44 protein-coding genes, 1 pseudogene and 1 other annotated feature (1 of these 46 running past the window's edge) are annotated in these 57671 nt (G+C 64.3%); of the genes and pseudogenes, 25 read left to right on the top strand and 20 right to left on the bottom strand.

What is annotated here, in order from left to right:
• Together AC16HO_RS00390 and AC16HO_RS00385 are read right to left on the bottom strand one after the other, a co-directional pair.
• A protein-coding gene (locus tag AC16HO_RS00390) for a 3-hydroxyacyl-CoA dehydrogenase/enoyl-CoA hydratase family protein (protein ID WP_395643619.1) crosses the window boundary here: on the bottom strand, positions 1-1533 show its 5' portion. The gene continues 849 nt to the left of window position 1, outside the view; 1533 of the gene's 2382 nt are visible here — the first part of the coding sequence; the start codon lies at positions 1531-1533; its stop codon lies beyond the left edge, outside the window.
• Between the two features lie 126 nt (positions 1534-1659).
• Complete coding sequence (locus AC16HO_RS00385) at positions 1660-2277, bottom strand: TetR/AcrR family transcriptional regulator (RefSeq protein ID WP_395643620.1); 618 nt, start codon at positions 2275-2277, stop codon at positions 1660-1662.
• Between the two features lie 320 nt (positions 2278-2597).
• Here AC16HO_RS00385 and ndk point away from each other — a divergent pair, with 320 nt between their 5' ends.
• From ndk to moeB, 10 genes are all read left to right on the top strand, one after another.
• Positions 2598-3023 carry a nucleoside-diphosphate kinase gene (ndk, locus tag AC16HO_RS00380; RefSeq protein ID WP_395643621.1) on the top strand — a complete coding sequence of 142 codons (426 nt, stop codon included), beginning with the start codon at positions 2598-2600 and terminating at the stop codon, positions 3021-3023.
• Positions 3024-3093: 70 nt separating this feature from the next.
• Positions 3094-4212 (top strand): dual-specificity RNA methyltransferase RlmN, encoded by a 1119-nt coding sequence (gene rlmN / locus AC16HO_RS00375; RefSeq protein ID WP_395643622.1) that lies wholly within the window; start codon positions 3094-3096, stop codon positions 4210-4212.
• On the top strand, positions 4202-5023 hold the full coding sequence (gene pilW, locus AC16HO_RS00370) for a type IV pilus biogenesis/stability protein PilW (protein WP_395643623.1): 822 nt from the start codon (positions 4202-4204) through the stop codon (positions 5021-5023). Before rlmN ends, pilW begins: the two co-directional genes overlap by 11 nt.
• Positions 5024-5127: 104 nt before the next feature.
• Positions 5128-6168, top strand: a complete 1041-nt coding sequence (locus AC16HO_RS00365) for a RodZ domain-containing protein (protein ID WP_395643624.1) — start codon at positions 5128-5130, stop codon at positions 6166-6168.
• Positions 6169-6319: 151 nt separating this feature from the next.
• A complete protein-coding gene (locus tag AC16HO_RS00360) occupies positions 6320-7003 on the top strand; it encodes a YfgM family protein (protein ID WP_395643625.1) in 684 nt (227 codons plus the stop codon).
• Positions 7000-8241 carry an outer membrane protein assembly factor BamB gene (bamB, locus tag AC16HO_RS00355; protein WP_395643626.1) on the top strand — a complete coding sequence of 414 codons (1242 nt, stop codon included), beginning with the start codon at positions 7000-7002 and terminating at the stop codon, positions 8239-8241. The genes AC16HO_RS00360 and bamB overlap by 4 nt, the downstream gene beginning before the upstream one ends.
• A gap of 88 nt (positions 8242-8329) precedes the next feature.
• A complete protein-coding gene (gene der, locus AC16HO_RS00350) occupies positions 8330-9730 on the top strand; it encodes a ribosome biogenesis GTPase Der (RefSeq protein WP_395643627.1) in 1401 nt (466 codons plus the stop codon).
• A gap of 84 nt (positions 9731-9814) precedes the next feature.
• Positions 9815-10411: a molybdenum cofactor guanylyltransferase MobA gene (mobA, locus tag AC16HO_RS00345; RefSeq protein WP_395643628.1), complete on the top strand. Its 597-nt coding sequence runs from the start codon at positions 9815-9817 to the stop codon at positions 10409-10411.
• Positions 10401-11642: a molybdopterin molybdotransferase MoeA gene (locus AC16HO_RS00340; RefSeq protein WP_395643629.1), complete on the top strand. Its 1242-nt coding sequence runs from the start codon at positions 10401-10403 to the stop codon at positions 11640-11642. Before mobA ends, AC16HO_RS00340 begins: the two co-directional genes overlap by 11 nt.
• A 119-nt stretch (positions 11643-11761) precedes the next feature.
• Positions 11762-12907, top strand: a complete 1146-nt coding sequence (moeB, locus tag AC16HO_RS00335) for a molybdopterin-synthase adenylyltransferase MoeB (RefSeq protein WP_484335248.1) — start codon at positions 11762-11764, stop codon at positions 12905-12907.
• Positions 12908-12926: 19 nt separating this feature from the next.
• Here moeB and AC16HO_RS00330 read toward each other — a convergent pair whose 3' ends face one another.
• Both AC16HO_RS00330 and AC16HO_RS00325 read right to left on the bottom strand, forming a co-directional pair.
• A complete protein-coding gene (locus AC16HO_RS00330; protein WP_395643631.1) occupies positions 12927-13508 on the bottom strand; it encodes a GNAT family N-acetyltransferase in 582 nt (193 codons plus the stop codon).
• A 1-nt stretch (position 13509) separates the two neighbouring features.
• Complete coding sequence (locus AC16HO_RS00325) at positions 13510-13809, bottom strand: DUF1244 domain-containing protein (RefSeq protein WP_395643632.1); 300 nt, start codon at positions 13807-13809, stop codon at positions 13510-13512.
• 97 nt (positions 13810-13906) lie between these two features.
• Here AC16HO_RS00325 and folD point away from each other — a divergent pair, with 97 nt between their 5' ends.
• The 5 genes from folD (at position 13907) to AC16HO_RS00300 (ending at position 18810) form a co-directional block, all read left to right on the top strand.
• Positions 13907-14767 carry a bifunctional methylenetetrahydrofolate dehydrogenase/methenyltetrahydrofolate cyclohydrolase FolD gene (gene folD / locus AC16HO_RS00320; protein WP_395643633.1) on the top strand — a complete coding sequence of 287 codons (861 nt, stop codon included), beginning with the start codon at positions 13907-13909 and terminating at the stop codon, positions 14765-14767.
• A gap of 84 nt (positions 14768-14851) precedes the next feature.
• Positions 14852-15715, top strand: coding sequence for a TRAP transporter TatT component family protein (locus AC16HO_RS00315; RefSeq protein WP_395643634.1), 864 nt, complete (start codon positions 14852-14854; stop codon positions 15713-15715).
• A 128-nt stretch (positions 15716-15843) separates the two neighbouring features.
• On the top strand, positions 15844-16827 hold the full coding sequence (gene dctP, locus AC16HO_RS00310) for a TRAP transporter substrate-binding protein DctP (protein ID WP_395643635.1): 984 nt from the start codon (positions 15844-15846) through the stop codon (positions 16825-16827).
• Positions 16828-16987: 160 nt separating this feature from the next.
• The gene (locus AC16HO_RS00305) at positions 16988-17536 is read left to right on the top strand and encodes a TRAP transporter small permease (RefSeq protein WP_395643636.1); all 549 of its coding nucleotides are present in this window, start codon (positions 16988-16990) and stop codon (positions 17534-17536) included.
• Complete coding sequence (locus tag AC16HO_RS00300; RefSeq protein WP_395643637.1) at positions 17533-18810, top strand: TRAP transporter large permease; 1278 nt, start codon at positions 17533-17535, stop codon at positions 18808-18810. Before AC16HO_RS00305 ends, AC16HO_RS00300 begins: the two co-directional genes overlap by 4 nt.
• A gap of 129 nt (positions 18811-18939) precedes the next feature.
• Here the strand turns inward: AC16HO_RS00300 and AC16HO_RS00295 are convergent, their stop codons facing one another.
• Positions 18940-20793, bottom strand: coding sequence for an LTA synthase family protein (locus AC16HO_RS00295; RefSeq protein WP_395643638.1), 1854 nt, complete (start codon positions 20791-20793; stop codon positions 18940-18942).
• A 61-nt stretch (positions 20794-20854) separates the two neighbouring features.
• Here AC16HO_RS00295 and guaB point away from each other — a divergent pair, with 61 nt between their 5' ends.
• On the top strand, positions 20855-22312 hold the full coding sequence (gene guaB, locus AC16HO_RS00290) for an IMP dehydrogenase (protein ID WP_395643639.1): 1458 nt from the start codon (positions 20855-20857) through the stop codon (positions 22310-22312).
• A 104-nt stretch (positions 22313-22416) separates the two neighbouring features.
• Positions 22417-23982: a glutamine-hydrolyzing GMP synthase gene (gene guaA / locus AC16HO_RS00285; protein WP_395643640.1), complete on the top strand. Its 1566-nt coding sequence runs from the start codon at positions 22417-22419 to the stop codon at positions 23980-23982.
• Between the two features lie 23 nt (positions 23983-24005).
• Here guaA and AC16HO_RS00280 read toward each other — a convergent pair whose 3' ends face one another.
• Positions 24006-24767, bottom strand: a complete 762-nt coding sequence (locus tag AC16HO_RS00280) for a sulfite exporter TauE/SafE family protein (protein WP_395643641.1) — start codon at positions 24765-24767, stop codon at positions 24006-24008.
• Between the two features lie 166 nt (positions 24768-24933).
• On the opposite strand from AC16HO_RS00280, the gene AC16HO_RS00275 reads away from it, so the two are divergent.
• A complete protein-coding gene (locus AC16HO_RS00275) occupies positions 24934-25947 on the top strand; it encodes a zinc-binding alcohol dehydrogenase family protein (RefSeq protein WP_395643642.1) in 1014 nt (337 codons plus the stop codon).
• A gap of 30 nt (positions 25948-25977) precedes the next feature.
• Here AC16HO_RS00275 and AC16HO_RS00270 read toward each other — a convergent pair whose 3' ends face one another.
• A complete protein-coding gene (locus tag AC16HO_RS00270) occupies positions 25978-27021 on the bottom strand; it encodes a threonine aldolase family protein (protein ID WP_395643643.1) in 1044 nt (347 codons plus the stop codon).
• 87 nt (positions 27022-27108) lie between these two features.
• Here AC16HO_RS00270 and tadA point away from each other — a divergent pair, with 87 nt between their 5' ends.
• Positions 27109-27603, top strand: coding sequence for a tRNA adenosine(34) deaminase TadA (tadA, locus tag AC16HO_RS00265; protein WP_395643644.1), 495 nt, complete (start codon positions 27109-27111; stop codon positions 27601-27603).
• Between the two features lie 78 nt (positions 27604-27681).
• Positions 27682-28269 carry a hypothetical protein gene (locus tag AC16HO_RS00260; protein WP_395643645.1) on the top strand — a complete coding sequence of 196 codons (588 nt, stop codon included), beginning with the start codon at positions 27682-27684 and terminating at the stop codon, positions 28267-28269.
• Between the two features lie 36 nt (positions 28270-28305).
• Here AC16HO_RS00260 and AC16HO_RS00255 read toward each other — a convergent pair whose 3' ends face one another.
• From AC16HO_RS00255 to AC16HO_RS00225, 7 genes are all read right to left on the bottom strand, one after another.
• Positions 28306-30075 carry a hypothetical protein gene (locus tag AC16HO_RS00255; RefSeq protein ID WP_395643646.1) on the bottom strand — a complete coding sequence of 590 codons (1770 nt, stop codon included), beginning with the start codon at positions 30073-30075 and terminating at the stop codon, positions 28306-28308.
• Between the two features lie 44 nt (positions 30076-30119).
• On the bottom strand, positions 30120-30260 hold the full coding sequence (locus AC16HO_RS00250; protein WP_395643647.1) for a hypothetical protein: 141 nt from the start codon (positions 30258-30260) through the stop codon (positions 30120-30122).
• Between the two features lie 148 nt (positions 30261-30408).
• Entirely contained in the window at positions 30409-32622 is a 2214-nt protein-coding gene (locus tag AC16HO_RS00245) for a TIR domain-containing protein (protein ID WP_395643648.1), read from the bottom strand.
• Between the two features lie 244 nt (positions 32623-32866).
• Entirely contained in the window at positions 32867-34108 is a 1242-nt protein-coding gene (locus AC16HO_RS00240; protein ID WP_395643649.1) for a dicarboxylate/amino acid:cation symporter, read from the bottom strand.
• The gene (locus tag AC16HO_RS00235) at positions 34105-34893 is read right to left on the bottom strand and encodes a L,D-transpeptidase family protein (protein WP_395643650.1); all 789 of its coding nucleotides are present in this window, start codon (positions 34891-34893) and stop codon (positions 34105-34107) included. The genes AC16HO_RS00240 and AC16HO_RS00235 overlap by 4 nt, the downstream gene beginning before the upstream one ends.
• 26 nt (positions 34894-34919) lie before the next feature.
• Positions 34920-36362 carry a transglutaminase-like domain-containing protein gene (locus tag AC16HO_RS00230; RefSeq protein ID WP_395643707.1) on the bottom strand — a complete coding sequence of 481 codons (1443 nt, stop codon included), beginning with the start codon at positions 36360-36362 and terminating at the stop codon, positions 34920-34922.
• A gap of 94 nt (positions 36363-36456) precedes the next feature.
• Entirely contained in the window at positions 36457-38358 is a 1902-nt protein-coding gene (locus AC16HO_RS00225; protein ID WP_395643651.1) for a M61 family metallopeptidase, read from the bottom strand.
• Positions 38359-38781: 423 nt separating this feature from the next.
• Between AC16HO_RS00225 and AC16HO_RS00220 the strand changes: the two genes are divergently transcribed.
• The 4 genes from AC16HO_RS00220 to AC16HO_RS00205 all read left to right on the top strand — a co-directional run bounded on the left by AC16HO_RS00220 (position 38782) and on the right by AC16HO_RS00205 (position 46625).
• On the top strand, positions 38782-40485 hold the full coding sequence (locus tag AC16HO_RS00220; protein ID WP_395643652.1) for an N-acyl-D-amino-acid deacylase family protein: 1704 nt from the start codon (positions 38782-38784) through the stop codon (positions 40483-40485).
• Positions 40486-40822: 337 nt separating this feature from the next.
• Positions 40823-43951, top strand: a complete 3129-nt coding sequence (locus AC16HO_RS00215; protein ID WP_395643653.1) for a TonB-dependent receptor — start codon at positions 40823-40825, stop codon at positions 43949-43951.
• A 148-nt stretch (positions 43952-44099) separates the two neighbouring features.
• Positions 44100-45716, top strand: coding sequence for a sulfotransferase (locus tag AC16HO_RS00210; protein WP_395643654.1), 1617 nt, complete (start codon positions 44100-44102; stop codon positions 45714-45716).
• Between the two features lie 45 nt (positions 45717-45761).
• Positions 45762-46625: a D-amino acid aminotransferase gene (locus AC16HO_RS00205; protein ID WP_395643655.1), complete on the top strand. Its 864-nt coding sequence runs from the start codon at positions 45762-45764 to the stop codon at positions 46623-46625.
• 24 nt (positions 46626-46649) lie between these two features.
• On the opposite strand, the gene AC16HO_RS00200 is transcribed toward AC16HO_RS00205, so the two are convergent.
• The 6 genes from AC16HO_RS00200 to AC16HO_RS00175 form a co-directional block, all read right to left on the bottom strand.
• A complete protein-coding gene (locus AC16HO_RS00200) occupies positions 46650-47870 on the bottom strand; it encodes a serine hydrolase domain-containing protein (protein WP_395643656.1) in 1221 nt (406 codons plus the stop codon).
• Between the two features lie 3 nt (positions 47871-47873).
• Positions 47874-49127: a D-amino acid dehydrogenase gene (locus AC16HO_RS00195; protein ID WP_395643708.1), complete on the bottom strand. Its 1254-nt coding sequence runs from the start codon at positions 49125-49127 to the stop codon at positions 47874-47876.
• Positions 49127-50332 carry a sodium/glutamate symporter gene (gene gltS, locus AC16HO_RS00190; protein ID WP_395643657.1) on the bottom strand — a complete coding sequence of 402 codons (1206 nt, stop codon included), beginning with the start codon at positions 50330-50332 and terminating at the stop codon, positions 49127-49129. The genes AC16HO_RS00195 and gltS overlap by 1 nt, the downstream gene beginning before the upstream one ends.
• Before the next feature lie 206 nt (positions 50333-50538).
• Positions 50539-52275 (bottom strand): gamma-glutamyltransferase, encoded by a 1737-nt coding sequence (gene ggt, locus AC16HO_RS00185; protein WP_395643658.1) that lies wholly within the window; start codon positions 52273-52275, stop codon positions 50539-50541.
• Between the two features lie 15 nt (positions 52276-52290).
• Entirely contained in the window at positions 52291-54816 is a 2526-nt protein-coding gene (locus AC16HO_RS00180) for a TonB-dependent receptor plug domain-containing protein (RefSeq protein WP_395643659.1), read from the bottom strand.
• Between the two features lie 289 nt (positions 54817-55105).
• Positions 55106-56902: an amidohydrolase gene (locus tag AC16HO_RS00175; protein WP_395643660.1), complete on the bottom strand. Its 1797-nt coding sequence runs from the start codon at positions 56900-56902 to the stop codon at positions 55106-55108.
• Positions 56903-57143: 241 nt separating this feature from the next.
• Between AC16HO_RS00175 and AC16HO_RS00170 the strand changes: the two are divergent.
• Positions 57144-57671: pseudogene (locus AC16HO_RS00170) on the top strand (transposase); the annotation flags it as partial.
• Positions 57419-57535: a sequence feature (AL1L pseudoknot), on the top strand. (Overlaps the previous pseudogene by 117 nt.)

The raw sequence follows: 57671 nt of genomic DNA, 5'->3' as shown, positions 1-57671 counted from the left end.
GACCGCGTCGATCACGCCGGCGCCGAGCGTGTGCATTTTGGTCTTGAACGAGAGAACGGCGATGTCGTCGTTGCCGATCGTCCACAGGCGCGCGTCGTCGGTCTCGAATACGGTCGTGCCGCGGTCGACCCTGGCGCCGATCGTCGTCTGCGGAAACCACTGGCGCGCATAGACCGGCTCGGTCGAGCGCGGCAGATACTTGTCCTGCGCCGCGCTGTAGGAACTGCCGTCGGCGTTGTGCACGCCGCTGCGCTCGGGGTCGAGCGTCCATGCCGGCAACGGCGCGCGGCTCATGGTCTTGCCCGCGGCGATGTCATCAACGATCCACTGTGCGACCTGTGCCCATCCGGCGGCCTGCCAGGTCTCGAACGGCCCGAGCTGCCAGCCGTAGCCCCAACGCATCGCGAAGTCGATGTCGCGTGCGCTGTCGGCGATCTCGGCGAGGTGATACGCGGAGTAGTGGAACAGATCGCGATGCACGGCCCAGAGGAACTGCGCCTGCGGATCGCTGGACGCGCGCAGCTTGGCGAACTTTTCGGCCGGATTTTTCAGTTTCAGGATGGTGGCAACCTCGTCGCTGACCTTGCCGGTCTGCGCCACGTAGTCGGCCTTGGCCGGATCCAGCACCAGAATGTCCTTGCCCGCCTTGCGGAAGAAACCCGCGCCGGTTTTCTGTCCGAGCGCACCCTTGGCGACAAGCGCAGCGAGCACGGGCGGTGTCTTGAAGTAGTCGCGCCACGGATCGTTCGGCAGCGTGCCATCCATAGTGCCGATGACGTGGCCCAACGTATCGAGGCCGACCACGTCGGCGGTGCGGTAGGTCGCGCTCTTCGGATGTCCGATCGCCGGGCCGGTCAGCGCATCGACGACGTCATAGCCGAGCTTGAACTGGTCGGTGTGGTGGATCGTCGACAGGATCGAGAATACGCCGATGCGATTGCCGATGAAGTTCGGCGTGTCGCGGGCGTAGACCACGCCCTTGCCGAGCGTGGTGGTCAGGAAGGTTTCGAGCCCGATCAGTACTTCCGGTGCCGTCTTGGCGCAGGGAATCAGCTCGGCCAGATGCATGTAGCGCGGCGGGTTGAAGAAGTGCACCCCGCAAAATCGCTCATGCAAATGCTCGCTAAGAACATTCGCCAAGCTGTTGATACTCAAGCCGGAAGTGTTGCTTGCCAGCACGGTATTTTCGGCCACGAATGGGGCAATTTTGGCGTAGAGGTCGCGCTTCCAGTCGAGCTTCTCGGCGATCGCCTCGATGATCAGGTCACAGCCGCGCAGCAGCTCCAGGTTCTCATCGTAGTTCGCCGGCACGATCGCGCCAGCGCGCGACTTGTCGGCGAGCGGCGAGGGCGAGAGTTTCTTCAGATTGTCGATGGCCTTGAGCACGATGCCGTTGGGGTCGCCGTCTTTGGCAGCGAGGTCGAACAGCACCGTATCGACGTTCGCATTGACCAGGTGCGCGGCGATCTGCGCGCCCATGACGCCGGCGCCGAGCACGGCTACTTTGCGGATGCGGAGGGAGGGGGAACTCATGCGTGCCTCGTGGAGTGGGGAGGTGAGAATCTTTGAAACGGTTCGATGCGGGTGCAACCGGGTCAAGCTGGGGAAAATTTTTCGTGCTTGCGCTCCACCTGCAAAAGATCGTGCCGCAAACCGTGTTCATTCCGCGCGCAAGCCGGCCGCAGCGAAGCGGATCAGATGGTCCGCGGTCAGGGCCAGATGCTGTTCGGCGCTCGCGCCGCGGCGCTTGATCGTGCCGAAATCGGCCATGGCGAAGGTCAGTGCGCCGGTGATGATGTCCATGCGCCAGTACAGTTCCTGCTTGTCCATGTGCGGCAAGAGGGTACCGAGTGCGGCGGCGAAATCGCGCAGCACGTGGCCGTAGTTGTCGTGCAGGAAGGCGCGCAGGCGCTCGTTCTGTTCCGCGTAGGTGCGCGCGAGAATACGCACGAAGGCGGTGCTGCCTCGTTCACTGGCCGATGCGGCGAGCGCCGGGCGGATCCAGGCGCCGAGCACGTCTTCGAGTTGTGCGGGCGACTTCGCCAGCGCCGCTTGCAGCGCCTGCGTGCGGTCGGCGTTGAGCTTGTCCAGGCGCAGGCGCAGGACCTCGTTGATCAGATTTTCCTTCGAGCCGAAGTGATAGTTGACCGCGGCGAGATTGACCTGCGCGTTCGAGGTGACCTGGCGCAACGAAGCGGCGGCGAAGCCGTGGCTGGCGAACAAGGCCTCGGCGGCGTCGAGGATGCGTTGCTTGGTGGAGAAGAGTTCCGGATTCATCGCTCGCAGCCTCGCGTAAGCCTGTTTTGCCCATGCGCGGGCAGGGTCGCCTGCGCCGATCGTCAAACGTTCGTTTGAATTCTAGGCGCTCGCCTGGCCGGGGTCAAATCCGCGACTCGGCGGCCGCAAGGGCGAAGCGATGGGCCACCGGAAAAGCCGACAAGATGCCGTCAAGGTACTTAAAATTCCGTTCGCAATGCTATAGAATCTGAAGGTCTTTTTTCCGCGGTTACGGGCTTGCCTGTGCCTCGGTCGGACGGCGGGCAGTGACCGCTTGCCGCACTACTGGACACCAAACTACAACATCGGAGTCAATAGCAATGGCGCTGGAGCGCACCCTTTCCATCATCAAGCCCGACGCGGTCGCCAAGAACGTGATCGGCGAAATCTATTCCCGCTTCGAAAAGGCTGGTCTCACGATCGTCGCCGCCAAGTACAAGCAGCTCTCGCGCGCCGAAGCCGAAGGCTTCTACGCGGTGCACAAGGAGCGCCCCTTCTTCAAGGCGCTGGTCGAGTTCATGATCTCGGGCCCGGTGATGATCCAGGCGCTCGAAGGCGAAGGCGCGATCCTCAAGAACCGCGACCTCATGGGCGCTACCGATCCGAAGAAAGCCGCGCCGGGCACGATCCGCGCCGACTTCGCCCAGTCGATTGATGCGAACGCGGTGCACGGTTCCGACGCGCCGGAAACGGCGGCACAGGAAATCGCGTATTTCTTTGCCGGCACGGAGATCGCAACGAGATAACTGCGTTCGTCCTTGAACGCGAGAGGCGAACAGCACCCGCCCTTGGCCGCACTTCTCAACAACCTCTGCCGTGAACGAGACTTCCACAAAATTCAACCTGTTCGACTACGACCGCCAGGGGTTGCGTGACTTGTTCGCGCAGCTCGGCGAGAAGCCGTATCGCGCCGAACAGGTGATGAAGTGGATCTACCACCGCCACGTCACCGACTTCGCGCAGATGAGCGACGTCGGCAAGGCGCTGCGCGACAAGCTCGAGGCGGCGTGCGAAATCGCGCCGCCGAAGGTGCTGTTCGAGAAGCAGGCTGCCGATGCCACGTACAAGTGGCTGCTCGGCATGGACGGAGGGAATGCCATCGAAGCGGTGTTCATTCCCGAAGCGACGCGCGGCACGCTGTGCGTGTCCTCGCAGGTCGGCTGCGGCTTGAACTGCCAGTTCTGTTCGACCGCGACCCAGGGCTTCAACCGCAACCTCGCCACCAGTGAAATCATCGGCCAGGCATGGACCGCAGCCAAACATCTCGGCAACGTGCCGCACCAGCAGCGCAAGCTGACCAATGTCGTCATGATGGGCATGGGCGAGCCGCTGCTCAATTTCGACAATGTCGTGCGCGCGATGAGCATCATGCGCGACGACCTCGGTCTGGGGCTCGCCAACAAGCGCGTCACCCTGTCGACCGCGGGGCTCGTGCCGATGATCGACAGGCTCGGTGAAGTCGCCGACGTGTCGCTCGCGGTGTCGCTGCACGCGCCAAACGACGAGCTGCGCACTGAACTGGTGCCGCTCAACAAGAAATATCCGATCGCCGAACTGCTCGCGGCCTGTCAGCGCTATGCGGCGCGCAAGCCGCGTACCTCGATCACGTTCGAATACACGATGCTCAAGGACGTCAACGACAAACCCGAGCACGCGCGCCAGCTGGTCAAGCTGATGCGACGTGTGCCGAGTAAGGTCAACCTGATTCCGTTCAATACGTTTGCCGGTACGCGCTTCGAGCGGTCCGACGAGGCGACGATCCGAGCCTTCCAGAAGATCCTGCTCGATTCCGACGTGCTGACCATGGTGCGTCGCACGCGCGGCGACGACATTGACGCTGCCTGTGGCCAGTTGAAAGGGCAGGTGCTCGATCGCACGCGGCGCAGTGCGGAATTTCAGCGCCGTATCGAGGCAGGGGCACGGCATGCTGCCTGAGCGCACGCGCGCACGGCTTTCGCTGCCCGCGCTGGCAGCCATTACGGTATGCGCCGTGTCGGCCTGCAGCCGCAACAGCGAAGGCATCCGCCCGGTGGTGGTGGAGAGCCAGCAGTCGAGCCTGAAGTCCCGGGAAACGCCCGCGGACCGGGCCAGACCGTTTGTCCAGCTCGGACAGAAGTACATGGAGCTGGGCAAGTTGGAACTCGCCCAGGAAAACCTGCTCAAGGCGCTGAAATACGATCGGCAGAACGTCGATGCGCACACCCTGCTCGCCACGCTTTACGATCGGATAGATGATCGCACGCAGGCGCTGCTGCACTATCACGAAGCAGTGCAACTCGCACCGAAGGCGGGCGCCGAGAACAACAACTACGGCATGTATCTGTGCAAGCTTGGCCAGTACGCCGAGGCGCGAAGGTATTTCGATGCCGCCTTTGCCGACGGGTTCTACTCTGCCAAGGCCTCTGCCTATACGAACGCCGGTACCTGCGAACTGCTCGGCCAGGGGTCGCTCGATCTCGCCGAAGCGGATTTCCGCAAGGCGCTTGCGTTCGAGCCGAATAATGCGCAGGCCTTGTTCCAGCTGGCGAACGTGCTGTACAAGAAGAACGAGTTCTTCAAGGCGCGTGCTTTCGTACAACGCTACGACGCCGTCGGCCAACCCAGTGCGGATGCGTTGTCGCTGGCCCGTGACATCGAATTGAAGTTGGGGCACGCCGACGCCGCGCGCGACTATGCGCAGCGTTTGCGCGACCAGTTCCCGGAATCGGAGCAGGCGCGCGCTCTACAATCACCGCCGTCTTCGTGACAGTCATGAAACCAAACAAGAATTCATCCGCGCCCGCGCCCAAGGTCGAGCTATCTCGCGACCGCAATGCCTTGGGGGCGACTGAACCACAGGGGATAGAACAGATGGCTTTTTTCGAAGAGGCAGCCGCGCCCACTGCGCGACCCGCGGACGCAACCGCATCGCTGGCGGATGCCGCAGCCATTGGCGATGCCACGGTCAACGTACAGCCACAGGATCGAGCCGGAACGCCAGGTCAGGCCACGCTGTTTCCCGAATCGCTCGCACAGCGCCTCGCTGCAGCGCGCGATGCGCGCGGCTGGAGCCAGACCGAGGTCGCTGCCAGGTTGCGGCTGCCGTTGCATATCGTGCAGTGGGTCGAGGCCGAGGAGTACGACCGTATTGGCCAAGGCGTCTACCTGCGCGGCTACCTGGCGAACTACGCGCGTCTGCTCGGCGTGCCGGCCGACGTGGTGGAAGAATTCGTGCGTTCCAAGGCGCCGCCGCCACCGCAACTGGTCGCTACCGGCCAGATCTCGCACTCGCGCTATCTGATAGAGCGTTATTCCGGATCGGCGCTCTATCTCGTGTTGACCGGGGTGATCTTCGTGCCGTTGGTGATGTTCGCGATGAACATGGGTGGCAGCGTCGGCTCGCACCTGACTCCGCTCGACTCGCCGGCGCCCGTGCTCGTATCGGTCGGGGAGGGCGCAGCCGCGCCGATCACGCCATCCTCCGTGCTGCCGACCGCAGGCGGGCAAGACTCGTCGTCGGCTGCGGCTTCCGTCGCGAGCCACGACGCGCCGTTGATGGCGTCGTTCGCGGTGGTGCCGAACCAGACGGTCGCCGATGCAGCGAAGCCGGTCGCTGTCGCCGCTGCAGAGGGCCAGTTGCGCCTGAGCCTGGCCGACGCGAGCTGGGTCGAAATCGTCGATGCCGACGGCAAGCGGCTGGAATACTCGACCTTGCCCGCGGGCACCGTCAAGGAATATCCCGCCGACAAGTCGCTGACGATCCTGCTCGGCAACGCCAGCGGCGCCAAGGTCGAGGTCGGCGGCCACGCACAGGACATTGCGCCGTACAATCGCGGCAACGTCGCACGCTTCAAGCTCGCCGCAGACGGCAAGACAATCGTGGCGGCCACGGCCGAAGCGCACAACGGCTGATCTGCGCGTCTGCCAAACCGCCCACTGAACGGCGCCGCAGGCAACGGCGCATCGGGCGTTCGTTCCTGCTACCCTACGCGCTCTCGCGAGCCCCGGCCCGATGCGGCCGGCGCGGCGCATACGGCAACTTTCCGCAAAGGTAATCCGCAGCATGGCATTTGATGTCTTGGACGAACACGAACAGGGTGAACTCGTCCGCAAATGGGTACGTGAGAACTGGCTGTCGATCGTGGTCGGCATCGGCCTCGGTCTGGTTCTGCTGTTCGGCTGGCAGCAGTGGCGCGTCCACCGCGCCAGCCGCGACATGGACGCCGCCGTGCAGTACGACGCACTTGGCGCCGACATGACGAAGAAGGACTACGACGCCGCCAAGGCGATCGCAGCCAAGCTCAAATCCGACTATGCCAGTACGCCGTATGCCGTGCTCGCCGCGATGCGCGAGGCCGAGATCGCAACGCAGAAAGGTGATGCGGAAGGCGCCTGGGCCTCGCTCGACTGGGCCTGGCAGCAGGCCGGCAACGGCGCGCTCAAGGCCGCCGTCGGCATCAACCTGGCGCGTGTGCAACTCGCGCGCGGCAAGGCCCAGGAAGCGCTCGACTTCATCGACAAGCTGCCGGCTAACGGCTTCGAAGCGACCACAGCGGAATTGCGTGGCGATGCGCTCACCGCCCTCGGGCGCAAGGACGATGCACGCCGCGCCTACGCCGAGGCGCTGGCCAAGCTCGAACCTGGTGCGCCGAACCGCGATTTCGTCGAAATGAAGCTGTCCGACCTGGGCGCCGCCCCCGCGGCGATTGCGCCGGCGAAGACCGAAGCGGAGAAGAAGAACTCATGAGCATCGTCTTCACCGCATCGCGCCTGCGCGGTGCAAGCCTGATCCTGCTCGCCGTCGCCATGACCGGCTGCGGCACGATCAAGGGCTGGTTCAACGACACCAAGAAGGAAAACATCGAGCCGCCGACGCCACTGGCGGAGAATTTCAGCCCGACCATCGGCGTGCAGAAACTGTGGAGCGAACGCATCGGCAAGGGTGCCGAGAAGACCGGCGCGCTGATGCGTCCGGCTTACGCCGACGGCAAGCTCTATGCGGCCAGTACGACCGGCGTGGTCGCGGCCTATGACGCCGCCACGGGCAAGACCCTGTGGAGCAAACAACTCGGCAGCCGGCGCGGTTTCCTGATCCATCGTGGATCGAATTCGGTGCGCTGGGGCGGTGGCCCGAGCGTGGATGGCGATCTCGTCGTCGTCGGCACGCTCGAGGGTACGGTACAGGCATTCAACGCCGGCGATGGTGCCGAACGCTGGACCGCGCAGGTCACTTCCGAAGTGATCGCGCCGCCCGCGATCGGCGGCGGCATGGTCTACGTGCGCACGAACGACGGTCACATCGTCGGTCTCGATCGCGCTGACGGCTCGCGCAAGTGGGTCTACGACCGGTCCACGGTGCCGCTGTTGAGCCTGCGCGGCAACAGCGCACCGGTGTTCGTAGACGGCGTGGTCTATTCGGGTGAGGACAACGGCAAGATCATCGCGCTGCGCGCCAGCGACGGCGCGCTGCTGTGGGAGCAGGTGCTGTCGCCCGGCGAGGGACGCACCGAAATCGACCGCCTGCAGGACGTCGACGGCCAGATCGCCGTCGCCGACAGCATCGTCTACGCCGCCGGCTACAGGGGCCAGACCGCGGCGCTGAGCGCGCAGACCGGCCGCCCCGTATGGACCCACGACGTGGGCAGCGACGGTGGCGTGGCGTTGTCGGCGAGTCAGGTCTACCTGACCGACGCCGATGCCAACGTCTATGCACTCGACCTGCGTACCGGCAGCTCGCAATGGAAACAGGACGCGCTCAAATACCGGTGGCTCGGCGAGCCGTCGGTACAGGGTGATGCGGTCGTCGTCGGCGACCTCGAAGGTTGGGTGCACTGGCTGTCGATCAACGACGGCAAGTTGCTGGCGCGCGAGCGCGTGTCGAAGGCGCCGATCCGCTCCGCGCCGGTCGTGGTCGGCGACACGGTCTATGTCGAGACGATCTACGGCGACATCGCCGCGTATCGCGTCGGCGGCGGCAGCAAGTAGCGTGCAGCCTTCGGCCTTCCTTCGCCAGGGGAAGGCCAAAGCCGCCGCCGCAGTCGTCGCTGCCGCATAATTCAGCGATACTTTGCACATGCTTCCCGTCGTCGCCTTGGTCGGCCGGCCCAATGTCGGCAAATCCACGCTGTTCAACGTGCTCACGCGCACGCGCGATGCGCTGGTCCACGATCTGCCCGGGCTGACGCGCGACCGTCATTATGGTGTTTGCCGTCTCGGCGCGCATGAGTTCGTCGTCGTCGATACCGGCGGCCTCTCCGGCGAAGACGAGGGCATCGACGCGCTAACCGCGCGCCAGGCCGAACTGGCGATCGGCGAGGCGGATGCCGTCGCCCTCGTCGTCGACGCGCGCGACGGCGTGCTGCCGCAGGATCGCAACATCCTCAAGCGCCTGCGCAAGTGCGACAAGCCGCTGCTGCTCGTCATCAACAAGGTCGATGGCATCGACGAGGGCAACGCGCGCAGCGAGTTCGCCTCGTTCGGTTTCGCCGAACCGGTGCTGACTTCGTCCGCGCACAGCCGCGGCGTCGCCGAATTGCTGGCGATGATCGAGGCGCGCCTGCCGGCGGCGGATCCCGACGCGGTCGACGCCGGCGATCCGGTCGACGAAGGCATCCGCGTCGCCATCGTCGGCCGACCGAACGTCGGCAAGTCCACGCTGGTCAACCGCCTGCTCGGCGAGGACCGCGTGGTCGTCTCTGACATCGCCGGCACCACACGCGACTCGATCCGCGTACCGCTGGAGCGCGATGGAAAGAAATATACCCTGATCGATACCGCCGGAGTGCGCCGCCGCGCGCGCGTCGAGGAAGCGGTCGAGAAGTTTTCGGTCATCAAGACCCTGCAGTCGATCGCGGCGGCCAACGTCATCGTGCTGATGCTCGATGCCAAGGAGGGCGTATCCGAGCAGGACGCAACCCTGATCGGCCATGTACTGGATGAAGGTCGTGCGCTCGTCGTCGCCGCGAACAAGTGGGACGGGCTTTCGACCTACGAACGTGATCAGTGCCGCATCTCGCTGGAACGTCGTCTCGACTTCGTGCCGTTCGTCAAACCCGTTTTCATTTCCGGCTTGCACGGCTCCGGCCTCGCCGAGCTGATGCGCGCGATTCTGCGCGCGCACAAGTCGGCGACGCGTGAATTCGGTTCCTCCGAATTGACCAAGGCGCTGGAGCAAGCCTACGAAGGCTATCAACCGCCGCTCGTGCGCGGGCACGCGCCGAAGCTGCGCTTCGCCCATCCGGGCGGCACCAATCCGCCGACCATCGTGATCCACGGCAGCCGCACGCGCCACATCGCCGACGGCTATCAGCGCTATCTCGAGAACTTCTTCCGCAAACGCTTCAAGTTAGAAGGCACGCCGATCCGCATCGTATTCAAGGAAACCGCCAACCCATTCGCCGGGCGCAAGAACGTGCTGACCGAAGGTCAGCAGCGCAAGCGTCAGCGCATGATCAGGAATGCGAAGAAGCGTTGACTCGAATGGAAAATGAAGCCATCGTCGCCGATGGTTTGATGTCGTGGGAGAGGGTTGGGTGAGGGCGCTTCTGGATCTTCCGCGATGACAGCGTTCCAGGTTCCCGACATTGCCGCCGCGATACTTGCCGGCGGCGAGGGGCGTCGCGTCGGTGGCAGCGACAAAGGTCTGTTGCCTCTCGCCGGCAAGCCGTTGATCGAGCGCGTTGCTGATTCATTGCGGCCGCAAGTTTGCTCGATTCTTGTCTGCGCCAACCGCAATACCGATGAATACGCGCGCTTCGGTCGTGTGCTGGCCGACACCGGGCAGGGTTGCCACGGCCCGCTGGCCGGTATCGCCAACTCGCTCGCGCACAGTCCGGCGCCGTGGCTGTTGACCGTGCCGGTTGATGCGCCCAATCTCGCGTTCGACCTCGCCGCGCGTTTGCACGCGACCGCAATCGTGACGGGTGCGGACGCCGTCGTCGCCCACGATGGTGTTCGCCGGCAACCCTTGTTCGCGTTGTATCGCAGCCACCTGGCACAAGAAGCCGCACAGGCGTTGCAGGCCGACTTGCCGGTGTGGCAGTGGCAGGACGCGGTCGATGCGATCGAAGCGGATTTTTCCGACCGGGCGCAGTCGTTCGCGAATCTCAATACACTGGGGGAATTCCGCGAATGGGAAAGTCGCCATGCACGCTGACGCGCGCGCATTTCCGGTCGGTCTGAGCCTTGCCGAGGCACAGGCGCGCATCGTCGCCGTCGCCGCGGATCACGTCGCCGGAACCGACTCGATCGCGATCGAGTCGGCGTTGGGGCGCGTGCTGGCCGAGGACATCATCGCACCGTTCGACGTGCCCGGTTTCGTCAACTCCGCTATGGACGGCTACGCACTGCGCGGCGCCGATCTCGATGCGCGGACGGCAACACGCCTGCGTCTGATCGGCTCCATCCTCGCCGGTGGCGACGAGGTGCCGCGCGTCGAGCCAGCGACATGCGTGCGCATCACCACCGGCGCGCCGCTGCCGCGGGGTGCGGATACCGTCGCGATGAAGGAAGACACGCGTGTCGACGGCGCAGACATCGTCATCGCGCCCGGAACGCAACCGGGGGCGAACGTGCGCGCGGCCGGCGAGGACTACCACGCCGGCGATCGTGCGTTGGGCGCAGGCATGCTGTTGACGCCCGCGCGGCTGGGCGTGATCGCCTCGTTCGGCCATGCGCATGTCGTGGTGATGCGCAGGCTGCGCGCGGTGTTGCTGACCACGGGCGATGAGCTCGTGCCACCGGGAAAGCCGCTGGGCTTCGGCCGGATTCACGATTCCAACCGCTACAGCCTCGGCGCGTTGCTCGAACAACATGGCGTCGAACTGCTGCGCCACGAACGCCTGCGCGACGACCCGCCCGCGTTGCGCGATGCGCTGACTCGCGCGGCCGGCGATGCCGATATTGTGGTATCGAGCGGCGGCGTTTCCGCCGGTGAGGCCGACTATCTGCCGCGTCTGCTCGCCGAAGTCGGCCAGGTGCATTTGTGGAAAGTGAGGATCAAGCCCGGGATGCCGTTCCTGTTCGGCGGCATCGGCCGGGCACTGGTGTTCTCGCTGCCGGGCAATCCGGTCTCGGGGGTCGCGACCTTTCTTGCCCTCGTCCGCCCGGCCCTGGATGCGATGACGCGTTGTCGAACACGCGGCAAGACGCTGCGTGCGCGCCTCACCCAGGCCGTGCGCAAGACGCACCCGCGCGTGGAATTTCTGCGCGCCGCGTTGGCCTGCGACGAGTCCGGAGTGCTGCACGCCACGCCGTTGCGCAAACAAGGCTCGGGGCAACTGCGCGGTGTCGCCGAAGCCGACGCCTTGATCGTGTTGCCGGAGGCAGCGCAGGACTACTCCGACGGGACCGTCGTCGAGGTGCTGGCGTTGTCCGGTGTGAGCTGAAGAGCTTGCCTTGCCACGGATGAACACGGACAGGGCGCTTACATCGAGGCGCTCGGATCCGTGTCGATCCGCGTAGTGCGTGGTGAAAATGCTCTTGATGCCGGCGCTACAATGCGCACATGGATTTCATGGGCACGCCAACACCGCAAGTCGAAGAAATCACGCCGCGTGAGGCGGCGGCGCGGCAGGCCAGTGGCGTGCTGCTGATCGACGTGCGCGAAGACGATGAGCGCGCAGGCGGCATGCCGGCCGGCGCGGTTGGCATTGCGTTGGGCGAGGTCGTCGCACGCATCGCGGAAATCGAAACCGATCGCGGGCGCGAGATCCTGACGATCTGCGCGAGCGGCAAGCGCTCGCTGCGCGCGGCGCAGTCGCTGCACGCCCTCGGCTATACCCGTCTCGCTTCGGTGGCTGGCGGGTTCCTGCGCTGGAATGCCGAAGGGCTGCCGCTGGCCGCGGGCGGATTCGGCGCCGACGCGCTCGAACGTTATTCGCGCCATCTGCTGCTGCCCGAAGTCGGCGCGGCGGGGCAGGGCCGCCTCGCGCGCGCGCGCATCGCGCTGATCGGCGCCGGCGGTCTCGGCTCGCCGGCGGCCTTGTATCTCGCCGCGGCCGGAATCGGACGCTTGACCCTGATCGACGACGATGTAGTCGACAAATCGAACCTGCAGCGCCAGATCCTGCACACCGATGCGCGTGTCGGCATGGCGAAGACGGAGTCGGCGCGCATCGCGCTGGCCGCGCTCAATCCGACGGTCGAGTTGCGCCCGCTGCCCGCGCGGCTTGCCGCGGCCAACGTAGAGGAACTGATCCGCGATCACGACGTGGTCATCGACGGCGCCGACAATTTCCCGACGCGCTACCTGCTCAACGCAGCCTGCCGGCAGCTGAAAATTCCGCTGATCTACGGCGCGGTGCATCGCTTCACCGGGCAGGTCAGCGTGTTCGATGCGCGCGACGCGCAATCGCCGTGCTATCGCTGCCTGTTCCCGGAGCCGCCTGCGGCCACGGACGCACCGAACTGCGCCGAGGCCGGCGTACTCGGCGTGCTGCCGGGCACGATCGGCCTGCTGCAGGCCACCGAAGCGATCAAGCTCGTGCTCGGTATCGGCGCACCGCTGGTCGGCCGCCTGCTGTGCTACGACGCGCTCGGCGCGACGTTCCGCGAGTTGCGTCTGCCGCGCGACCCGCAGTGCCCGGGATGCGGCGGGCACACGACGTTCAGCGGCTACGAAGACATCGTACAGGTTTGCGGCGCGGGTTGAGCAAAAAGCTGGGCGCGAATCAAGCAATCGTACGTCGTGCTGCCGGCGCCGTGATCGTGTATACCGCCGCATCGAGCGCCCGGCCGTGCACGCTGAGCCGGCCACTCTTCAGCCCTTCGAAACGCGCGCCGGTTTTTTCCGCGACGCGGCGGCTGGGCCGGTTCATCGCCGCGCAGACGACTTCGATGCGGGTCAGCTTCAGCAGCTCGAACGCATAGCCCACGGCAAGGCGTGCCGCCTGCGTGCCTACACCGCGCCCCTGGTAAGACTGGCGGATCCAGTAGCCGAGGTTGGCGGAGTGGTTCGCCTGGTCGATGCGGCTGAGGCCGACGCCGCCGAGGTAGTCGCCGCTGGTCGCATCGACGACGGCGAACGCGAACATCTCAGCCTTGTCCCAGTTTGCTGTGGCATGTGCGATCCAGGCCCGTGCTTCGGCGACGCCGTAGCCTTTGCCGCACCAATCCAGCCAGGCGCCGACTGTCGCCACGGATTCCTGCACGGCCTCGACGATGCCGGCTTCTTCGCCGGGCTGGTATTTGCGGATCGAGATGCCATTGCTCTCGCGTTCGGACGGGAGCATGCCTGCGTCGATGTCTTGCATGTCAGTGGGTCTCGTGTTGCGCGCGCTCGAAAGCCGCGAGTTGTTCGACGGTTGCCGGTTTCTGGTGCCTGGCCTTCCATTGCTCGAACGGCTCGCCGTAGATGTGCTCGCGCGCGGCGTCTTTGCTGATTTCCATGCCTCGCGCCGCTGCAGCCTCGCGGTACCAATCGGCCAGGCAGTTGCGGCAGAATCCGGCAAGCGTCATCAGTTCGATGTTCTGCACGTCAGCGCGGCGCCCGTTGAGGTGCTGGAGCAGGCGACGGAACGCCGCGGCCTCGAGTTCGATTTGTTTGGCTGGCATGAGGTTGCTTCCGGACGACGGCGGAATAGTAGCGCGATTGAGCCGCGCTCGGACAAACTGGGATAATGCCTGTCTTTGAGGAGCCCGCAGACAGCCCATGAGCGCGAAGATACTTGACGGCAAACGCATCGCCGACCGGCTGCTCGATGACCTGCGCGCCGAGGTCGAGCAGCGCCGTGCGCAGGGTCTGGGTGTACCGGGCATCGCGGTCGTCCTCGTCGGCGACGATGCGGCATCGAGCGTTTACGTGCGCAACAAACGCCGCGCCTGCAAGCATGCGGGCTTCCATTCGCGCGACTTCGACCTGCCGCCGACGACCACGCAGGCCGAACTCGTCGCGCTGATCGACGCTTTGAACGCCGATCCGCAGGTGCACGGCATCCTCGTGCAACTGCCGCTGCCGGCACAGATCGACGCAAACGCCATCGTCAACCGCATCGACCCGCGCAAGGACGTCGACGGCTTCCATCCGGAAAACATCGGCCGGCTCGCGCTGCGCCAGCGCGGCCTGCGCCCGTGCACGTCGAAGGGTGTGATGACCCTGCTGGCGAACACCGACCGGCCGGTGCGCGGCCGGGACGCGGTCGTCGTCGGCGTGTCGAACCATGTCGGTCGTCCGCTTGCGCTGGAGCTGCTGCTGGCCGGCTGCACGACAACGACCTGCCACAAGTTCACGCGCGACCTGCCGGCGGTGATCGCCGCTGCCGACATCGTCGCCGTCGCGGTCGGCCGGCCAGGGCTTGTCAAGGGAGAGTGGATCAAGCCGGGCGCGATCGTGATCGATGTCGGCATCAACCGCCTTGAGGACGGCCGCCTCGTCGGCGATGTCGAATTCACGGCTGCCGCCAAGCGTGCGTCCTGGATCACCCCGGTGCCTGGCGGGGTCGGGCCGATGACCGTCGCGACGCTGATGCAGAACACGCTCGAGGCCGCGCGCGCGGCCGATGCGGGCAACTGAATCGCGCCTGACGCGGGCGGGCTCGCCCGCGTCTTCAGCCGGCGACTGCGTTAAAATTCCTGCAATCCTTTCTTTTCGCGAAACATGCGCAATTCGCTCCCACGCCTTCGTTTCGTGTTGCTCCTGTGCGCCTGCCTGGCTGCGGCCTGTGGCAGCGTGGTGCAGAAGGCGACAAGGGAATTCGGCGACTCGCTGACCATGGCGGTACTCGATCAGGACGATCCCGGGATCGTGCGCGACGGCCTGCCGTCGTACCTGCTGCTGATCGACAGCCGCATCGAGGCCAATCCCGCCGATGTCGACTCGCTGCTGGCCGGCGCGAAGCTATACGGTGCCTATGCCGGCGCGTTCGTCGACGACAACGAACGCGCCCGGCGCCTGGCGAGTCGCGCCTACGGCTACGCGCGGCGCGCGCTGTGCCTGCGCGAAAAGCCGTTATGCGACGCGCTGGACGCGCCTTACGACCTGTTCGCGACGGCGCTCGGGCAAGCCGACGCCAACGACATCGTGACACTGTACGGTTTCGCAGCGGCCTGGGCCGGGCGCACCGAGGTCAATGCCGGCGACTGGAACGCGATTGCCGACCTGCCGAAGCTGCAGGCGATGTTGTTGCGCTGTGACGAAATCGATCCGCACCATGACGATGGCGGCGCGGCGCTTTATCTCGGCGTGGTCAATTCGATCCGGCCCGCCTCGCTCGGCGGCAAGCCCGACGAAGGCAGGAAGTGGTTCGACAAGGCGCTGGAACTGTCGGGCGGGAAAAACCAGATGGTGCGCGTGCTCTACGCGCAATTCTATGCGCGCCTCGTGTTCGATCAGGCGCTGCACGACAAGCTGCTCAACGAGGTGCTTGCAGCCGACCCGGTGGCGCCGCGCCTGACCTTGATCAACACGCTGGCGAAGAAGAAGGCGAAGGCGTTGCTTGCATCGGGCAAGGACTTCTTTTGATGGATTTCGAAGAGCGACTTCGCCGCGGATCGCGCGGATATCACGGATCAAGACACAAAAAAAACCGCTCCGTCCATATTCAGCCGCGCAATCCGTGGCAACAGGCTTTTCATGCAGGAGGTGAAAAAATGAAAAAGTATATTTATGGGTTGGCGCTCGCACTGGCCGCGCTCGGCGCCCATGCCGCCCCGATCAAGATCGCCACGATCGCTCCCGACGGCACGGCGTGGATGAAGGAAATGCGCGCCGCGGCCGAGGCGGTGAAAACGAAGACCGCCGACCGTGTCGAGATCAAGTTCTACCCGGGCGGGGTGATGGGCGACAACGCGACCGTGCTGCGCAAGATCAAGATCGGCCAACTGCAGGGCGCGGCGTTCACCGGCGGCGAAGCCGCATCGATCACGCCGGACGCGAACGCCTACAGCCAGCCGTTCCAGTTCCGCAGCGAGGACGAAGTGGACAAGGTGCGCGCCAAGGTCGACCCGCTGCTCAAGTCAAGCTTCGAGAAGGCCGGCTTCGTCGTTCCCGGCATCGCCGGCGGTGGTTTCGCCTACCTGTTCAGCGTCAACGACATCCACGACAAGGAGACGCTCAAGGCGGCGAAGGTGTGGGTGCCGCAGGGCGACCACGTCGCCGAGATCGCGTTCAAGGCGGCCGGCGTCACACCGATCCCGTTGCCGATTGCCGACGTCTACACCAGCCTGCAGACCGGTCTGATCGACGCAGCCGCGAGCACGACCGCGGGCGCGATCGCTTTCCAGTGGCACACCAAGGTCAAGCACATGCTCGATCTGCCGCTGATGTACGTGATGGGTTACCTCGCGATCGACAAGAAAGCGTACGATGCGCTCGGCGCCGAGGACCGGAAGGTGCTCGACGACGAAATTGGTGCCGCATTCGCGCGCATCGAGAAGGGCGCACGTGCGGACAATGCGCAGGCGCGGACGGCATTGCAAGGGCATGGCGTGGCGATCACGCCGCAGAGTGCCGACGAACGCAAACAGTGGGACGCGATAGGCGTGGATGCGCGCAAGAATTTGACCGGTGCGGACGGCATTTCGCCGGAACTCGCCGCAGCCGTGAACAAGGCGCTCGACGAAGCGCGCAAATAGCGCATCGGCCCGCGAGCGCGCAGAGCGTGAGCGGAATGTCGATGCGCCCCCCCGGCATGGATCGCCGGGGTCCAGCCCGCATGGATGCCAGAGTATCGCCAACCTTGTCGTCCCTGAAGTCCGGGTGCCGGCAATCCCTGCCGGCACGACGAGCATGGAAGTGTCCACAGCAAAAAAAACCTTGACCTGGCTCCACCGTATCGAGAACGGCATCCTCACCGTCCTGGTACTCGTCCTCGTTGCCTTGGCCGGCACGCAGATCTTCATGCGCAACGCGTTTGGTGGCGGATTTCTCTGGGCCGACCCGTTCCTGCGCACTCTGGTTGTGTGGACAGCTATGCTTGGCGCGCTCGCCGCGGTGCGCGATGACAAACACATTGCAGTCGATGTGCTGCAACGATTCCTGCCGTCCGGCGCGCAACGTGCGGCACGCGCGCTGACGCTGCTGTTCGCGGCCGCGATCTGCGCGGCGCTGGCGTGGTATGGCTGGGGGCTGGTCAGCGTCGACCTCGACGGCGGCGCAAACTCGGATTTCGGCGTGCCGAACTGGATGCTGGAAAGCATCCTGCCGATCGGTTTCGGCTTGATGGCGTTGCGCTTCGTGCTGCGCGCGTTCGCGGCACCGGCGCACATCGCCGGATTGTCTGCACCGGAATCGCTGGGCGATACAGGACGCCGCAGCGCGAGTGACGAAGGACAGGCGCGATGATCTGGCTGATCGCCGGCCTGCTGGCCGTTCTTGCTGCGCTCGGCGCGCCCCTGTTCGTGCTGATCGCGGCCATCGCGTTGCTCGGTTTCGGCGCATCGGGGCAGCCGGGCACGACGGTCGCGATCGAGTTCTACCGCCTCGCCGACATGCCGGCATTGATCGCGATTCCGCTGTTTACGCTTGCCGGCTACCTGCTGGCGGAAAGCCAGGCGCCGCGCCGGCTCGTGCGTCTTTCCAATGCTCTCGTCGGCTGGTTGCCGGGCGGTCTCGCGATCGTGTCGATCTGCGCCTGCGCGTTCTTCACTGCATTTACCGGAGCCACCGGCGTCACCCTCGTCGCGCTCGGCGCCGTGCTCTATCCGGCGCTGCGCCAAGCGCAATACGGCGAGCGCTTTTCGCTCGGTTTGCTCACCGCATCGGGCAGCCTCGGCCTGTTGTTGGTGCCGTCGATGCCGTTGATCCTCTACGGTGTGGTCGCGCAACAATTCCACACCACGCCGCCGGTGGCAATCGATGCATTGTTCAAGGCCGGCCTGTTGCCGACCTTGCTGATGATCACGGTGCTGGCGTTGTACAGCGCCTGGCAGGCGCGCGGCTTGCCGCGCCCGCCAAAGTCGCCGCCTGGAGAGCTGTGGGCCGCAGTCAAGGACGCGGGCTGGGAACTGCCGCTGCCCGTGCTCGTGCTCGCTGGCGTGTTCTCGGGCAAGCTCGCGCCGTCCGAGGCCGCGGCGGCGACGGCTTTGTACGTGCTCATCGTCACCGTGCTGATCCGCCGCGAGATCAAGCTCGTCGCATTGCCGCGCGTGATCCGCGAAGCGATGCTGCTGGTCGGCGCGATCCTGATCGTGCTGGGCTTTTCGCTGGCATTGACCAACTGGCTGATCGACGCCGACGTGCCCGAGCAGCTGTTTTCCTGGTTGCAGGCCGGCATCACCAGCAAACTCGGATTCCTGCTCGTGCTCAACGCGTTCCTGCTCGTGTTCGGCATGCTGCTCGAAGGATTTCCGGCGATCATCATCCTCGTGCCGCTGGTGCTGCCGATCGCGATCCACTACGGTGTCGATCCGATACACCTCGGCATCATCTTCCTCGCCAACCTGCAGATCGGCATCTTTCTGCCGCCGGCCGGCATGAACATCTTCATAGCCGCCGCGAGATTCAACCGGCCCGCGCTGTCGATCATCCGTGCCTGCCTGCCGTTCTATGCGCTGCTGATATTGTGCGTGCTGGTCGTGACCTATTGGCCCGAGCTGTCGCTGGCGCTGGTACGGTGAGATCGAGACCTTTGCCACGGATTACGCGGATAAAAGCAAAGATCGCGGATAACACAGTTCAATATTTGTTCTATCCGCGATTGTCGGTTCTTGTCCACGTAATCCGTGGTAACGTTCTTTGGGGCTTCGCTACTTCGTCGATGACGAAGATTCGCGAGGCTTCGGCGCTCGCGCATTGATCATCAGGTCGAGAAAGTTTTCGTCCGCACTGCCGCGATCGATGCGGTCGAGCGCGATGCCGTCCATGATCTGCTTCCAGTTGTCCGGCTTCGGCCCGATCCAGTTCGACTGGTCGCCGGCGAGTACGAGGTCCGCCTGCTTGCCATCGAAGTAGATGTCGACCTGGTTGCGGCGGTCGCCGCGTGCGTGAGCGATGTACTGCGCAGGTTGCGGCGGCAAGCTCAGGAAAGTGCCCTGATCGGGCTCGCGGCAGGCGCGGCCGCCGAGCAACTCGGCGATCGACGGCGCGATGTCCGCCTGCTGGAACGTGCTCTCGACGGCGCCGCGTACCATCGGCAACTGCGTGGCGACCACGAATGGCGTGCGCGCGAGCGCGCTGTCGCCGAAACGCGCGAGTTCGGTTGCCGACAACGGCGTCATGCTGCGGTGATCGCCGGAAATCATCAGCACGCCGTCGCGGAAGAAATCGCGCTTGGTGAGTTCGTCGTAGAGCATGCCGATCTGCTTGTCGGCGTAACGGAACGCACCGGTTTCGTCGAGGCTCTCGTTTTCCGGATTGACGAACGGCGGGTGCGTCGACACAGTGAGCAGGACGGCCAGCCACGGCGTCGTGTCGTTCTTGCGCGCGTCGAGCCACTGCAGGAAGCGCTGATACAGCGCCTTGTCCTCGGCGGCGTTGAAATGACGGCGCTTCCAGCCATTGTAGAACGGCTGCTCGGCGCCCTCCCAGGAGTCGAAGCCGAGGCCCTTGAGCCATGCGGACTTGTCGAGAAAACCGAGATCGCCGGTGGTGAAAAAGTGGGCAGTGTAGCCGTGGGCATGCACGATCTCCGGCAGCGCGCCGTGCGGGCTCTCGAACCCGGCGAACGCCTCGGCGCTCTGGTAGCGGCCCAGGGTCGGGATCGGCGGTTTGCCGGTAATCATCGCGATGAGCCCGCCGTCGGTGGTGAAGCCGTTGGCGATGAAATCGGGAAAATACGCGTTGTCGCGAGCGATCGCGTCGAGACGAGGCGTGTCGTCGTTGCTGCCGCCGAACAGTTTGCTATGGTACATCGACAAGGATTCGACGGCGATGACGATGACGTTCGGGCGCAGGTCGCGGCCCGCTGCGCAGACTGGCGCGGGCGGCACGTATTCCTTGCGCAACGCGTCGGCGAAGGCTGGGCTATAGTGGCGATCGACGCTGTCGGCGAGGTTCGCCGCGATGAAATTCTGCAGCAGCGGATAGTTGATGTACTTCATCGTCATCGGACTCCACAGCCCGACAAGGAAGAACAGGGCGGCGGCGGCAAAGCAGGTGAGGGCGAGGCGCGGCCGTCGCGGCCGCGGCAGCAGGGCGAGCACGAGCACGGCAACGCCCGCGACCACGCCGACGAGCATGAGCTTGCCGGTATTCGATGCGAGCAGGATGGTGCCGAAGCGGCCGATCGCGTCAAGCTCCTTGCCGAACTTGACGATGTCGAGCCAGTACAGGTGCTGAACCAGTGTCTTGAGCAGGATCGCGTCGAACGCGTAGGCGAGCAGCAGCAAGCCGCTGAGCAGCAGCCAGGGCAATTGCAGCCAGTAGCGCGCGCTCAGCAGCGACAACCCGGTGAACGTGAGCAGCAGGGCGAGGATGCCCGCGTCCTGCTGGATCGCGGTTGCGCCCATGCACCACGGGCAGTCGGTCAGCCCGGTGGCGATACCGGCGAGGGCGAGGCCGCGCATGCCGGCGACGACCAGCATGAAAACCACGAGCAGAGCCGCGCCGATCAGGCCTTTGCGTCGCGACGCGGTGCTGGCGGTGGGGCGAATAATGGACATGCGAGGTCGCGGGTAAATCAGTATAATAACGGGTTTACCGGCTTGGGCTTCCCCCGTACCCATGCGCATCCTTACCGAAGCTTTGACCTTCGACGACGTCTCGCTCGTTCCCGCCTACTCGAACGTATTGCCGCGCGACGTTTCCCTGGCCACGCGCCTGACGAAAAACATCCAGCTCAACATCCCGATCCTCTCGGCCGCGATGGACACCGTGACCGAAGCGCGACTCGCGATCACGATGGCGCAATGCGGCGGCATCGGCATCATCCACAAGAACATGGCGATCGAACAGCAGGCCGCCGAAGTGCGCCTGGTGAAGAAGTTCGAGGCCGGTGTGATCCGCGATCCGATCACGGTGACGCCGACCACCTCGATCCGCGACGTGCTCAATCTGGTCCGCGCGAACAACATTTCCGGCGTGCCCGTGGTCGACGGCGGCAAGCTGGCCGGCATCGTCACCAGCCGCGACCTGCGCTTCGAGAAGGAACTCGACGACCCGGTCAGGAACATCATGACCAAGCAGGACAAGCTCGTCACCGTCAACGAAGGCGCGAGCGAGGACGAAGTGCTGCGCCTGCTGCACAGGCACCGCATCGAGAAGGTGCTCGTGGTCAACGGCGGCTTCGAGCTGCGCGGCCTGATCACGGTCAAGGACATCCAGAAGGCCCACGACAACCCGAACGCGGCCAAGGACCGGCACGAGCGCCTGCGCGTCGGCGCGGCGGTTGGTACCGGCGGCGACACCGAGGAGCGCGTCGGCGCACTCGTCGATGCGGGCGTCGACGTCATCATCGTCGACACCGCGCACGGCCATTCGCAGGGCGTGCTCGACCGCGTTCAGTGGGTCAAGAGGAATTTCCCGCAGATGCAGGTCATCGGCGGCAACATCGTCACCGGTGATGCGGCCAGGGCACTGGTCGATGCCGGCGCGGATGCGGTCAAGGTCGGCGTCGGTCCGGGCTCGATCTGCACGACGCGCGTCGTTGCCGGCGTCGGCGTGCCGCAGATCTCCGCAGTATCGATGGTCGCCGAAGCGATCAAGGACAGCGGCGCCTGCCTGATCGCCGACGGCGGTATCCGCTATTCGGGCGACATCGCCAAGGCGCTGACTGCGGGCGCGAATTGCGTGATGATCGGCGGCATGTTCGCGGGCACCGAGGAAGCGCCCGGAGAAGTCGAGCTTTATCAAGGGCGTAGCTACAAATCTTATCGTGGAATGGGATCTCTCGGCGCGATGCAGAAAGGCTCCAAGGACCGCTACTTCCAGGACGAGGCCGACCCGGACAAGCTCGTGCCCGAAGGCATCGAAGGCCGCGTGCCATACCGCGGCCCGCTGCGCTCGATCATCCACCAGTTGTCGGGCGGCCTGCGTTCGGCGATGGGCTATGTCGGCTGCGCCACCGTTGACGAGATGCGCGCCAAGCCGCAGTTCGTGCGCATCACCAGCGCGGGTGTGCGCGAGTCGCATGTGCACGACGTGGCGATCACCAAGGAAGCGCCGAATTACCGGATGGATTGATTTGCCCTTCTCCGTCGGGAGAAGGAATCTTCATCGTGAGAGGCTGTGTGAAACCCGGACCCTCACCCCCCGGCCCCTCTCCCGGCGGGCGAGGGGAGCGAAGCATGCAAAACATCCACACCGACAAAATCCTCATCCTCGATTTCGGCGCGCAATACACGCAGCTGATCGCGCGGCGCATCCGCGAGATCGGCGTCTACTGTGAGATCTGGGCCTGGGACCACGATCCGGCCGAGATCGCCGGGTTCGGTGCCAAGGGCATCATCCTTTCCGGCGGCCCCGAATCGACTACGCTCGAAGGCGCGCCGAAGGCGCCGCAGCAGGTGTTCGATGCGGGTCTCCCGATACTCGGCATCTGCTACGGCATGCAGACGCTCGCGGCGCAACTCGGTGGCATGACCGAGGCAGCCGATGCGCGCGAATTCGGTCATGCGCAGGTCGATGTAGTCGCGAAGGATGTGCTGCTCGACGGCCTGAGCGACCATGCCGGCGCGAAAAAACTCGATGTGTGGATGAGCCACGGCGACCATGTCGCCAAAGCGCCCCCCGGTTTCGCGGTCACGGCGGTCACCGATCGCATCCCGGTCGCGGCGATGGCGAACGAGGCCAGGCGCTGGTACGGCGTGCAGTTCCATCCCGAGGTCACTCACACCAAGCAGGGCATGGCGCTGCTGCGTCGCTTCGTCGTCGATATCTGCGGCTGCGCGGCGCTGTGGACCGCGGCGAACATCATCGAGGACCAGATCGCGCGCGTGCGCGCACAGGTCGGCAGCGACGAGGTGATCCTCGGCTTGTCGGGCGGCGTCGATTCGTCTGTCGTCGCCGCGCTGCTGCATCGCGCGATCGGCAAGCAGCTGACTTGCGTGTTCGTCGACACCGGTCTGCTGCGCTGGCAGGAAGGCGATCAGGTGATGGCGATGTTCGCCGAGCATATGGGCGTCAAGGTGATCCGCGTCAATGCGGCGGATCGCTATTTCAAGGCACTTGCGGACGTCGCCGACCCCGAGCAGAAGCGAAAGGTGATCGGTCGACTCTTCATCGAAATTTTCGATGAAGAGTCGAAGAAATTGACCAAGGCGCGTTGGCTGGCACAGGGCACGATCTATCCCGACGTGATCGAGTCGGCCGGCAGCAAGACCGGCAAGGCGCACGTCATCAAAAGCCACCACAACGTCGGTGGCCTGCCTGAGGACATGCAGCTTGGCCTGGTCGAGCCGCTACGCGAGCTATTCAAGGATGAAGTGCGTCGTCTCGGCGTCGAACTTGGTCTGCCGCGCGAGATGGTTTACCGGCATCCGTTCCCCGGTCCGGGTCTGGGCGTGCGTGTGCTCGGCGAAGTCAAAGCGGAATACGTCGAACTGCTGCAGCGCGCGGATGCGATCTTCATCGAGGAATTGCGCCGTGCCGATCTCTACGATCAGGTCAGCCAGGCCTTTGTGGTGTTCCTGCCGGTGAAATCCGTCGGCGTCGTTGGTGATGCACGTGCTTACGAGTGGGTGGTGTCCTTGCGAGCGGTCGAGACGATCGACTTCATGACTGCGCATTGGGCGCATCTGCCATACGACTTTCTTGGCAAGGTTTCCAACAGAATTATCAATGAATTACGCGGTATATCTCGCGTAGTTTATGATATCAGCGGCAAGCCACCCGCGACGATCGAGTGGGAGTGAACCACCGATGCGATCGCCACGGGCTAGACGATCAGGCGCGCGCCCACGGCCACGAGCGCGGTTCCGAGGATGGGCCGCAAGATGCGATCCGGCACATAGCCGGTCAGTTGGCTGCCGATGACGATGCCGGGCAGTGAGCCCAACAACAGAGACACGAGCAGCGTCCAGTCGACGCTGCCGAGATACCAGTGGCCGAGGCCCGCCACCAGCGTCAACGGTACCGCATGGGCAATATCCGTACCGACCAGGCGCGCGGACGACGCTTTCGGATAGAGCGACAGCAGCGCGACCATGCCGAGGGCGCCGGCACCCACCGAGGTGAGCGACACGAGCACGCCGAGCAGCAGGCCGAGCGCGATCGTGAGGTGGTGAACCTGCGTCGCGCTCAGGCGCTCGGCGGAGCGCGCGAACGCGTCGAGGATGCGGCCGCGGAAAAGCAGGCTGGTGGCGGTGGCGATGAGCGCCATGCCGAGCATGACCGCGATGAGGCGGCCGCTGCCGTGGCCACCGAGATCCAGATAGCGCAGCAGCAGGATCGTCGCGATAGTTGCCGGAATCGAACCGGTGGCCAGGCGCGCGACGATGCGCCAGTCGACCGTCGCGTTGCGGCCGTGGACGACGGTGCCGCAGGCCTTGCTGATCGCGGCGTGAAGCAGGTCCGTGCCCACCGCCGTGGCCGGGTTGAAACCGAAGGCAAGCACCAGCAGCGGTGTCATCAACGAGCCGCCGCCGACACCGGTGAAACCCACGAGCAGGCCGACGAGCAGGCCGCAGAGGGTGTACATGGCGCTGTGGGATTGCGGATCGAGCATCGTCAGGGCGTCGTGCTGAAAAATCGCTGATGCGATCGTCGTAGACTAAGCTTGCGGTATCCAACAATCCACGGGAATTTGCATATGCCGTCGCGTACGCTTTTGATTGGCGATTGAATGAGGAATACTTGGTAACAAAATGAAAATTATAGGTTATTTCCAGTCACTTCCGGTCGATCATGCCGATTCGCTGCTCGATCTGGACATGGTCGAGCCGGTGCCCGGCGACTTCGACCTGCTGATCGAGGTCAAGGCCGTCTCGGTCAATCCGGTCGACACCAAGGTGCGCATGCGCGCGTCCTCGACCGACGGTCAGCCACGCGTCCTCGGCTGGGATGCGGCTGGCATCGTACGCGCAGCCGGCGCGAAGACGAGCAAGTTCAAGCCGGGTGACAAGGTCTGGTACGCGGGCGACGTGACCCGCGCCGGCAGCAACAGCGAATTGCAGCTCGTCGACGAACGCATCGTCGGGCCGATGCCTGCCAGCCTCGACTATGCCGCAGCCGCCGCGCTGCCACTGACATCGGTCACCGCCTGGGAACTGCTGTTCGACCGGCTCAAGGTGCAGAGCGCCGATCCGATGCGCGACAACATGTTGCTCGTGATCGGCGCGGGCGGCGGTGTCGGCTCGATTCTCGTGCAGTTCGCAAGCAAGCTGACCGGCTGGACCATTATCGGCACGGCCTCGCGCGAAGCGACGCGCGACTGGGTACGCGAGCTCGGCGCGCATTACGTGATCGATCACGCCAAGCCGCTGGCGGAGGGATTGAAGGCGATCGGCATAGCGCAGATCAGTGCGGCGATCGGCATCACCCACACCGACGACTATCTGGCGCAGATGCCCGACCTGCTCGAAGCCGAAGGCCAGTTCGCGCTGATCGACGACCCGAAGTCGCTCGACGTGCTCGCGTTCAAGCGCAAGTCACTGTCGCTGCACTGGGAGTCGATGTTCACGCGCTCGACTTTCCGCACGCCGCAGCTTGCGCGGCAGGGCGAGATCCTGCATCGCGTCGCCCAACTCGTCGATCGCGGCGTGATCCGCTCCACCGTTGCCGAGCACTTCGGCACGATCAACGCGGCCAACCTCAGGCGCGCGCACGCGTTGCTCGAAAGTGGCGCCGCGCGCGGCAAGATCGTGCTCGAAGGGTTTTGATCTTCCCCCCCCGACGGGAGAAGGCACGCTTCAACTCGAACCGAGGCGCTGCGCGGCAGCGATGAGCGCATCTACATCGGCCGCTTGCGTCGCGAACGAGGTCACGAGGCGGACCACGCCCGGGCCCCAGCGATCGCCGTAGAAATGGAATCCTTGCGCGTGCAATCCATCGCTGATCCGCTGCGGCAGGGTGCAGAACAGGATGTTGGCGTCGCCGCCCTCGTGGACGCTGACTCCCGTCACGCCGCGTAGGCCCCCGGCAAGGCGCTGGGCCATCGCATTGGCGTGCCGTGCGTTGCGCAGCCACAGATCCTCGGCGAGATAGGCGTCCATTTGCGCCGCCACCAGGCGCATCTTCGACAGCAGATGGCCGCCGCGCTTGCGGCGATAGGCCAGCTCTTGGGTGAGGCTGCGGTCGAAGACGACGATCGCCTCGGCGGCCAGCGCGCCGTTCTTCGTCGCACCGAAGGAAAGCACGTCGACGCCGGCTTTCCAGGTCATCTCCGCCGGCGTGCAGCCGAGCGCGGCGAGCGCGTTGGCGAAGCGCGCGCCGTCCATGTGCAGGCGGAACTTGCGCTCGCGGCACACAGCGCCGATGGTGCGCAGTTCGTCCAGAGAATAGACGCTGCCGAGCTCGGTCACCTGCGAGAGGCTGACGCAGGTCGGCTGGGTGCAATGCACGTCGCCGATCTTGGCGAGCGAGTGCGTGCGCAGTTGGGTCGGATCGAGTTTCGCCCCCGCCCCGGCGAGGGTGAGCAGCCTGCCGCCGCTGTAGAACTCCGGGGCGCCGCATTCGTCGTTGTTGATGTGGCTTTCCTCATGGCAGAGCACGCCACCCCAGGGGGGCGCAAGCGCCGCAAGCGACAGCGCGTTTGCAGCCGAACCTGTCGCGACGAGAAGCACATCGAGATCCGTCTCGAAGACCTCGCGCAGCCTGCGCTCGACGCGTTGCGACCAGTCGTCCGCTCCGTAGGAAGGCTGCGCGCCGCCATTGGCCGCGGCGATGGCCGTGAGGATTCCGATTGATGCGCCGACGACGTTGTCGCTGGCGAAGTTCTTGTTCGAAGCGGTCATGCAACCTCCGATATGCAATGGCGAAGTATCGCATCGCTACGGGCAAAGGCGATCAAACCGCACGCGGGCGACTGCTAGAATCGCGGCATGCCTTCCGATTCCCCGCCGCTGCCGCTCGCGCCATTCGATCCGGACGATGTCGCATTCATGCGCCGCGCGCTCGAGCTCGCCGCGCATGCGCGCGACGCGCACGCTGAGGTGCCTGTCGGTGCCGTGCTCGTGCGCAGCGGTGTCGTCATCGGCGAAGGCTGGAACCGCAGCATCAGCGGCAATGATGCGACTGCGCACGCGGAAATCGTCGCGCTGCGCGACGCGGGCGCGCGCGAGGGAAACTATCGCCTGCCGGGATCGACGCTGTACGTGACGCTTGAACCCTGCGTCATGTGCGCCGGCGCGATCGTGCATGCGCGCGTCGAACGGGTCGTCTATGCCGCGGCCGATCCGAAGACCGGTGCCGCCGGCAGCGTTTTCGATACGCTGGTTTCGTCGCTGCACAATCACCGCGTCGCCGTTTCCGCCGGCCTGCTCGGCGAGGAGGCGGGGACGATGCTGCGCGCGTTCTTCCGCGAACGCCGCGGTTGAGTCGCGACGCGCGATTGGGAAATTCCAACAAATTCTGCGCTAGGCTGCGATTTCCTACCGACACCGAGGAGTGGAGTCATGCACGGCACCAAACGGCATCCGGAATTCCACAAGGCGCTCGCACCCGACACGAAGAAGCAGCCCAAGTCGCATTGGCCGGAATGGGTGATCGGCAAGACGATGATGGATCAGGCGATGAAGTCCATCGTCGCGCGCGTGCATCTCGATCGCAGCTACGACATTCCCTACCTTGCCGGCTACAGCGTCGACGGACACACGATCTTCATCGACCGGCACATGCCGAAGAGTTTCGTCTACCGCGGCCGGCGCGTGTACACCGACCGCTTCCTGATCGTGCACGAGGCGGTCGAGAAGTCCTTGATCCAGCTGCTCGGCATGCACTACCTGACCTCGCACCAGATCGCGCTGCATGCCGAACAGGCGGCGGTGCGCGCCGAGGGCATCAAGTGGGACGCCTACAACGAATTCATGGAGGAGTACATCAAGGTGATCGGCGACGAGAAGCTCGACAGGGTGCCCGACAATCTCGACCTGACGCCCTACGTCGATTTCCACGACAGCGCCGAACTGCGGCAGATGCGCGCCAACACCGTGCCCGGCCCGGTCAACAAGCCGAGGCATGCGGTGCATATTGCCGGACTGTAGGTCCGGTTCCTGGATCGCGGACCGGGTGCGCTGGCCTCAGATGCGGTTGTGCTCCAGCGGGCGCTGACGCTGCATCGATACCCACTCGACTTGTTCGGCGAGGGCCGCCTCTCCGAGCAGACGCAGGACTTCGCGTTTCTCATCGATGCTGCGGGCGAGCCTGATTGCTTTTTGCGCCTCGAGGAAATGTCGATGTATGGAACGGTATTGTTGAATCAGTTCCTTGTCTGCCTTCTTGTAGGCGTACGCGGAACGCACGCCTGCGACGACCGAGAATACCGCCATCAGGACGATGAGGTCGTTCTTCAGGTTGGCCGTCATTTGATGCGTGAATAGCGCCAGAACGATGCTGATGCCGATACCGATGACGAGACTCACGCTACCGATGCGTTCGGTCATCCGGTGGGTGCGTGCGCGTTGCGCGACTTTCCGTTCGTAGTAGTCGAGTTGACCCGGGTGCCTGGCATCACCAATCCACTGGCGAATGACATCGTCGATAGTGGCGATTGCGGCGGGACTGGCGCTTGCGTCGTCCTCCACGTCCGCACAGCGCATGACATCGCGTACCCAATCGAGTTCGGCGTCGGCTTTCTGCGGGAAGCTCCCGTGGGCGAAGCCGTCGTCGTCGATCAGGGAAAGGCCCGCACGACGCCAATGAAACTGGATACGCAGCCCCTCGGCCAGGGCACGATAGTCCAGATATTTGCGATGCCAGCCGCGTCGATTGGCGAGCAGGGCGATGAAGCCGCCAAGCGCGAACAAGAGCAGGAACACATAAATCATGTCGTCCTGCGCGGGCAGGTTGTCGTAGGCGGCGAATGCGATCGCCATCAATGCCGCGAGCGTGTAGAGAGCTCTCAGCGACGAAACGACACGTTGTTGAAAATGGATTGCGAGCCAGTCGGCGGACCGGAACAGGCGTTCGACTTGGCTTTCGCCGGCAGTCGACGCGGTTCCGTCGCGATTTTCCGACAATCCCGGATGGGTGGAATTGCGCGACATATACTTGTGCTGCTCTTGCGCAAACTCGCTTGCCAGATCAAGCCTCGCGCGAAACGTGGCTGGCATCGGTTCGTTGCCGGGCGTCGTGTGTTCGCCGATGCGCCAGCGGGCGTCGGGGGGGCGAGGCGCAGAGCCCGCCGCGCGAGCGGCTTGCGGCCGTTGGCGCGAGCAGGAAATGTGGTAGAGCATCTGGTGGTTCGGGTGGCCGAGTCTGCGCCGTGCGGGATGCATCGTCGCGACCTGTGCCGGTTTGATTCCGGTCAGATGGTAGTGCGCAATTTGCGCTGTACCGCCAAGATGGTCTGAATCCTGGCCGTCCCAGATGGCGATCAGGATATGGCAATGGTTGGAGACGTAGATGCCTGCCTGCGCATACAGAAGATCGCGATTCCCGCCGCGGGACGGCGGACCTGGCGAAACGAATCCCGGCAGGGCCGATACGTCGACGATCTGGGCCCGCGCGCAGAGTCTGGAAAATTCGCCCCGCGTGTCGACATCGTGAAAGTCGTGTGCATACTGCTCGCGCGGCATCGGCAGCGGTGCGACGAGGCGTGCGCCGAGCGCGAGCCCCTCGTCCGCCACCCATTGGTCGCCGCCTTCGGCCAATGGTGAAAGTATCAGCAGCGGGCGTTGCGGAAAGTCACGTTGGAGACCGCGCAGGAACTCGCGTACGCACCGGCGAATCGATTCGATTTCGTCGGGTGAGATGTGCCGATGACTCGTGACGCCGACCACCAAAGGCAGCGCCCCCACGGATTGCTCCGCTCCAGGCGCCGCCTCAACGGATCCATGTCGCCCACCCATTCGCATTTCCCGGCGGCGAACGCGGGCGTCGTCGGCAGCTGCGCTCAGTGATTCTTGATCGACGGATCGGTCTCGCCGAGCGGGCCTCCGCTTTCCTGATCCTTTTCCTCGTTCTGGTCGACTTCGTTGACGTCGTCCGCGTTCGGATCGCTCTGCAGTTCGTTCTTCTTCGGATCGTGCGACATGGGCTTCTCCTCGACAGTGCTAAGGGAATTGCCGGCCATCCACGCGTTTCCGCGGCGGCACTCATGAAACCGGATTGGTGCGCGATGCACGCGTGAGTTGCTCACGCTAGCACGTTGCGTGAGACAAGTCACGGATTGCGCGGGGGCGTCACTTGCCCGATTCCGCCTCTCCGAGACGCTGACGGAGCTTTTCCCGGAACTCCGTGTTGATCGGGTAGTCGACGTGCGCTTTTCGCAGTTCGGCGGCCAGCGCGGCGTCGCGATAGCCGGACTTCCAAAGCCGTTGTGCGAGCGGCCTGGCCTCGTTTGCCTTGTGGACGCCGAGGAGGGCGGTGACATGCAGCACGAGCAGGCGTGGATCGTTGTCCTCGACCAGCGGCTCGAGGCTGGTGAGCACCGATTCGTGCAACCGCGCCGCCGCATCATCTTCGGCGACGGAAGCGGCGCCCAGACGCGCCTTCGTCAGCGCGAGAAGGACATCGTGATCGTCGCGCCGGTTCGCGAACAGCGGGTCGAGCAGATCGATGGCGGCTTGAGCCTGCTTGCGTGCCACGTCGCGTTGACCTTCCGCGAGTGCCTGTGCGGTCTGTTCCACGAGAGCCTCCGCGTACTCCTGTTGCCAGATGGCATTCACGGCGTCCTGCTTGTGCAACTGGGCAAATATCGTCAACGCCCGGTCGTTGAACGTTTTCGCCAGGGGCATGTCGCCACGGAGCCGATGAAGCTGGCTCAACTGCGAGGAGTACAACGCGTTGTATTCCTGGAATTCGGTCTGGTTGGGGTCGATCTTGAGCAATTGGGCGGAAACATCGACGGCGGCGTGCAGGTACTGGATACCTTGGTCGAGCATGCCGGTCAACGCGATGGTGCGGCCGAGAATCGCGCGCGCGCGCATCATGTTTCCGCGCTGGTTGACGTTGCCGGGATCGCGCTCGGAAAGCGTCGTCTCTATCCTGTCGTCGGCCGCGTATTCGACCACGGCATCGAGCAGGTCGCCACGCAGCAGCGCCATCTTGCCCAGATTGTTGTGCGCCGAGCCGAGCTGGGACATCCAGCGTGTTCTCGGGTTTTTCACTGCGACGAGCTGTTCGCAGCGCGCAAGCATGTTCCGGTATTGCACCTCGGCTTCGGTGATCCTGCCGCGTGCTTCGAGCACATGGCCGATGTTGTTGGCGATCATGCTCGATTGAAACAGCAGGCCCTGGACGTCCTGTTCGTGTGGTTGCGCGCGCTCCAGCACCCGCTGTGCGGTTTCGAAGCTCTGTTGCGCGGCATCGAGCTTGCCCTGGCTCCAGTGCGTCATGCCGACGAAGGCAAGCACGCGCGAATAAGCAAGTTGTCGAACCGGATCGCCGGGAGTGCTGTCGGCCAGGGAACCGGCGAGCCTGGCCGCGGCATCGAACGACTCCATGGCCGCTGCGAGGTGGCCTTGCTCCTGCCGCACCACGCCAATCTTCTCCAGCGCCTTGGCGCGCTGGAGGAGGCCGGCATCGGTGACGTCGGAACCCGGCAACGACTGAAAGTACGCCATCGCCTTGTCGTCGACCGTCTCCATGAGATCCAGGCGCGAGGCCTGGGCGAGTTTGTCGTTGAGGTCGCCGAGCATGAAGCCGACGAGATCCTCCGCCTGCCGTTGCCGGCGCTCGGCGGACTGGCGGGCGACTTCCGCCGCATTGCGTGCGATGAGCGCGGCGATCGCCAGCAGCGTGGTGGCGAGCATGACGACCAGCGAGATGGCGGCGATCGCTGCCATATGCCGGATGCGGCGTTGCAGTTCGCGCTGTTTGAGCGTGTCGAATCCGACGCCGAGCATTCCCGCGACGAGCTTCAGCTTCGCATTGGTTTTTCCGTCCTTGCCCGGGCGTACGTCGGCGGCGATCGGCTCGAAGCCGTTGCCCGATGCATCGCGGCCGGTTGCAGGAACCCGATGCAGGGCAGGTGCGAAACATTCTTTCGCTTCGCTGCCCGGCAGATTCCGGGTATTCGGCTCCCCGTCGACAACGAGGCAGAATATGCGCTCGCTGCGGCCGAGCCGCTGAAACGTCGCCACTTCCTCGTTCACCCAGCGCGACGCCGCCGCACCCGGCGAGCAGATCACGATGAGATTGGCGGATTGCGCGAGGGCCGCATGGATATTGCTGCTCAGGTCGGTTGCGCAGGCGAACTCCTCGCGATCGCGGAAAATCGGGATGAGACGCCGTGGAACCACCCCCGTCTTCGTGAGTTGGCCGACCAGCCTGCTCGGCACCCGGTAGGTCTCGAGACTGCGATAGAGCCAGTCCGCCCAGTGGCGGTCAGCGTGGCTGTAGCTGAGGAAGGCGAAGTAGCGTGGGACGCATTGCGCGAGTGTCTCGTCGGCCATCGCAGCGACGACGCAAGGCTCAGGGGGCGTTGAACTCGTTGGCAGGAGTCCCCGTGCCGCATCGTCCCGACGCAGCGGGCACATGCAAACGGCGCAGCAGCCTGGTGGCTCCCCCAATCATGGGCGGAATATAGCGCAGACCGGGCGATGTTGCCCGCAGCGGCAGCGACGGCGTCGTCGAATGGCTCCCGGCAAGCGGATCAGCGTGCATCCGGCAGGAATCGATCGAACTTCAAGTGCAGCCCTATGCCGCATCCTTCGAGGATTGACGGGTCACTATGCTCACGGCAGTGATGTCGGCGGTGACGTTGCCCAGGGTGCCGATGGCGTCGGGCAGCGCGTCCACCGCGAGCATCAGGACCAGCGGACCCACCGGCACGCCCATGGCCTGGGCTACCGGCATGTTGGTCGCGAGGAAGCTCACCTGCCCCGGCAGGCTGACAGCGCCCAGGCTGATCACGACCGCGAGCGCCGCGCCCGCGACGAGTTGCGCGGGGCCGAGATCGATGCCGAGCGCCCAGGCGATGAAACAAGAAGACGCGATATATTGCACCGGGCTGGTCAGCCGGCAAAGGCTCACCGCCATAGGCAATACCAGCGCCGCGATCCGCTGCGGATAGCCCAGACGTTGCGTGGTGCTTTCCAGCATCGCCGGCAGTGCGGCCAGCGAAGACTGCGTGCTCGCAGCCACGATCTGTGCCGGCACCAGCGCGGGTACGTAGCGGCGCAGGCGCTCGCCTCCCCACAGCCAGGCGAGCAGCAGCATCAGCAGCGTGACCATCACATACAGCGTGCTTTCGACGAGCACATAGACGCCGAGCGCACCGATCATGTGCATGCCAGCACGCGCGCACACCGCGAGGATCAGCGCGAATATGCCGAATGGCGCCGCCGCCAGCACCCAGCGCACGGTGACGATCATCGCGTCGGCAACCGCCTGGAAGAACGTCACCATCAGCTCGCGCCGTGCCGCGTCGATGCGCGACAGCGCAAAGCCGAAGAACAGGGCGAACACCACGAGCGGCAGCATCGCACTCTGCGCCGCAGCCATCAGCGCGTTGCTCGGCACGATGCCGTTGAGCCAGTCGGCCCAGCCGACCGCTTGCGCTGCGCCCGGTGCATTCTGGGCCACCGCTCCGCCCAAGGCCGTGGTCAATGAAGGATGGCGCGTAAACAGGCCATACAACAACGGCGCGGCCACCGCCGCCACGGTGACGCCGATCGTCAACAGCACAACGAACACCACGAGCGCGCGCCGCGCGATGCGCCCCGAGGCCGCCGCGTCGCTGGCCGCGTTCACGCCGACCACGACCAGCGCGAACACCAGTGGAACGACGGTCATCTGCAGGGCGTTGAGCCACAGGCGGCCCAATGGCTGGATCCAGTCCGCCACCTTCACCGCGGTCGCGGAGTCGTAAGCGTCCAGGGCCAGCCCCCCCAGCGCACCGAGCGCCAGTCCAATCAGAACACGCGTCGTTGCATTCACCGTTGCGTCTCCAGTTCCGGCAGGTCCCATTGCGCATGCAGGCGCGCGTATTCGCTTTCCGGCAACAGCACGAAGATGGGCGCGTCCTCGCGCTTCAGCCAGGCGAGCAGTGGGTTCATCGTCGCATCGCTCATCGCCGTGCAGCCCGTCGTCGTGTCGGTCGGTGATTGCCAGAGGTGGGCGAAGATGCAGCTGCCCGCGCCGCGCTTGCCGGCGGCATTGTGCTCGATCACGAAGCCGAGGCGGTAGCGCTGGTCGCCGTTCAAGTGCAGGTCGCGCCGCATAGGCTCGGTCGAGCCGTTCGCATCGACCGCATTCGCGTCCACGATGCGGTTGTACCGCGGCGAGCCGTCGACGTCGATGCAGTAGTCGGACGACTGCATTGCGCGATACGCCAGGCCGGTGTCGGCATGGTTGGCGTAGCCGAAAGCGTCGCCGATGCGGAATACGCCGGCCGCGCTGCGACCGTCGCCTTCGCGCTTGATCGGGCCGTCGCCACGGGTTTCGTTCAAGCCCAGTCCCCAGGCGGCGCCGGCGTGGCCGATCGTAACCGGTTGCGGTGTGTTCACCGCGTGCCAGCGTCCGCCCTCGCGCGCATAGGTGCGCAGGCGGCCATGGTCGGCGTTCCAGTCCGCGATGATCACGAGCACGAGTTGGCGCGAATGGCGCCAGGGCAGATCTCTTGCGACGGGTTGCGTCGACGAAGTGACGCAACCCGCGATGCACAGGACGGCCGCGAGAAGCAGCGAGAAGAAGGAGGCGATGCGACGGCGCTTGGCGAACATGCGAACCTGCGGATTGAGGGGAGCGATCAATCTGGTTTGGACGACAGGATTTTCCAGCGGAAGTCGTAGTTCCATTTGTCGTAGTACAGGTTGCCTTCGTCCCATTCGACTTCGCCGCGTTGCGAGTCGACGGTGTCGGAGCGGAAGAAGCGCTTGGGCGGAACCAATTCCTGCGAGAAGTCGTCGTTGAAGGCGATGCGGAAATTGTCGAGCCCGCCGAGGTAGAACCATTTCAGCGCGGGATCATCCGAATCGAGGCGGCCGTAGGTGACGTCCACCGGGATCCAGCCGTATGGAGCGAGATGGATTTCGGCCCAGTCGTGGATGTTCTCGTAGTCGCCGTCGGTGAAGGTCCAGCCCGACTGCCAGCGCGCCGGGATGCCGTTCAGGCGCATGAGCGCGATCAGCAGCAGGGTCTGCTCGCCGCAGTCGCCATGACCGGCGTGCAAGGCGTAATCGCTGAGGTTGGCGATCGTCGAGTATTCACGCGCGCCGGCCCAGGGAATCTCGTCCACGGCGGCGAAGATTTTCCGCGCGATGCGGTAGGGATTGGTTTCGCCGCCGACGATCTGTCGGGAAAACACGCGCAACGGTTCGGTGAATACGATGTGCGGTGCGCGCTCGGCGACGTACGGCGCCAATTCCGGTGTGATCTTCTCCGCCACGACCTGGTTCGCATCGATCGCGTGGTATTGCGCGTGCAGGGTCACTTCGTAGGTCGTCGAGAACACGGTCGGCGTGCCGGCCCGCGCCTTGCGTTCGAGATACGCAGTGCGTTGCAAGGCCGATTCGGGTGCGATGCGGTGCCTGGCAGGTTCGCTGGAAACGAAGCGGATGTCATCCTGCCGGCCCTGGATGGCGCGAGGGTAGGGAATCCATGCGCGCAGTACTTTGCCGGCGGGCACGGCATCGGCATCGACGGTCACCGTCTGCGTCACCCGCACACGTTGCGGCAGCACGCTGGAGCGGCCGTGGTCGAGCGCCGCGTTGATCGTCTTCCGGTCGAAGTCGAGATACATGCCCTGGACCGCTTTCGGCAACCCGCTGTCGGCCACGGCCTCGAGGTCCCGGGCGCGTGCGCGCGCTTCGGCACTGATGTGGAACAGGTTCGCAGGCGCTCGCTTGAAGTACCGACGTTGGCCGTCGATGAGCATGGATTCAAACAACCCTCGCGCATTCCAGCGCGCGAAATCGGCGGCGGAAAGATCGGGTATTTTCTCGCGCACTTTCGCTTCCAATTGATCGGCGTCGAGGCTGAAGTCGTAACGAACGCGCGCCATGCGCTCACGCTGGAATTCGAGCACGCGACGTGTTGCCGCGGACAAGTCCGGTTGCTGCAGATCGGTGTCGATGCGTTTTTCTGCCGCGTCGAATTGTCCGGTGCTGACCAGATCGACGACGACCTGCGCGTCGTTTCCGATCTCGGCAGAGCTTGCAGATGTCGATCCGAATGTCAGCACGGCAGCCATCATCGCAGCGCACGTACACGCGCCGCGTTTCGCATATGTCGTCATGCTTTGCATCGTTGGCTGCCTTCTGCCATGCATGTGCGCCGCGACCTTGTCACGAATTCTTGCCGACCGATTTCGGCGCAAGGATTTGCTGCAAGACGTCGGCCTTGCCGGGGATGCGCGTCAGTACCGGGTACTTCAATCCTCCGACATACGGAACCTCGTGGATTTCATTGTTGCCGTCGTTTTCCAGGCGAAGTTGCAACGGTTTCCCGGTGCGCTCAGCGCGCGTGATTTCCTCACGCAATACATTCGCACTGAACGCGCGTTCGTTGATTGCAATGAGTTTCATGCCCGGCGCAAGCCCGGCCTTGAATGCCGGTCCCTGCCACAGCACATCCACGACCTTGCCGTCGTCGTGCAGGAACACGCCGACCGTGGACATGGCGTTGATGCCCTTGCCCTCGAGTTCGCCATTACCGACATTTTCGAGCGCGCTTTGGTAACCGGAAGGCTTGTCGGCATAGGCCAGGCGCCAACCGCTGGCCTCGATGCCGGAGAGCAACGGTACTTGTCGCGCGTCCGTGCCAGTCACCCAGTCGTGCAGAAATCCGGCCCAATCCCATGCTTGCACCTTGTTGAGCGCGGCGACGACATCCTCGAAGGTATAGGTGTGGGTGACGGAACTGCCGTCGTCGACAGCGAAAAAGGTTTGTGCGAAATCGTCGATCGAACGCTTGTCGTGGCTCAGCTCGCGGATTTTCATGTCGACGGACAGCCACAGCAGCTGGCCTTCGCGATAGAAATCGTTCTGGCGGCGCCAGTTGGCCCACGCATTCGGCGCGGAGTAGTCGACCGCGACCGTGGTGTCGACCAGCGGCCGCCAGGTACGGCCGGTGCGAAGGATCATCTCCTCGGCGCGGTACGCGACGGCATCTCGCCACGTTTGCGCTGACCACAGGCCGCTGCGTACGGTCAGGACGTCACCCAGATAAACCGTGAGTCCCTCGTAGACCCAGAGCAACTCGGGACGCATCGGCTGCTCGAAATCGGCGGTCGCAAGGCCGGCCGGGCGCATGAACTTGCCGTTCCAGGAATGCGTGTATTCGTGCGGCAGCAGCGAGCCGTCGAGCATGAAATGGTCGGCGTCGGCGAACATCCTGGAGCCGCTGCGCGCGCGATCGTCGCTGGACTGCTGATGCTCCAGGCCGCCGACCGAGGTGTGGTCGCTCAGGGTCAGCAGCAAGTGGTAGCTGTCGTAGTGGTGCGAGTGGAACAGCGCCTGCGCCTGTTCGATCAGGCTGCGGAAGCCGGCGAGCTGCCGATCGGAGATCGCCACGGCCGCGGCGGAGTCACCGACCATGTCGAGCCAGCGCGGCACCTTCGAGCCCTTCGGCGTGATGTCGATCGAGCGGAAGTATTTTCCGGCGATCACCGGCGAGTCGACCAGCGTGTCGAACGGCACGGGCTTGAATGCGACACGACCACCATCGCGCGTTGCGATTCCCAGCGCGCTCGCATATTGCCAGTCGGCGGGAATGATCAGCGTCGGTTGAAAGAGCTGCGCCTTGGTCGGGATGCCTGCCTTGTACAGCGCGACATGATCCCAGGTAAGGTCGATGAGATTCGGCGTCACTCGCTCCGTCGCCGGAAACTGAAACTCCACCTCGATTTGCTGTGCGCCCGCCGGCACCGTCAGATGAAATGCGAATCGATCCAGTTCATCGCGCTGCCAAGCGATGCGCTGGCCTGCGGCGGTGAATTGCAGGCCCATGACCTGATCGATCGGCCCGTCGGGCGAATGGTCGCCGGGAATCCATTTTGGATAGTAGAGGGTCAGCAGCCCCGGTTGCACGGGGATGACTTCGTGCACGTAGAGGAGTTTCTGGCCGGGATCGGGCAGGCGCACCGTCAGCGAAACGGGAGTTGGCGACGCTTGTTCATTCGTGGTGGCGATGCAAGGCAAGCCCATCACGAGCACAATTGCGCCGAGACATCGAATCAGTCGTTTCATTTCCCCTCCCAACCGGGATTGTCCGATGGCGTTGCAAGGAAACATGAATCACCAAGCGCGAATGACGAAGAGCCTGCTCGACTTCAGGCTTCTTGCCTCCGCGGTTCGATCTTTGGACCTTGCAGATGGATCACCGTGACCGCGCATCCTACATGGCCGTTACGAACCTGTAGAGGCGGCTCGCGCCATGCGGACGGCGCTTGTCCAGGTCACGACAGGCACGTTGGTTTGCGCGTCGGGCAACGGTTCTTGCCGGTTTGCGGCGGCAAAGCCGCGCACAAATAACCATAACCCGAAGCTATGCCGGGTACCGGTCTTTTCATTGGTGGTTTGCGACAGGCGGTAACTACGCTCGATCGCGCACCATCATTGCGGTCCAGGCGTGCCTGGGCCAAAGGGTGGACCACGACCTTGGAGATTGCCATGTATTGCAGGTTCCTTGCCGCGATCACTCTTGCGAGCGTTGTCTGTTTTCCCGCCGTTGCCGCAAGGCCGGCATCGGGCAAATACGACCTCGTCATCCGTAACGGGCACATCATCGACGGCACCGGCTCGCCGTGGTACGGCGGTGATGTCGGAATTCGCGATGGCCGCATCGTCGCGATCGGGCGGTTGGGGGATGCAGGGGCGAAGCGCAGCATCGATGCGCAGGGCAAGATCGTGGCCCCGGGGTTCATCGACATGCTCGGCCAATCCGAGCTGACGATCCTCGTCGCCCCCAGCCTGCCCTCCAAAATTTACCAGGGCATCACGACGGAGATCACCGGCGAAGGCGATTCGGTCGCTCCGCTCGACGAGCGCATCATCAAGAACAATCAGGCGGCGTATGACCATCTCGGCATCAAGCCGACGTGGCGTACGTTGAGTGACTATTTCACCCGGCTCGAAAAGCAGGGCATCGGCATCAATTTCGGCACCTACGTCGGCGCGGCTTCGGTGCGACGGATGGTGCTCGGCGACGACGACGTGCAACCCACGCCGGCGCAGTTGGAACGGATGCAGGCGTTGGTCGAGGCTGCCATGCGCGATGGCGCCATGGGGCTGTCGAGTGCGCTGCAGTACGCGCCGGCGCCCTATGCCACGACGCATGAATTGATCGCGCTCGCCAGGGCGGCATCCCGATACGGCGGGATTTATGCGACCCACATGCGCGACGAAGGCAATGCCGAATTCAACGCGCTCGACGAGGCATTCCGGATCGGCCGCGAAGCGCCGATCCCGGTCGAAATCTTTCACCTGAAGGCCGCCGGCAAGGCCAATTGGGGCACGATGCCCCGGATCATCGACGCAATCGGACGCGCGCGCGCAGGCGGAGTGGACGTATCGGCAGACACCTACGCCTATACCGCGTGGGGCAATTCGCTCGCATCGATCGTGCCGCCGTGGGCACACGCGGGCGGCGACGACAAGTTGCTCGCGCGCCTGAAGGATCCAACGACGCGCGCGCAGATCAAGCAATACATTCTGGATCCGGGCAAGGACGATGAGTGGAACAACGAGTGGAAGGAGGCCCCTGGGCCGGACGGCGTCCTGGTTACCTCGGTCGGCAATCCCGCATTGCGACCTTTGCAGGGCCGGCGCATTTCCGACATAGCCCGGGAATGGCATCAGGATCCCCTTGATGCGGCGCTCGACATCCTGGTCAAGGACAACGCAGCTACCAGCGTCGCGGTATTTGGCATGGATCAGGCCGACGTGACGCTGGTCCTCAAGCAGCCTTGGGTTTCGGTCTGCAACGACTCGGAAGGCACCGAGCCCACGGGCATTCTCGGTCAGGCGCATCCGCATCCGCGCGCGTACGGCACGTTTCCGCGGATCATCCACAAATACGTCGAGCAGGAACACGTGCTGACGCTGCCTGACGCGATCCGCAAGTTCACGGCGCTCGCGGCGCAACGTATGGGATTGACCGAGCGCGGCGTGATCAAGCCGGGGATGTACGCCGACGTTGTCGTGTTCGACCCCGCGAAGGTCCGCGATACCGCCACCTTCGAGCAACCCAATCAGCTCGCTGAGGGCATGGATTTCGTCATCGTGAACGGCGTTCCGGTGATCGCGGACGGCAAAATGACGCATGCGCTTCCGGGGAAGGTATTGCGTGGCGCCGGGTATGCGTTCGCCGATTGACCGTAGCACTGACCGGCCGCAAGCCATCTCGGCGATGGTCCGCGGCTGATGAACGATTGTCTGCTGGTGTATTTGGCCGCGCATCAGAAAGTGATTGTCGAGGGAGCGGCATCGAGGTGGTGTGTTGAAAACCATAACCCACAGCTATGCCGGGTGTCGGTCTTTTCATTGGTGGTTGCCGCCGTGCGGTCAGTATTCTCAACGGCTTGCCGCAATGTGGTTCATCCACAGTGGCCACGGTCGTGGGGTCGCGTGCGATACCGGCGTGGCGTAGCAACGGACGATGGTCGCATCAAGCCGATTGCACTGGAATTCCAACGATTGGGGAGTACGGATCATGAAGAGCTCGTCCCGGCGTTCGTTGCATCGCAGAAATCTCTTCCGGCGCAAGGCGCTGGCACTCGCCATCGGAGCGGCCACGTTCAGCCTCGCCAATACGGTGTGGGCGCAGGCAACCAACGGCACCATTTACGGTACCGTCCCCGTCGCCGCCGGTGAAACCGTCCAGATCACTGGCGGTGCGGGTTTCAATCGCACCGTCGAGGTGGATGCCAACGGCAAATACTCGGTGACGTTGCCGGTCGGTACCTATACCGTCTCGCTGCTGCGGGACGGCAAGGTCGTCGACTCGCGCAAGGATGTCAGTCCGGTAGCGGCGGGTGCGGTCGCAGTCGACTTCGCGGCGGCGGGGGCGGCTTCGTCGGCTGCGACGCTCAACGAGATCAAGGTGATGGGGCAGGCGGCCACCATCGACGTATCCACCACCAACCAGGTGACGACGATCACGGCGAAACAGTTGCAGCAGTTGCCGATTGCGCGCACCGCTGAGGATATCGCCATGCTCGCGCCGGGCGTCAACATGGCGTCGGCCGAGTTGGGCACCGGCCCGTTGGGAACTCCGACCTTGGTATTCGGCGGCGCTTCCGCGGCGGAGAACGCCTACTACGTGGACGGCATGAATACCACGGAGCTGCTCAACAACATGGGCGGCGTCGCCCTGCCATATGGCGCAATCGAGCAGCAGCAGACCTCCATCAGCGGTTATGACGCACGCTACGGCCGCTCCATCGGCGGCGTGGTCAACCAGATCGGCAAGAGCGGCTCGAACGAATGGCATTTCGGTGCGCGTGCTTCATGGCAGCCAGGCGGCCTACGCGACGATCCGATCAATTACTACTACGCCAATCCGCTGATCACGACACCTGGCAGCAGACCCGGTGATCTGGCCGTCTTCCGCAAGAACAACAACCACAGCGAAACGATCTACGACGCCTACGCCAGCGGTCCGATCATCGAAGACAAGCTGTTCTTCTTCGTCGGCGTCGAGCAGGACAATACTCGTTACCGCACCACCTCGTCGTTCAGCAGCAGCGCCACCAGCGAAGACATCACCGTCCATGACCCGAAGGTCTACGCCAAGATCAACTGGAACATCAACGATGCCAACGTCTTCAGCCTTACCGGTCTGCAGAACGAGCACAAGACCTGGGGAACGATCTACGATTTCGACTATGGCAGCTTGCAGCGCGGCGGGTTCAACAGCCTCGATCAGACCGGCAAGACTGCTTTTCGCATGTGGGTGGCCAACTACACCTCCTACCTCACCGACAACCTGACCCTGAACGCGACGTTCGGCAAGATGCACGGCGAGTACTACACGGAACAGCCCGGCTACCCTGGTTTTGATCCGTCGTTGCCGCATGTTGCGAGCGCATCCAATCAGGATCCGGCGTTCGCTCCGCCCGGCGGCGTTTCCAACTCGCAGACCAATTCATCGATAGCCGATCCCAATCATCGTGAAACGGTCGCGAACTACCGTTTGAGTCTCGACTGGAAGTGGCGCTCGCACGATTTCCAGATCGGCATCGACAACATCAACTCCTGGGACTTGAACGACGGCTCTCTGAACCCGGGCACGGGTTACCAATGGATTTACGGCACGAGCACCCCCGGTCAGCCGGTATTCGGCGTTGATTCCAGCGTTCCGCCTTATGTCGCGCCGTCGACGCAATGCCATCCCGACGCCAGCGGCAAGACGCATTGCTACTACGTGCAAAAACACGTCGACATCTCGGCTGCTTCCATGCGCGTCGCACAGCGTGCTGCTTACGTGATGGACAACTGGCAGATCACGCCGAACCTGTTGCTGAACCTCGGTCTGCGCGACGACTCGTTCGTCAACTACTCCGCGTCGGGTGAACCGTACATCCGCGAGACCAAGCCGCAATGGGCGCCGCGCCTCGGCTTCAGTTGGGACGTGCATGGCGATTCCAGCCTGAAGCTGTTCGGCAATGCCGGCCGCTACTACCTGGCGTTGCCGTCGCAGGTGGCGCTGTCGATCGCAGCACCGGTGACCAATGCCGGTGTCTACGGCACCTATACAGGCATCAACCCGACCACCGGCGAGCCGATCGGCTTCACGCCACTGCCGCAGAATCCGACGACCGGCGTATCGATCGACAGCGAATACGGCCAGGCCAAGGATCCGCGCATCTCTGCCTCACAGAACATCAAGGCCGAGTTCTCCGATAACTTTGTCTTCGGCATGCAGCAGCAGTTCGACATGCTCGGTACAAACTGGACGTTCGGCGCGACCGGCACATACCAGAGAATGCGCCGCATCATCGACGACGTCGACGCCATCCAGAACGAGTGCGCGGCGGGACGTGCGCAAGGCTATGCCTGGATGACGCCGGACACGTGCGATCAGTGGGCGCAGAGCCTGGTATTGATGAATCCCGGCGAGACCAACAACCTGCTGATGAAGGCGCCGGACGGCAGCCTCGTGCCGGTGAAGTTCACTGCCGCCGACCAGGGTTTTCCGAGGGGTCCGAAGCGTCGCTACTACTCGATCAACCTATCGCTGGAACATGCCTGGGACAGCAAGTGGTTCGCCAAGATCGACTACGTGTTCTCGCGTACCTGGGGTAACACCGAAGGGCCGGTTAGCACGTATTCCGCGCAGGGCGGCTCCTACGAATCGCTCACCACCGCCTGGGATTTTCCGGAAAGGATGGAATATTCCGATGGCGTGCAGCCGAACGACCGCAAGCACCAGCTCAAGATGTTCGGCGCGTATGCGCTGACACCGGAGTGGACGCTCGGCGCCAACATGTACATTGCCTCGGGTACGCCGCGCATGTGCCGCGGCCGCTACGGCGTGGATCAAGTCGCCTTGCACGGTTCCAACACCTACTACTGGTGCGGAGGCAAGCCGGTCCCGCCGGGTTCGCTCGGCCGACTGCCGTGGAACCATCAATTCAATCTCAACGTCGACTACAGGCCGGGCTGGGCGGATCACAAGCTCGATTTCAACCTGGCAGTCTTCAATGTGTTCAACAAGCAGGTACCTTTGTATTACGGCGACAGCTTCCGCTCGACGTCCAATCCGAGAGTCGACTACGGCAGGGTGCTCGACTCGACGCCACCCCGTTATGTCCGATTTTCCGTGGCGTACGACTTCTGAAGAATGCAAACCGTCTCTCCACGCCGGGCGGGACTTGCCCGGCGTTTTTTTTGTGGACTGAAGGCATCTTGTGTAGCCTGCCGTCTCGAATCGAAGAATCGGTGCTCGAAGCGAAGTGCTTCGAGCGCCGGGTCAAGACGGTGACGACATGACGCTTCAATCCAACCGCCATCCTGCGCCGGATACGTCGCAGCCGCCGCTTTCGCGCACGGCCGCGCGCATGCTCGCGCGTGCGCGTGAGGAGTGGGAGCGCCGCGACTTCGCCGCCGCCGAACACTCGCTGTCCAATGTGCTCGCGCTGGCGCCGAACGCGCTGAATGCTGTCCGCATGCTCGGCATGGTGGTGCAGCGTCTTGGTGACCATGCCCGTGCGATCGACTGCTTCCGGCGCGTGCTGGCGGCGCATCCGGATGACTCCGACATTTACGTCTGTCTCGGCATCGCGCTGCACGAGCGCGGCGAAACCGCGGATGCGGTGACGCACCTGCGTCATGCCTGCGAGCTTGCGCCGCGCTCCGCTTCGGCCTGGTTCAATCTCGGCGAGGCGCTCGTGCAACAAGTGCACACCATCGATGCCGTCGCCGCATTGCGCCGCGCGCTCGAGCTCGATCCCGCGCATGTGTCCGCGCGGCTGTCGTTGGCCAAGGCGCAGGCGAGCCTCGGCGAGGTCGACGCCGCGATCGCGGGTTTCCGCGAAGTGTTGCGGCGCGATCCAGGCAATGCCGAAGGCTGGTTCGGTTTGTCGAACCTCAACACGGTTCGCTTCGACGCCGCAGATGCCGCGTCCCTGCGCAGCGCCCTGGCGCGTCCGATCCTGTCGCCGCGCGACCGCGAGTTGATCGGCTTCACCTACGCGAAGGCGCTGGAGAACCAGGGCGACTACGCGCAGGCCTTCGAGACGTTCCGCGCAGCGAATGCCTCGCGGCGCCGGCGCGTGAAGTGGGACGCGGCGGGAGAACGCAGGCGGGTGGAGGAAATCGAGCGCGTATTCGCCGACGCAATGCCGCCGCCACTGGACGAACGACTTGGCGGCGAAGTCATCTTCATCGTCAGCATTCCGCGTTCCGGCTCGACCCTGGTCGAGCAGATCCTGGCGTCGCATCCGCAGGTCGAGGGCGCGAACGAGATCAAGGACATTACCGAGGTCATCGATGCGGAGACCAAGCTCCGCAATTCGGCGTATCCGCTTTGGGCCGCCGATGCCACGGCGCAGGATTGGCAGCGCCTCGGCCGTGAATACCTCGCGCGCACCGCACGCTGGCGCAAGACCAAGCCGCGCTTCACCGACAAAAGCCTGGTGAGCTGGTATCTCGTCGGCCCGGCACTGGCGATGCTGCCGGCGGCGCGCGTGGTGATCATCCGACGCGATCCGGTGGAGACCTGCCTCGCCTGCTTCCGCCAGCTTTTCAGCGAACGCAGCGCATTCGCCTGCGACCTCGACGAACTGGCCGACTACTGCATCGACTTCCTGCGCCTCACGCGTTTCTGGCGTGAAAAATTTCCCGACCGCGTGCTCGATCTCCAGTACGAAAACCTGCAGGCCGACGCGGAAAGCGAAATTCGGCGCCTGCTCGATTTCTGCGGGCTGCCGTTCGATCCCGCCTGCCTCGAATTCCACAAGACCGAGCGCGCCGTGCTCAGTGCGCCGAGCGCGGCGCAGGTGCGCCAGCCGTTGCGCCGCGACACCGCGCGCAGCGCGCGCTACGGCGACAAGCTCGATCCGCTGCGCCGGCGCCTGCGCGCCGCCGGGATCGCGGTGGAATGAACGCGGATTCCGACCCTGCCGACTACTATCCATTCAACCATCGAAATGACCGACGCACTTCCCAAATCCCTGCTCAATGGCGCCATCGTTCCGGTGGTCGATGCGCGCATTTCGCCGCTCGATCGCGGCTTCCTGTTCGGCGACGGCATCTACGAGGTCGTGCCGGTCTACGCCGGCAAACCGCTTCGCCCCGACGCGCACTTCGATCGGTTGCAGGATGGCCTGACCGCGCTCGAAATCGCCAATCCGTACTCACGCACGCGCTGGGCCGCGCTTTTGCGTGAGCTGATCGCCGCCAACGGCGGCGGCGACATGGGCGTCTACCTCGAAGTCTCTCGTGGCGCCGGCAAGGGGCGTGATTTCCTGCCCGAGTCGGACATGCAGCCAACCGTATTTGGCTTCTGCTTCCGGCTCGCGCCGCCGAGGCCCGAGCTGCTTGCGCGAGGCATCTCGGCGGCAACGCTCGAAGACATTCGTTGGCAGCGTTGCGACATCAAGTCCGTCGCGCTGGTCGGCCCGGTGATGCTGAAAATCGAAGCCAAGCGGCTTGGTGCCGACGAGGCGATCCTCGTGCGCGGCGAGCGCCTCGCCGAAGGCAGTTCGAGCGCCGTGTTCGTCGTCAAGGATGGCCGCATCGCCACGCCGCCGGCCAGCCACGAACGCCTGCCGAGCATCACCCGCGGCGTCGTCGGCGACGTGCTCGATGCATTGGGGTTGCCGCTGGACGTGCGCGAAGTCGGCCGCGATGAATTGCTGACCGCCGATGAAATCTGGATCGCGAGCTCGACGCGCGAGGCCTTGCCGGTCACCGTGCTTGACGGCAAGGCGGTCGGGCAGGGCAGGCCCGGTTCGATCTGGCGCCGCGTGTTCGAAGAATTCCAGGCACTCAAGCAACGCGAAGCCGGTTGATCCGGATTCGTGATCGACGGCAGGTCACTTCCCAACAGCGAATTTTTCTTCCACGGCACTGAATGCCGAGCGTCCGTCGCTTCGTTTCTCGGGCATGCCGGTCGCGAACCACACCACGCCGCTGCCGTGCCCGCGGTCCAGCCAGATGCCCGCCTGCACGCCGTAGGCGGTGCCGGAGTGGCCGATGCGGGCAATGCCGTCGGCGAACGGATCGTCGCGGCAACCCTCGGCATGCGTAGCGAGAATCTGCATGCCCATGCCCCAGCGGCAGAAGAATCCCGGCTGGTGGTCGTCACTGTCCTCTTCGAAGGTCAGCCCATTGCGGCCGTCGTATTGCCACGTTGGCGTCGCCATCGCGTGCGCGGATTCGGGCGTCAGCAGGCGCTCGCCGTTGAGGGCGAGCCTGCCGTCGCCGAGCAGCATCATGCCGACGCGGGCGAGGTCGAGGGCCGAAATGCGCAGGCCGCCCTGCGGTCCGAACAGCGCGCCGTTTTCGCCGGGATGATAACGCGACAGATCGCAGCTGCCATCGCGAGCGGATCGTACCGCGCAGTCCGGCCGGCGGCCGTGATTGTCGTCCATCAACGGTCTGCCGCCGGTGTCGTAGAGCACCACCGCGCGTGCGGCGGCGGCTTGGTCGCAGGCAGCCCAGCCGAAGCAGGCGCCGGTGCCGAGCGGCTTGAGCACGAGGCGCTGCATGAGACGATCGAAGCGCTCGCCGGTGACGCGTTCCATCACCTGCGCCACCACGGGGAAGTTGAGATTGGTGTAGCGGAAGTAGGTGCCGGGTGCGTGCTCGGGATCCCATGCGCGAGGATCAGCCAGCGTGTCGCGCAGACGGCCGTCGAGCGGCGTCTGCCAGTAGCCGGCGGCGTCGGTGAGACTGGAGCGGTGCGACACGAGCAGGCGCAAGCTGATCGGCGCATCCGGAAACGCGGGATTGCGCAGCTTGAATCCGAGATACATCGAGACATCGGCGTCCAGTTCGAGTTTGCCGGCCTCGACCAGGCGCATCACGCCGATCATGGTGACCAGTTTGGAAATCGAGGCGACGCGCACCGGATCATCGGCGTTGATCCTGCGCGCGATCGCCTTGTCGGCGAAGCCGTCGGTCTGTATGGAAGTGATGCCGTCGCGATCGAAAGCGACGCGCACGCTGGCGACGGGGCCATCCGCACGTGCCGCAGCGGAGACGAGCAGCAGGCACGACACGCCGCAGGCCGATAGCAGCCTTCCGATATTCATCGCTCAGCCATAGCGGGAGATATCCAGCCCTTCGCCGCTGATTCGCGGCGTCACGCGCGCCATCAGGTCGGCAAGATAGCGTCCCGAGCCACAGGCCATGGTCCAGCCGAGCGTGCCGTGGCCGGTGTTGAGATAGAGGTTGTCGAAACCCGCGCTGCCGATCACGGGTGTGCCGTCCGGCGTTGCCGGGCGCAGGCCCGTCCAGAATTGCGCGCGGGCCAGATCGCCTCCTTGTGGGTATAACTCGGCGACGACTTTCTCCAACGTCGCGCGGCGCCGCGGCGGCAACGACAGATCGTAGCCGCACACGCCCGCGATGCCGCCGACGCGGATGCGTTGTTCGAACCGGGTCACGGCGACCTTGTGGTTTTCATCGAGCACCGTGGAAACGGGCGCCATCGCCGGATCGATGATCGGCAAGGTGAGCGAATATCCCTTCAATGGATACACGGGCAGGCGGATACCGAGCGGCGCGAGCAACTTCGGCGTGTAGCTGCCGAGGGCGAGCACATGGCGGTCTGCCTTCTCGATCTTGCCATCGATGCGCATGCCGGTGATGCGATTTCCGGAAACTTCGAGCGCTTCGACCGAGGCGTTGTAGCGAAACTCCACGCCGGCCGCTTGCGCCCGCTCGGCCAGCCGCTGCGTGAACAAGGCGCAATCGCCGGTCTGGTCGCGTGGCAGGCGCAGCGCTCCGGCCAGCCGATCAACGATTCCGGCCAGCGCCGGCTCCGCTTTCACGATGCCCGTGCGATCGAGCATTTCGTAAGGCACGCCATATTGCTCGAGCACCGCGATGTCCTTGCCTGCATCGTCGAGCTGTGCCTGCGTGCGAAACAACTGTACGGTGCCGAGTTGTCGGCCTTCGTAGTCGATGCCTGTTTCCGCGCGCAATTCATCGAGACAATCGCGGCTGTATTCGGACAGACGTACCATGCGCGCCTTGTTGATGGCGTAGCGCCGAGCCGTGCAGTTGCGCAACATCTGCAACAGCCACAGGTACTGGCGCGGATCGAGCCCTGGCCTGATCGTCAGCGGCGCATCGCGGGAGAACAACCATTTCAACGCTTTCAGCGGCACGCCGGGCGCGGCCCACGGCGAAGCATAACCGGGCGAAATCTGTCCGGCGTTGGCGAAACTGGTCTCCTGCGCGGGCGCGTTCTGGCGATCCACCACGGTCACCTCGAAGCCGGCGCGCGCCAGATACCAGGCGCTGCTCACGCCGATGACGCCGCCGCCCGCAACGATTACGCGCATCATTTCCAACCGTTGATGAAGAATGTGATCACGATGGCATTCGTGAAGTCGATCAGGAACGCGCCGACCAGCGGCGCGACGAGAAAGGCACGTGGCGCGGGGCCGAAGCGTTCGACCAGCGATTCCATCACCGCCATGGCATTGGCGGTGATGCCGAGCATGAAGCCGGCGAAACCGCCGGTGATGACTGCGGCATCGTAGTCGCGGCCCATCAGCCGCAGCAGTGGCCAGCAGCAAAAGGCGACGACGACGATCGTCTGCAAGGCGAGATCGACCAGCAGCGGCATCGCCATGCCGGCCAGTTCCCACAGATGTAGATCCATCAACGCGACGGAGATGAAGAGCGAGAGGCAGATGTTGCCGATGCCTTCGATGCCGGGCATCGAAACGCGGAACCAACCGAAGCGGTCGTCGAGATTGCGGATCAGCGCGCCGACCAGCATCGCGCCGGTATAACTGGGCAAGGTCACACCCAGTGCGTGCAGGCCGTCGCTGATCCACGCGCCCACGCCCATGGCGAACAGGAGCAGGACGATGTGCTTGAGAGTGCTCTGGAACCGTTCCGCCTCGCTGCCGGCGTCCGTTGTCGTTGCGCAGGCGACGCGTGCCGCCGGCGCAACGGTGGCGGATGATCCGCGCGCAAGGCGGTAGCGCTCGATCAGCAGGGTCGCCAGCGGTGCGCCGATGATCGAGCCGAGCACGATGCCGGCCATGGCCGAGGCCATCGCGATGCTTGCCGCGCCGACGAGGCCGGCCTGCTCGAGCAGCGGCGCGAACGCGAGCCCGGTGGCGGGGCCGCCGGTCAGCGTCGCCGATCCGGCGGCGATGCCGAACAATGGATGCAAGCCGAACGCCTTGGCCACACCGATGCCGACGAAGTTCTGCACGACGGCGAGAAACGTGGCCAATCCGAGCAGCAACACGACCTGCGGACCGCTGACTCGCAGCAGATTCACGCTCGCGTTGAAGCCGATACTGGCGAAGAACGCGATCATCAGCGGCCTGGACAGCGACGCATCGAACCGCATCGGCACGTAATCCCAATGCCGGCACGCCAGCAGCGCCAGCGCGACGACCAGACCGCCGATCACGGAGGCCGGAATGTTGAACCGCGCAAGCAGCGGAATCCGTCGACGCAGGTCATAGCCGGCGAGCAGGCACAGGCCGCCGGCCGCGAGTGTCTGGATCGGATCGAGGGTCAGCATGCGTCTTCCTTGGGAGTCTCCTGGATAGTTCTGATTCAGATATTCACGGACGCAGCGCCTGTTTTCACCTGTCCCCTTGCGGGCGAGGTCGAAGCGCGAAGCGCTTCGGGAGAGGGGTACGCCACGTGAATGCACTGACTTCGACTCACCATCTCCCCAACCCCTCGACCATCAAGGGAGAGGGGCTTGTATTGCGCGGTTTGTCGTCAACGAACGACTTGCACCTTGCCGAGGCCGCTCTTGCTGCGCGGATCGCTGGCCGCCGTCTTCGTGTCCGTTGTCTTGTCCCAGACCACGACGTTCATGTTGCCCCAGGGTTCGCGCTCGCGGACGTCGTAGCCCATCGCCCTGAGTTTCTCGACCACATCGACAGGCAGGCTGCCGGGTTCGATCTCGACGACGTCGGGCAGGTATTGATGGTGGAAACGCTTCTGCGCGGTGATCTCCGGCGCGCTCTTGCCGTCCATGAACGCGAGCATGCCCTCGAGTACCTGGGTCATGATCGTCGAGCCTCCCGGCGAACCGATCACGGCGAGGCGATCCTTGCCGATGACGAAGCTCGGCGTCATCGACGACAGCATGCGCTTGCCCGCGACCGGCGCGTTGGCGTCGCCACCGATCAGGCCGAAGGCATTCGGCTGGCCGGCGACGAGCGCGAAGTCGTCCATTTCGTTGTTGAGCAGCACGCCGCTCTTGCCGGCGACGAAGGCCGAACCCAGCGTGGTGTTCACCGTGCAGGTCATCGACACCATGTTGCCGTACTGGTCGATGATCGAGAAATGCGTCGTGTGCATGCCCGGCTCCTTGGCGTGTGTGGCCGGCAGCCACTCCGATTTGGTCGCGCGGTCGGGCAGGATGCTTTGACGCAAGCCGTCGGCGTAGTACGGGGAGAGCAGCATGTCCATCGGCATCTTCACGAAATCTGGGTCGCCCAGATATTCGTTGTGATCGCGATACGCGCGGCGCATCGCCTCGACTTCATAGTGGATGCGATGCACCTGGTCGAGACTCTTCAGATCGATGCCGGCGAGGATGTTCAGCACTTCACCGACGACGACGCCGCCCGACGACACCGGCGGTGCGGTGATGACCCGGTAGCCGTTGTAGGTCAGCTCGATCGGCGCGCGCTCTTTGGCCCGATAGCTGGCGAGGTCGGCCGTCGTCCACGTGCCGCCCGCGGCCTTTACCGCGGCGGCCATTTCTTCGGCGACTTCGCCCTTGTAGAAGCCGTCGGCGCCTTTTTCCGCAAACGTCTTCAACGTACGCGCCTGCGCCTCGTCGCGGAAGATGCTGTTCGTCGTCGGCGCCTTGCCGTTCGGGAAAAACTTGGCCGTCGATGCGGCGTAGCGATGCAGCACGTCGGCACGGTGTCCGATCGATCGCACCAGCGCCTCGCTCGGATGGAAGCCTTTTTCCGCAAGCAGGATCGCCGGTTGAACCGATTTCGCCAGCGGCAGCTTGCCGAAATGCTGTGCGATGTAGGCGAGTCCGGCGGGCGAGCCGGGGATGCCCGCCGCGAGCGGGCCGTTGAGCGAGGTGTCGCGATTGGGTGTGCCGTCCGCGTTGAGGTAGTCGGCTGACTTCACCGCAGCCGGCGCCATCTCGCGCGAGTCGATGAACGTGTCCTTGCCGCTTGCCGCATCATGGATCAATGCGAGAAAACCGCCGCCGATGCCGGACGCTTCCGGCTGGACCACGGACAACGACGTGGCGACCGCAATTGCGGCATCCATCGCGTTGCCGCCTTCGGCGAGCACACTGAAGCCGGCTTCGGTGGCGTGCGCGTTGGCGCTGGCGATCGCGGCCGTCTTCGTCGTCGTGCCGGTGTCGCGGGCAAACGCCGGAGTACAGAGTGCGACAACGACTGCTGCAGCAGCCAACCGATGCGGCCACGACTGGCTGCGGGATTCCGTGTGTGCTTGCGGCACGATGCTCTGGCTCATGTCCATGCTCCGACCTTACCAGCGATATTGGACTTTGCCGTAGACGAATGCGCCCTGGCTGCCCCACGGCGAAGCTCCGGGGTAGGGGAACGTGCCGTTGTTGTCCTGGCTCGGAACCACCAGTGCCGGATAGGTGTTGAACAGGTTGTCGACGCCGAGCGTGAAGCGCAAACGATTCACGGTGTAGTTTGCAGCCACATCGAAAATCCACTTGCCCGGAAACACCTGATCGTCGAACGAGGGATCGGTGCTCGATTTACGGCCCGACGAATAGAACGTGACGCGACCGTAGCGGGTCGCGCTGCCGGTCAGGCTCCAGCGCCCGGTCTCCCAGGTTTCGCTCAGGATGATCTTGCTGCGCGGAGCGGCATCGGCAAGCAGGCCGAGCGTGGCATTGCGGTCCAGACGCAGGAACGTGGCGCCACTCAACTGGTTGAGCACCTCCGGGTTCGGCGCGATGTTGGTGACCTTGTTCTTGTTGTAGGTGGCCGAGACCGTGGTCGTCAGGCTGCCGGCGTCGCCGAGGTCCGCGTGATGGCTGGCCACGCCGTCGATGCCCTGCGCACGCACGGTGCCCGCGTTGGTGAAATAGCGGACGCCGCTGTATTGCAGGTTGCTGATGCCGTTTGCGGCCAGGTACTGGATCACCGACGGCGTCGCCAACGACAGCGTGCTCGACATCGCAATGCGATCGTCAATCGTGATCTGATAGATATCGACGCTCGTGCTGAGCGCCGCATTCGGATTCCATACCGCGCCCAGGGTGATGCTCTGCGAGGTTTCGGGCTTCAGGGGTGTGGCACCGAGCAGCTTGGCGAGCGGATTGTCCACCGGTACCAAACCGCTCAAGTAAATGCCCGGCGGCAATCCGAGCGAGTTGCCGGCGCCCTGGGCGGTCGAGGTGACTGCGTTGTAGTGCTGCTGGCCCAACGTCGGCGCGCGGAAGCCGGTCGAAACGCTGCCGCGCAGGGCAAACCCGTCGACGAAATCGTAGCGCAGCGCCAGCGCACCGGACGTGGTGCTGCCGAAGTCGGAATAGTCCTCGTGGCGCGCCGCCAGCGAACCGCTCAACTTGTCGGTCAAGTTGGTTTCCAACTGCACGTATTCGGATAGGTCGTTGCGCGAAACCGAGAGCGCGTTCGCCGGCCCCCAGCCTGCAAACCCCTGAGCGCCGCCGACGATGCCGGGCGTGCCGACGTAATACGAACCCAGCTCGCCTGCCTTGACGTCGTACGACTGCCGCAGCCATTGCGCGCCGAACGACAACGTCACCGGATTGGGCAGGAAGCTCGGCCGGATTTCGCGCGAGATGTCGACGTCGAATGTCTGCTGCTGCGACTTCAACTGACCGTCATAGAAGTTGCGCGGACTGCTGCCGGTATCGTACAGCAGCGCATAGTTGATGGAGTTGAAGGTGCTGTAGAACACCTGGTTGCCGCCGTAGTTCGCACTGACATCCCAATGCCAGTCGTTCCAGGTTCCGCGCAGCCCCGCGACCAAGGAGCGGTCGATCGAGTCGCCGTGCTCGAACGGCGTGAAGCCCTCGGGAAATACGGGCCCGAGTTTTTTCGTCACGTTGAGCAGCGACCCGGACGCATAGGCCGGGTAATTGCTGCCGTAGCGGAAGTAGGCGTAGGGATTGCCGACGCGCTGGCTCCAGTGGCCGAAGGCGTAGAACTGTACTCCGGGGGTGAAATCGTACTGGGCATTGAAAAACAGGTTCTGCGCTTCGAATTCCGTCACCCCGGAATGAAATTTCACACCCAACTGCGTCAGTCCGGCGCGGCGGTCGGGGCGGGCACGGTTGGTGGGGTCCTGGTTGATGTCGTCCACGGCGATTCGCAGCCAACCCTTGTCGCCACCCAACGGTACGCCGAAATTGGCCGTGCCCTGCCACTGCATGCCGTCGCCCGCGGAATATTCGCCTGCGGAGAATTGCGCATCGCCCCCTTCCGCGCCTTTTTTCAGGATTACGTTGATGACGCCGGCGAGGGCGTCCGAACCGTACTGCGCTGAGGCGCCGTCGCGCAGCACTTCGATATGATCGACGGCGGACATGGGGATGCTGTTCAGATCCGCGCCTTGTGAGCCCTGACCGAGTTGGCCGAGCGTCATCAGCAATGCGCCGGAGTGCCAGCGCTTGCCGTTGACGAGGACAAGAACCTGGTCTGGCGACAGGCCGCGCAATTCGAACGGGCGCTGGAACGCGAAGGTGTCCGAGGCAAAGAAGTTCGGGAAGTTCAACGATGGAACCAGGCGGGCCAGGGCCTGCGGAAGATCGGTCGTCCCGGTTGCTTTCAAATCGTTCGCGGAAATGATGTCGATCGGCGTCAGCGACGAGTTGAGCGTGCGTCCGCTGGTGCGCGTGCCGGTCACGATGACCGTGCCGAGGCTCTGGTTTTTCGCTGTGGCGGACGCTTTGTCCGATGCATCGCTCGATGCGGGTGCAGTCGCGTCCTGCGCCGCGGCGGTGTTGCAGAGCGCAAGCAGGATCGCGGCGGACAGCAACTTCGGGACAAAATTGCCAAGGGACTTGCTCATGGGTTCTCCGCTGTGGTCGTTTGTGTTTTGGTTGGCAAAGTAGTGCAAATCAACGCGGTGGCGCGACATTATCCGCAAAAGATCGAGCTCCGCCGACGATTCCAGAATCGGAAATGGACAATTCACTCTCCCGTGCCATCCACGGCCCTGAGCCAAGCATAGGCATGCGTGTGTGCAAGCCACCAATGAAAATGTCGGCGCTTTGCATAACTTGAGGTTGTGGGCGTTGCGCCGCGGGTGGGCAGGCGATGGGTCGGGTGGATTCGCGGCGCACGGCGCCACGGTTTTCTCACTCGGCGTGATCGAACTCCGGCATCGCCTCGAACCATTGTCCCCTGTGCCATTTGCCGGCATCGGGGTGCGCATACACGACCTTGCCGCCGATGATCGTGTAGAGCACGCGCGTGCGCAGGATGTCGTCGGCCGGGATCGTCAGCAGATTGCCCGAGAACACCGTAATGTCGGCCAGCTTGCCCGGCGCGAGCGAACCGAGTTCGTTTTCCGCGTAGATCGCGTAGGCGTTGTTCCAGGTGTACGCCTGCAGTTCCTGCATTCGCGTCTTGGCCTGGTCGGGGAAAAACTTCTTGCTGCCGCGCGCGTAGGCGCGGGTGACGCCGCAGTAGAAATTCGCGATCGGATTGGTGTCCTCGACCGGCGTATCGGTGCCGTCGAGCACGATCGCGCCGGCATCGATGAGCGCCTTCCAGACGTAAGCGCCTTCCTGCGCGCGTTTCTCGCCGAGGCGCGACACCACCATCGGAGCGTCCGAGCAGGCGTGGATGGACTGCATCGACGCGATCACGCCGAGCTCGGCAAAGCGCGGGATGTCGGACGGCGCGAGATGCTGTGCGTGTTCGATGCGCCAGCGCAGATTCCTCGCTTCGGGATACTGATTGAAAATGTCCTGATACATGTCGAGCAATTCGCGGTTGGCGCGATCGCCGATGGCATGGAAGGCGACCTGGAATCCGTCGCGTGCGGCGATCTTCGCCAATTGCGACAGTTTGTCGATCTTGTTGACGCTGAGGCCGGTCAGCATCGGCGCGTCGCTGTACCCTTCGAGAAACCACGCACTGTGCGTGCCGAGCGCGCCGTCGGCGACGTCCTCGCCGATGCCGCGCACGGTGAAGTGGTTGTCGGCGTAACCGATGGTGCGGTATTCGGCGAGATGCTTGTCGAGTTCGGCCGGTGAAGTTTCCCCGATGTAGACGTACAGACGCAGCGGCAGACCCTTGCCGGCTTGCTGCTTCAACCAATCGACGGTCTTGAAATTTTCGCCCTGGTCGACGAAGGTGGTGATGCCCTTGCTGATTTCGTTGTGTACGGCCAGTTGCAGCGCGCGTTCGCGACGCGCTTGCTGCGCGACCGGCGGCAACATTTTCAGCGACTTGTCGTAGGCCGCAAACACCGGATCGGCCGCATTGTCGCGCAGCATTCCGGTCGCGTGTCCGTGCGCATCGCGCACGATGGCGCCGCCGGCAGGGTCGGGGGTGTCATCGCCGATTCCGGCGAGCTTCAGCGCCTGCGCATTGGCGATGATGCCGTGACCGCTGGCGTGGTTGAGCAGAACCGGATTATTCGGCGAGACCGCATCGAGTGCAGCCGGCAGCGGCAGGCCGTCCACGTTCGGCTGCGGCAGCTTGTTCCACTTCGCCTGCTGCCAACCCTGACCGACAATCCATTCGCCGGGCTTCGCTTTCGCGACCGCGGCCTGCACCGCCGCGACGACCTCGTCCCAGTTCGCGGCTTTGCCCACATCGATCTGCATCAGCGATTCGCCGGTGTCCATCAGGTGGCCATGATCCTCGATGAAACCCGGGGCGACGAACGCGCCATGCAGGTCGAGCACTTTCGTCTGTTCGCCGACGTAGCGCCGGATCGCCGCGTCGGTACCGAGGACCACGATCTTGCCGCCGCGCACGGCGAGCGCCCGTGCCTGGGGTTGCAGCGGATCGAGCGTTGCGATGGTCGCATCGAGCAGCACCAGGTCCGCGGGCGGGAGCTTCGGTGGGAAACCGTCTATCCGCGCGCCGTCGGCATGCGCGGCAGCGGAGAGGGTGAGGGCGAAGACTGGAGTGAATAACACGTGGAACGATTTCATTCGATGCCCCAAGTTGCGCGCAATCTGCGTCGATGGATTCGACCGCTACCGCGGCAGTCATGCGGCGGTAGCGGTCGCAGACTCTCTAGCAATACGTTTCGGCAGTGCCAATGTGCCATAAAAAACTTGGTATAACCTGCCGTTGCAGTTGCTTTCTCGACGGCACAATGGCCGTCTGAACCGCCCCGGGTTTGTCGGAGGCTCCCACTCTTGAGAGGATGGAGCAATGACAAACTCGAAGTATTCCGCGGAAGTGAGAGAACGGGCGGTACGGATGGTACGCGAGCACCAGGCCGAACACGGTTCGGAATGGGCGACGATCGCCTCGGTGGCCAGCAAGCTGGGCTGCACGTCGGAGACGTTGCGGCGCTGGGTACGGCAGGCGCAGGTCGATGAAGGCCAGCGCGCAGGGCTGAACACACCAGAGCGTGATCGGCTCAAGGCGCTGGAACGGGAGATTCGAGAACTGCGCCAGGCGAACGAGATCTTGCGCAAGGCGTCGGCGTATTTTGCACAGGCGGAGCTCGACCGCCGGTTCAAACCATGATCGCGTTCATCGACGATCACCGCGCCGTCCATGGAGTCGAGCCGATCTGCCGCGTCTTGCCGATTGCTCCATCGACATATCGCCGCCATGCACAGGAACGCCGCCATCCGGATCGCCGTTCGGCGCGGGCGCGCCGCGACGAGGACTTGTGCCAATCGATCCGTCGTGTCTTCGCCGAGAACATGGCGGTGTACGGCGCGCGCAAGG

It is taken from the genome of Rudaea sp. (assembly GCF_057139185.1).
This window is presented reverse-complemented; position numbering and strand designations above follow the sequence as displayed.

What these genes read in the sequence shown, in the direction of transcription:
- AC16HO_RS00385 (WP_395643620.1), bottom strand. Translation starts at nt 2,277, where the DNA reads ATGAATCCGGAACTCTTCTCCACCAAGCAACGCATCCTCGACGCCGCC.
- ndk (WP_395643621.1), top strand. Translation starts at nt 2,598, where the DNA reads ATGGCGCTGGAGCGCACCCTTTCCATCATCAAGCCCGACGCGGTCGCC.
- pilW (WP_395643623.1), top strand. Translation starts at nt 4,202, where the DNA reads ATGCTGCCTGAGCGCACGCGCGCACGGCTTTCGCTGCCCGCGCTGGCA.
- AC16HO_RS00365 (WP_395643624.1), top strand. Translation starts at nt 5,128, where the DNA reads ATGGCTTTTTTCGAAGAGGCAGCCGCGCCCACTGCGCGACCCGCGGAC.
- AC16HO_RS00360 (WP_395643625.1), top strand. Translation starts at nt 6,320, where the DNA reads ATGGCATTTGATGTCTTGGACGAACACGAACAGGGTGAACTCGTCCGC.
- bamB (WP_395643626.1), top strand. Translation starts at nt 7,000, where the DNA reads ATGAGCATCGTCTTCACCGCATCGCGCCTGCGCGGTGCAAGCCTGATC.
- der (WP_395643627.1), top strand. Translation starts at nt 8,330, where the DNA reads ATGCTTCCCGTCGTCGCCTTGGTCGGCCGGCCCAATGTCGGCAAATCC.
- mobA (WP_395643628.1), top strand. Translation starts at nt 9,815, where the DNA reads ATGACAGCGTTCCAGGTTCCCGACATTGCCGCCGCGATACTTGCCGGC.
- AC16HO_RS00340 (WP_395643629.1), top strand. Translation starts at nt 10,401, where the DNA reads ATGCACGCTGACGCGCGCGCATTTCCGGTCGGTCTGAGCCTTGCCGAG.
- moeB (WP_484335248.1), top strand. Translation starts at nt 11,762, where the DNA reads ATGGATTTCATGGGCACGCCAACACCGCAAGTCGAAGAAATCACGCCG.
- AC16HO_RS00330 (WP_395643631.1), bottom strand. Translation starts at nt 13,508, where the DNA reads ATGCAAGACATCGACGCAGGCATGCTCCCGTCCGAACGCGAGAGCAAT.
- AC16HO_RS00325 (WP_395643632.1), bottom strand. Translation starts at nt 13,809, where the DNA reads ATGCCAGCCAAACAAATCGAACTCGAGGCCGCGGCGTTCCGTCGCCTG.
- folD (WP_395643633.1), top strand. Translation starts at nt 13,907, where the DNA reads ATGAGCGCGAAGATACTTGACGGCAAACGCATCGCCGACCGGCTGCTC.
- AC16HO_RS00315 (WP_395643634.1), top strand. Translation starts at nt 14,852, where the DNA reads ATGCGCAATTCGCTCCCACGCCTTCGTTTCGTGTTGCTCCTGTGCGCC.
- dctP (WP_395643635.1), top strand. Translation starts at nt 15,844, where the DNA reads ATGAAAAAGTATATTTATGGGTTGGCGCTCGCACTGGCCGCGCTCGGC.
- AC16HO_RS00300 (WP_395643637.1), top strand. Translation starts at nt 17,533, where the DNA reads ATGATCTGGCTGATCGCCGGCCTGCTGGCCGTTCTTGCTGCGCTCGGC.
- AC16HO_RS00295 (WP_395643638.1), bottom strand. Translation starts at nt 20,793, where the DNA reads ATGTCCATTATTCGCCCCACCGCCAGCACCGCGTCGCGACGCAAAGGC.
- guaB (WP_395643639.1), top strand. Translation starts at nt 20,855, where the DNA reads ATGCGCATCCTTACCGAAGCTTTGACCTTCGACGACGTCTCGCTCGTT.
- guaA (WP_395643640.1), top strand. Translation starts at nt 22,417, where the DNA reads ATGCAAAACATCCACACCGACAAAATCCTCATCCTCGATTTCGGCGCG.
- AC16HO_RS00280 (WP_395643641.1), bottom strand. Translation starts at nt 24,767, where the DNA reads ATGTACACCCTCTGCGGCCTGCTCGTCGGCCTGCTCGTGGGTTTCACC.
- AC16HO_RS00275 (WP_395643642.1), top strand. Translation starts at nt 24,934, where the DNA reads ATGAAAATTATAGGTTATTTCCAGTCACTTCCGGTCGATCATGCCGAT.
- AC16HO_RS00270 (WP_395643643.1), bottom strand. Translation starts at nt 27,021, where the DNA reads ATGACCGCTTCGAACAAGAACTTCGCCAGCGACAACGTCGTCGGCGCA.
- tadA (WP_395643644.1), top strand. Translation starts at nt 27,109, where the DNA reads ATGCCTTCCGATTCCCCGCCGCTGCCGCTCGCGCCATTCGATCCGGAC.
- AC16HO_RS00260 (WP_395643645.1), top strand. Translation starts at nt 27,682, where the DNA reads ATGCACGGCACCAAACGGCATCCGGAATTCCACAAGGCGCTCGCACCC.
- AC16HO_RS00255 (WP_395643646.1), bottom strand. Translation starts at nt 30,075, where the DNA reads ATGGGTGGGCGACATGGATCCGTTGAGGCGGCGCCTGGAGCGGAGCAA.
- AC16HO_RS00250 (WP_395643647.1), bottom strand. Translation starts at nt 30,260, where the DNA reads ATGTCGCACGATCCGAAGAAGAACGAACTGCAGAGCGATCCGAACGCG.
- AC16HO_RS00245 (WP_395643648.1), bottom strand. Translation starts at nt 32,622, where the DNA reads ATGGCCGACGAGACACTCGCGCAATGCGTCCCACGCTACTTCGCCTTC.
- AC16HO_RS00235 (WP_395643650.1), bottom strand. Translation starts at nt 34,893, where the DNA reads ATGTTCGCCAAGCGCCGTCGCATCGCCTCCTTCTTCTCGCTGCTTCTC.
- AC16HO_RS00230 (WP_395643707.1), bottom strand. Translation starts at nt 36,362, where the DNA reads ATGGCTGCCGTGCTGACATTCGGATCGACATCTGCAAGCTCTGCCGAG.
- AC16HO_RS00225 (WP_395643651.1), bottom strand. Translation starts at nt 38,358, where the DNA reads ATGAAACGACTGATTCGATGTCTCGGCGCAATTGTGCTCGTGATGGGC.
- AC16HO_RS00220 (WP_395643652.1), top strand. Translation starts at nt 38,782, where the DNA reads ATGTATTGCAGGTTCCTTGCCGCGATCACTCTTGCGAGCGTTGTCTGT.
- AC16HO_RS00215 (WP_395643653.1), top strand. Translation starts at nt 40,823, where the DNA reads ATGAAGAGCTCGTCCCGGCGTTCGTTGCATCGCAGAAATCTCTTCCGG.
- AC16HO_RS00210 (WP_395643654.1), top strand. Translation starts at nt 44,100, where the DNA reads ATGACGCTTCAATCCAACCGCCATCCTGCGCCGGATACGTCGCAGCCG.
- AC16HO_RS00205 (WP_395643655.1), top strand. Translation starts at nt 45,762, where the DNA reads ATGACCGACGCACTTCCCAAATCCCTGCTCAATGGCGCCATCGTTCCG.
- AC16HO_RS00200 (WP_395643656.1), bottom strand. Translation starts at nt 47,870, where the DNA reads ATGAATATCGGAAGGCTGCTATCGGCCTGCGGCGTGTCGTGCCTGCTG.
- AC16HO_RS00195 (WP_395643708.1), bottom strand. Translation starts at nt 49,127, where the DNA reads ATGCGCGTAATCGTTGCGGGCGGCGGCGTCATCGGCGTGAGCAGCGCC.
- gltS (WP_395643657.1), bottom strand. Translation starts at nt 50,332, where the DNA reads ATGCTGACCCTCGATCCGATCCAGACACTCGCGGCCGGCGGCCTGTGC.
- ggt (WP_395643658.1), bottom strand. Translation starts at nt 52,275, where the DNA reads ATGAGCCAGAGCATCGTGCCGCAAGCACACACGGAATCCCGCAGCCAG.
- AC16HO_RS00180 (WP_395643659.1), bottom strand. Translation starts at nt 54,816, where the DNA reads ATGAGCAAGTCCCTTGGCAATTTTGTCCCGAAGTTGCTGTCCGCCGCG.